Source organism: Paraburkholderia podalyriae (assembly GCF_014397785.1).
Lineage (GTDB): Bacteria > Pseudomonadota > Gammaproteobacteria > Burkholderiales > Burkholderiaceae > Paraburkholderia > Paraburkholderia podalyriae.
The window spans coordinates 1-46,332 of sequence record NZ_VZQQ01000050.1 but is presented as its reverse complement, the minus strand read 5'-3'; the positions used below and the strand labels follow the sequence as shown (position 1 = coordinate 46,332).

At 61.4% G+C, this 46,332-nt stretch carries 39 protein-coding genes and 1 pseudogene; 13 read left to right on the top strand and 27 right to left on the bottom strand.

Annotated elements, in window-relative coordinates:
- The 3 genes from cphA to F6X42_RS33140 form a co-directional block, all read right to left on the bottom strand.
- Window positions 1-2,729: cyanophycin synthetase (cphA, locus tag F6X42_RS33145; RefSeq protein WP_187638219.1), on the bottom strand; the 2,729-nt coding region annotated here is incomplete at its 3' end.
- 29 nt (window positions 2,730-2,758) lie between these two features.
- On the bottom strand, window positions 2,759-3,067 hold the full coding sequence (locus F6X42_RS46635) for a hypothetical protein (protein WP_512699648.1): 309 nt from the start codon (window positions 3,065-3,067) through the stop codon (window positions 2,759-2,761).
- A gap of 848 nt (window positions 3,068-3,915) precedes the next feature.
- The gene (locus tag F6X42_RS33140) at window positions 3,916-5,373 is read right to left on the bottom strand and encodes an NCS1 family nucleobase:cation symporter-1 (RefSeq protein ID WP_187638218.1); all 1,458 of its coding nucleotides are present in this window, start codon (window positions 5,371-5,373) and stop codon (window positions 3,916-3,918) included.
- Between the two features lie 87 nt (window positions 5,374-5,460).
- Between F6X42_RS33140 and F6X42_RS33135 the strand changes: the two genes are divergently transcribed.
- Window positions 5,461-5,667, top strand: a complete 207-nt coding sequence (locus F6X42_RS33135) for a hypothetical protein (RefSeq protein WP_187638217.1) — start codon at window positions 5,461-5,463, stop codon at window positions 5,665-5,667.
- 813 nt (window positions 5,668-6,480) lie between these two features.
- Here F6X42_RS33135 and F6X42_RS33130 read toward each other — a convergent pair.
- Window positions 6,481-8,685, bottom strand: coding sequence for an OsmC domain/YcaO domain-containing protein (locus F6X42_RS33130; protein ID WP_187638216.1), 2,205 nt, complete (start codon window positions 8,683-8,685; stop codon window positions 6,481-6,483).
- Window positions 8,686-9,637: 952 nt separating this feature from the next.
- A complete protein-coding gene (locus F6X42_RS33125; RefSeq protein WP_187638215.1) occupies window positions 9,638-10,273 on the bottom strand; it encodes a putative quinol monooxygenase in 636 nt (211 codons plus the stop codon).
- 615 nt (window positions 10,274-10,888) lie between these two features.
- On the opposite strand from F6X42_RS33125, the gene F6X42_RS33120 reads away from it, so the two are divergent.
- Complete coding sequence (locus F6X42_RS33120; RefSeq protein ID WP_187638214.1) at window positions 10,889-11,680, top strand: hydroxyacylglutathione hydrolase; 792 nt, start codon at window positions 10,889-10,891, stop codon at window positions 11,678-11,680.
- A 609-nt stretch (window positions 11,681-12,289) separates the two neighbouring features.
- Here F6X42_RS33120 and F6X42_RS33115 read toward each other — a convergent pair.
- The 7 genes from F6X42_RS33115 to glnT form a co-directional block, all read right to left on the bottom strand.
- Window positions 12,290-12,787 (bottom strand): hypothetical protein, encoded by a 498-nt coding sequence (locus F6X42_RS33115; RefSeq protein ID WP_187638213.1) that lies wholly within the window; start codon window positions 12,785-12,787, stop codon window positions 12,290-12,292.
- Window positions 12,788-13,533: 746 nt separating this feature from the next.
- Window positions 13,534-15,351 (bottom strand): bifunctional protein-serine/threonine kinase/phosphatase, encoded by a 1,818-nt coding sequence (locus tag F6X42_RS33110; protein WP_187638212.1) that lies wholly within the window; start codon window positions 15,349-15,351, stop codon window positions 13,534-13,536.
- Complete coding sequence (locus F6X42_RS33105; RefSeq protein WP_187638211.1) at window positions 15,352-16,788, bottom strand: APC family permease; 1,437 nt, start codon at window positions 16,786-16,788, stop codon at window positions 15,352-15,354.
- Between the two features lie 80 nt (window positions 16,789-16,868).
- Complete coding sequence (locus F6X42_RS33100) at window positions 16,869-18,230, bottom strand: FMN-binding glutamate synthase family protein (RefSeq protein ID WP_187638210.1); 1,362 nt, start codon at window positions 18,228-18,230, stop codon at window positions 16,869-16,871.
- Between the two features lie 25 nt (window positions 18,231-18,255).
- Window positions 18,256-18,945, bottom strand: coding sequence for a GltB/FmdC/FwdC-like GXGXG domain-containing protein (locus tag F6X42_RS33095; protein WP_187638209.1), 690 nt, complete (start codon window positions 18,943-18,945; stop codon window positions 18,256-18,258).
- Window positions 18,933-19,841: a class II glutamine amidotransferase gene (locus F6X42_RS33090; protein WP_187638208.1), complete on the bottom strand. Its 909-nt coding sequence runs from the start codon at window positions 19,839-19,841 to the stop codon at window positions 18,933-18,935. The genes F6X42_RS33095 and F6X42_RS33090 overlap by 13 nt, the downstream gene beginning before the upstream one ends.
- A 12-nt stretch (window positions 19,842-19,853) precedes the next feature.
- Window positions 19,854-21,242 (bottom strand): type III glutamate--ammonia ligase, encoded by a 1,389-nt coding sequence (glnT, locus tag F6X42_RS33085; RefSeq protein ID WP_184063037.1) that lies wholly within the window; start codon window positions 21,240-21,242, stop codon window positions 19,854-19,856.
- Between the two features lie 190 nt (window positions 21,243-21,432).
- Here glnT and F6X42_RS33080 point away from each other — a divergent pair, with 190 nt between their 5' ends.
- On the top strand, window positions 21,433-22,035 hold the full coding sequence (locus tag F6X42_RS33080; protein ID WP_187638207.1) for a helix-turn-helix domain-containing protein: 603 nt from the start codon (window positions 21,433-21,435) through the stop codon (window positions 22,033-22,035).
- A 232-nt stretch (window positions 22,036-22,267) separates the two neighbouring features.
- Here F6X42_RS33080 and hutG read toward each other — a convergent pair whose 3' ends face one another.
- The gene (gene hutG / locus F6X42_RS33075; RefSeq protein ID WP_187638206.1) at window positions 22,268-23,062 is read right to left on the bottom strand and encodes an N-formylglutamate deformylase; all 795 of its coding nucleotides are present in this window, start codon (window positions 23,060-23,062) and stop codon (window positions 22,268-22,270) included.
- Window positions 23,063-23,086: 24 nt separating this feature from the next.
- On the bottom strand, window positions 23,087-24,052 hold the full coding sequence (locus F6X42_RS33070; RefSeq protein ID WP_187638205.1) for a LysR family transcriptional regulator: 966 nt from the start codon (window positions 24,050-24,052) through the stop codon (window positions 23,087-23,089).
- A 201-nt stretch (window positions 24,053-24,253) separates the two neighbouring features.
- Between F6X42_RS33070 and F6X42_RS33065 the strand changes: the two genes are divergently transcribed.
- Genes F6X42_RS33065 through F6X42_RS33045 form a run of 5 tightly spaced genes read left to right on the top strand, consistent with a single transcriptional unit; the run spans window position 24,254 to window position 29,519 of the window.
- Window positions 24,254-25,441 carry an NAD(P)/FAD-dependent oxidoreductase gene (locus F6X42_RS33065; protein ID WP_187638204.1) on the top strand — a complete coding sequence of 396 codons (1,188 nt, stop codon included), beginning with the start codon at window positions 24,254-24,256 and terminating at the stop codon, window positions 25,439-25,441.
- Window positions 25,442-25,463: 22 nt separating this feature from the next.
- Complete coding sequence (locus F6X42_RS33060) at window positions 25,464-26,237, top strand: electron transfer flavoprotein subunit beta/FixA family protein (protein WP_187638222.1); 774 nt, start codon at window positions 25,464-25,466, stop codon at window positions 26,235-26,237.
- Window positions 26,234-27,166: an electron transfer flavoprotein subunit alpha/FixB family protein gene (locus F6X42_RS33055; RefSeq protein ID WP_187638203.1), complete on the top strand. Its 933-nt coding sequence runs from the start codon at window positions 26,234-26,236 to the stop codon at window positions 27,164-27,166. The genes F6X42_RS33060 and F6X42_RS33055 overlap by 4 nt, the downstream gene beginning before the upstream one ends.
- The gene (locus tag F6X42_RS33050) at window positions 27,166-27,840 is read left to right on the top strand and encodes a HutD/Ves family protein (RefSeq protein WP_187638202.1); all 675 of its coding nucleotides are present in this window, start codon (window positions 27,166-27,168) and stop codon (window positions 27,838-27,840) included. Before F6X42_RS33055 ends, F6X42_RS33050 begins: the two co-directional genes overlap by 1 nt.
- 11 nt (window positions 27,841-27,851) lie before the next feature.
- On the top strand, window positions 27,852-29,519 hold the full coding sequence (locus F6X42_RS33045) for an electron transfer flavoprotein-ubiquinone oxidoreductase (RefSeq protein ID WP_187638201.1): 1,668 nt from the start codon (window positions 27,852-27,854) through the stop codon (window positions 29,517-29,519).
- Between the two features lie 238 nt (window positions 29,520-29,757).
- Here the strand turns inward: F6X42_RS33045 and F6X42_RS33040 are convergent, their stop codons facing one another.
- Window positions 29,758-30,051, bottom strand: coding sequence for a DUF1330 domain-containing protein (locus F6X42_RS33040; protein WP_187638200.1), 294 nt, complete (start codon window positions 30,049-30,051; stop codon window positions 29,758-29,760).
- 271 nt (window positions 30,052-30,322) lie between these two features.
- On the opposite strand from F6X42_RS33040, the gene F6X42_RS33035 reads away from it, so the two are divergent.
- Genes F6X42_RS33035 through F6X42_RS33015 form a run of 5 tightly spaced genes read left to right on the top strand, consistent with a single transcriptional unit; the run spans window position 30,323 to window position 35,171 of the window.
- Complete coding sequence (locus F6X42_RS33035; protein ID WP_187638199.1) at window positions 30,323-30,925, top strand: amino acid synthesis family protein; 603 nt, start codon at window positions 30,323-30,325, stop codon at window positions 30,923-30,925.
- A complete protein-coding gene (locus tag F6X42_RS33030) occupies window positions 30,894-31,712 on the top strand; it encodes an alpha/beta fold hydrolase (RefSeq protein WP_187638221.1) in 819 nt (272 codons plus the stop codon). Before F6X42_RS33035 ends, F6X42_RS33030 begins: the two co-directional genes overlap by 32 nt.
- A 1-nt stretch (window position 31,713) precedes the next feature.
- Window positions 31,714-32,640 carry a flavin reductase gene (locus F6X42_RS33025; RefSeq protein ID WP_187638198.1) on the top strand — a complete coding sequence of 309 codons (927 nt, stop codon included), beginning with the start codon at window positions 31,714-31,716 and terminating at the stop codon, window positions 32,638-32,640.
- An 11-nt stretch (window positions 32,641-32,651) separates the two neighbouring features.
- Complete coding sequence (locus F6X42_RS33020; protein ID WP_187638197.1) at window positions 32,652-33,689, top strand: LLM class flavin-dependent oxidoreductase; 1,038 nt, start codon at window positions 32,652-32,654, stop codon at window positions 33,687-33,689.
- Window positions 33,690-33,701: 12 nt separating this feature from the next.
- Window positions 33,702-35,171 (top strand): aldehyde dehydrogenase, encoded by a 1,470-nt coding sequence (locus F6X42_RS33015; protein WP_187638196.1) that lies wholly within the window; start codon window positions 33,702-33,704, stop codon window positions 35,169-35,171.
- A 520-nt stretch (window positions 35,172-35,691) separates the two neighbouring features.
- Here the strand turns inward: F6X42_RS33015 and gabD are convergent.
- The 12 genes and pseudogenes from gabD to F6X42_RS32955 all read right to left on the bottom strand — a co-directional run.
- Window positions 35,692-37,152 (bottom strand): NADP-dependent succinate-semialdehyde dehydrogenase, encoded by a 1,461-nt coding sequence (gabD, locus tag F6X42_RS33010; protein ID WP_376776485.1) that lies wholly within the window; start codon window positions 37,150-37,152, stop codon window positions 35,692-35,694.
- A gap of 113 nt (window positions 37,153-37,265) precedes the next feature.
- Window positions 37,266-37,418, bottom strand: coding sequence for a hypothetical protein (locus F6X42_RS33005; protein ID WP_187638194.1), 153 nt, complete (start codon window positions 37,416-37,418; stop codon window positions 37,266-37,268).
- Between the two features lie 13 nt (window positions 37,419-37,431).
- The gene (locus F6X42_RS33000; protein WP_187638193.1) at window positions 37,432-38,139 is read right to left on the bottom strand and encodes a GntR family transcriptional regulator; all 708 of its coding nucleotides are present in this window, start codon (window positions 38,137-38,139) and stop codon (window positions 37,432-37,434) included.
- A 12-nt stretch (window positions 38,140-38,151) separates the two neighbouring features.
- Entirely contained in the window at window positions 38,152-39,240 is a 1,089-nt protein-coding gene (locus tag F6X42_RS32995) for an ABC transporter ATP-binding protein (protein WP_187638192.1), read from the bottom strand.
- 25 nt (window positions 39,241-39,265) lie between these two features.
- Window positions 39,266-40,060, bottom strand: a complete 795-nt coding sequence (locus F6X42_RS32990) for an ABC transporter permease (RefSeq protein WP_187638191.1) — start codon at window positions 40,058-40,060, stop codon at window positions 39,266-39,268.
- A gap of 1 nt (window position 40,061) precedes the next feature.
- Complete coding sequence (locus tag F6X42_RS32985; RefSeq protein WP_027194702.1) at window positions 40,062-40,946, bottom strand: ABC transporter permease; 885 nt, start codon at window positions 40,944-40,946, stop codon at window positions 40,062-40,064.
- Between the two features lie 80 nt (window positions 40,947-41,026).
- A complete protein-coding gene (locus F6X42_RS32980; protein ID WP_187638190.1) occupies window positions 41,027-42,058 on the bottom strand; it encodes an ABC transporter substrate-binding protein in 1,032 nt (343 codons plus the stop codon).
- Window positions 42,059-42,296: 238 nt separating this feature from the next.
- Window positions 42,297-43,250, bottom strand: a complete 954-nt coding sequence (locus F6X42_RS32975; protein ID WP_187638189.1) for a flavin reductase family protein — start codon at window positions 43,248-43,250, stop codon at window positions 42,297-42,299.
- Window positions 43,243-44,136, bottom strand: a complete 894-nt coding sequence (locus F6X42_RS32970) for an alpha/beta fold hydrolase (RefSeq protein WP_187638188.1) — start codon at window positions 44,134-44,136, stop codon at window positions 43,243-43,245. Before F6X42_RS32970 ends, F6X42_RS32975 begins: the two co-directional genes overlap by 8 nt.
- A gap of 317 nt (window positions 44,137-44,453) precedes the next feature.
- The gene (locus F6X42_RS32965) at window positions 44,454-45,140 is read right to left on the bottom strand and encodes a GntR family transcriptional regulator (protein ID WP_187638220.1); all 687 of its coding nucleotides are present in this window, start codon (window positions 45,138-45,140) and stop codon (window positions 44,454-44,456) included.
- A gap of 427 nt (window positions 45,141-45,567) precedes the next feature.
- Window positions 45,568-45,900: a hypothetical protein gene (locus F6X42_RS32960; RefSeq protein WP_512699647.1), complete on the bottom strand. Its 333-nt coding sequence runs from the start codon at window positions 45,898-45,900 to the stop codon at window positions 45,568-45,570.
- Between the two features lie 73 nt (window positions 45,901-45,973).
- Window positions 45,974-46,332: pseudogene (locus tag F6X42_RS32955) on the bottom strand (hypothetical protein); the annotation flags it as partial.

The window sequence follows — 46,332 nt, the reverse complement described above, 5'->3', positions numbered from 1 at the left end:
CACCCGAACCCGCCCAGGTCGTCTTGACGGATCTTGACTGGGGTCGGCCTTCTCTCAATGGCGTGCCCTGTTTGCGCGTCTGGCCTGAAACGCACGATCTGCTCCCAGGCACGTGTGTAGTCTTCGCTCAACAAGAGGAGCAAGTCGCCAGGCCCGGCCATTTCGAGCGCCGACTGATTCGCCGTCTGCTCATCGGCTATGACCTCGATCTGCTCTGCCCCGACTCCATTCTGGCGTAGTGACTCTCGCAGCATTTCCGGCACTTCGAGGTGATCCCGTCCACGCGAGTCACTGTCCCTGTGACAAATGTAGTGCTCAAAGTGTCCCGCCGCGATATGGCCGATCTCCAGGATGTCCTCGTCACGGCGGTCGCCGGGAACCGTCAGCGAAACGATCTTCGCACGCTCGGCTCCCAACCGGTCTACCAGACCGCACATGGTTTTCACGGCCGCGGGGTTATGGGCATAGTCCAAAATCACCCTGAAGGGATGCTGATCGTAGATGTTCAGGCGGCCGGGGGTCTGGAGGAAGGTGTTATCAAAGGTGCGCAGGCCACGGCGGATGCTCTCGAGATCGATCCCGAGGCCGTGGGCGAGGGCCGCAGCGAACATCGCGTTCTGCACATTGTGGAATGCGAGCCCCTGCACCGTGGCTGGGATCACGTGAGTCCACAACAAAGGAAAACGGTGACCGCTGTCCCACAGGCAGACCATGTGGCCGTTTATCTCTTCCTCCAGCACGACCGCCACGCCGCCCGCCTGGACGTGCTCATTTACCAAGGGGTGAGCCGCGTTCATGGTCACGTAGCCCAGGCGGTTTGCGTGACTATGATCCGCCATCTTCAGGCACAAGGCGTCGTCAGCGTTGAGGACGGCCATCTCCTTCGCCACCTCGACGACGATGCGCTTGACCTCCGCCATTTGCTCCACCGTTTCGACCCCGCGCAGGCCCAGGTGATCGGCGGTCACATTGAGGCAGCCCGCCACGCTGCATTCCGGATAGCCCAGACCCCGCCGCAGCAGGCCGCCCCGGGCCGTCTCCAGTACGGCGGCATCCACGGCGGGGTCCGCAAGAATCATGCGGGCGGACGTCGTTCCGGTCATGTCACCCTTCACAGTCAACCGTCCGTCGACATAGATGCCGTCGGTGGTGCCCAAACCCACCGTGTACCCCGCCAGTTTCAAGATATGAGCGAGCATGCGCGACGTGGTGGTCTTGCCATTGGTGCCGGTAATGCTGGCAATGGGAATGGTGCTTGGAGCACTGGGTGGAAACAGCATATCGATGATGGGACCGGCAACGTCCCTGGGCGTTCCTTCAGTGGGCGCCAGATGCATCCGTAGACCCGGGCAAGCATTCACCTCGCACATGGCCCCGCCGGTCTCACGATATGGCGCGGAGATATCCGTGGTAATGAAATCAGCTCCCCCGACGTCCAGGCCGATGGCCCTGATGGCCCGGACGGCCATCTCCCGGTTGTCCGGGTGCACGCTATCGGTAACATCGATGGCGGTGCCGCCGGTGGAAAGGTTGGCGGTGGCACACAAGTAGACGATCTCGCCCGCCACAGGCACCGTCGTGAGACCATAACCCTTGTCAGCAAGGAAGCGTTCTGCCACGCCGTCGAGTTCCACGCGGGTGAGCACGTTTTCATGTCCCACACCCCGGCGTGGATCCTCGTTCACCTCGTCCACCAACTCCTCGATGGTGTGAACACCGTCACCTGACACATGTGCGGGGATGCGTCTGGCAACCGCCAACAATTGATCATTGACGACCAGCATGCGGTAATCAGACCCCGGTATATAGCTTTCGACGAGCACTGCCTCGCTGTACTCCTGAGCCCTCTCAAAAGCGAGCTCCACCCGCTCCGGGGTTGTAACCTGAACCGATACACCCTGCCCGTGATTAGAGTCCAATGGCTTGATCACAACGGGATAGCCGATCTGTTCGGCACTATGGACGGCGTCGCGGGCGCTATAGACCTTGCGCTGCCTCGGCACCGGCAGGCCCGCGTCACGCAGGATCCGGTTGGTCTCCGCCTTGTCCGAAGCCAGGTCTACCGCGATCTGACGGGTCTCGCTGGTGAGCGTCGCCTTGATGCTTTTCTGGAAGCGGCCGTAGCCGAGCCGTATCAAGCTGCCGCGGTTTAGGCGCGTCCATGGAATCGAGCGCTTCATGGCGGCGCTCACCAATGCGGCAGTGCTAGGTCCCACGTCGCAACCCCGCGCATAACGGATGAGTTCATCCAGTTCATGTTCAAAGTCGAAAGCGTCATCGAAGTTCCGCTCCGGCTTCAGCTTCAGGTCTTCAGGAAGCAGGTGTTCGAGCAGGGCCAGGGAAAGGTCTCCGGCTTGCCGACCGACATCCTCGTCCAGGTATTCGTAGACTATGTCGTAATGCCCGCGCGGCCCGGCGGCGCGCGTCTTGCCAAAACTCACATCCGAGCCTGCCACCTTCTGCAGTTCGATCGCTACGTGCTCCATGACATGGCCCAGCCACGTTCCTTCGCCTTCGACCATGCGCCGCACGAACCCACCGGGGGCTTGATAGGAACAGCCATGTTCCCGAAGGCCGGGCAGATAGCCAAGGAGACGATCGATGAAGCCTTGACCGAGGCGCCCGGTTGGCCACTCTTCAAGCACCCCCAGATCGATGGTGTACCGAATGACCGGGAAATGGGCATGAATATTGGGTCCTTGATAAGCGATGAGTGACTTGACTTCCATTTCATGACCTCCTGCAGTCTCGTTTCAGGTCATTGGTCTCCAAAGCCGCCGAAGTCCCTACAGCCATGGCCTGATCTGATGCGGTTGTGAGGTAGATGGGAGACGAAATTGGGGATCGTGCACGCCAGCACTGTCGGGCAAGCCGCAAGCACCAACGTGACTCGACGGGCCTTCGCTTCGTTTTCATGCAGGGAATGGACTCGGCCAAGATGGCAGAACAGCATCGCCACGAAACGACTCCGCCTTGACAGCGCGTTGCCGAGATGAGCAGCACTAACCTTCTTTCTCACTGGTCCTGACCTGGTCCGCTCGATGAGCGCGAGGACCTGACTGGACATGCTGCAGGGTGCCTTCACGTCGTGCTCCTGGCCGGTGGTAGATTTGTTAAACGGTCACCCACACCCTAACGCTCCAGCGTCATAACCTTGAACTGGACGAGAGTTATTACAGGTAAGACGCGCGCCACTTTGTAGTCGTCGCAACAGAGACGCACTCATGGGTGTTCCAAGCACGATGACTGCCCGGAACCATCTCCGACCGATCGGCCACTTTAAAAATAGAGGCATTTCCAGATAAAGCAACATCTCTTCCGTAATTTTCTGCCCGACATTTGAGATCTTGCCGAATCCGAACGCCTATCGGCTCTCAGGAGTAAGGGACCTTGGCGAGCAACTGTCCTTGCGTCACGGCGAACGTGGCCCAACCGAGGAACCACAGATTGCCCGCGCACCGTTGCTCCATGGCAGTGATTCGCCTGAACGACATAAGTCAGATCATCCACCATCGTCCACTTCGGCGTGTCGAGACCGAGAGTCTCGTCCGGGCCGATCGCTCGATCGCTCGAATAGGCTGGCGGTTCCGCAAAGCCGACAAGAGAGTGCGATTAGCGACCACGCACATTTGCAACCACGCACGAGTGTCCGGAATGGCCGATGAAGCAACGTTCATCCTCGCGAATGGAATGGCCGCTTGCTGGGGCGGATTCAACCAGTCGAACGATCATGTGGGCGAGTGACGCTTCCTGGCCGAAAGTGCCCTTCTTTGAACGATGCCATCAGGCGGATCGTCGACCAAATCTGCGATTCGCGAGTCGCACGCGGCTATCGTGACCGACCGCCCGCTTCCGGGAGGCACCCGGCGATGCCGCGCCAGTGCTTGACCCTACCTGATCGGGATGGAAAGAGCCTTAAACGCGGGTAGGGGCGATCGCGGTACGCGGCCGCAGCGTCGCCATGATCAGGTACATGCCGCCGCCGATCACTACGCCGAAGAACCAGCCATATGTATTCCACCAAACCGGCAGCAGATCGGTGAAGTTGGGCAGGAAGGTCGAAAACACGCTGCCGACCGCCGCCGCGGCCAGCGCGTTGACGTTCCAGCCGCCTTCGTAGCGATACTCGCCGTGCTCCTGGTAGAGCGCCGCGACGTTGATGTTGCCCTTGGCCACCAGATAGTAGTCGACCAGGATGATCCCCAGCAGCGGGCCCATCGTGGCGCCGATGGCGTTGACGAAGTGCGCGGCGTTGCCTTCCCACGGCGCAAACGGGTAGAGCACCAGCGCGATGGCTGCAGCGATGAAACCGCCCTTCTTGAAGCTGATCTGCCTGGGGAACGTGTTGGAGATGTCGAACGCCGCCGAGACGAAATTGGCCACCACGTTGATGCCGAGCGTGGCGACTGCGAAGGTCAGCGCCGCGATGAGCGCCAGTGTCCAGCTGTCGAACTTGGCTGAGATCTGCTCGGGGTGCAGCAGCACTTCGCCGTACACCCTGAAGGCGGCGATGGTGGTGACGCCGGCGACCAGCGAGAACGCAATCAGATTGACCGGCAGGCCCCACAGATTTCCTTTCTTGACTGCGTCGCGGTTTCTCGCATAGCGCGAGAAGTCGCAAAAGTTCAGGTACAGCGCCGCGAAGTAGGTGATCCAGGTCGCGCCTACGGCCATCAGCGCCCAGAACGAGCCGGGCTCGCCGCTGACGCCGGCGTCTTTGGTCTTCTCGAGCAGCGCGTCCATCGGAATGCCATGCTCGAACGAGAAGCCGCCGGCCTTGACGCACAGGCCGATCGCCAGGATCAGCATCGCGATCCACACCGCCGGACCGGCCAGGTCCTGGAATTTGCGCACCGTTTCCATGCCCTTCTGAATGATGAGCAGCTGCAGCGCCCAGACGATGAAGTAGCAGATCACTTCCAGTCCCGAGTGGCCGAGGAAGTGCGTGCCCTTGTGGAACTCCATCAGGCTGGCGCTGCGAATCAACAGCGCAACTATCGCGCTCGAAGCCGCTGCCGTCTGCGCGCCGTACCAGAAGCAGGCCACCACGGCGCGCACCAGCGCAGCGAGGTTGGCGCCCCACACGCCGAAAGAGGCGCGCGCCAGCACCGGGTATGGCACGCCGGTCTTCTCGCCGGCGTAGCCGATCAGATTCATCAGCGCGAAGATCACGAGTGAGCCGAGCCCGATCGCCAGCACAAAGTTGGTAAAGCTGCCGCACAGCAGGAACAGGCTGGCGGCGAGGTAGTAGCCCCAGAGGCTGTGCACGTCCGACGTCCAGACGTTGAAAATGCTAAAGGCACCCCAGTTGCGCACCCGGGCGGGTGCGAGATCTTCGTTGTAGAGGCCGGGGGAAGGGTTGCGGATTTCCATCTGTCGTCTCCTTTGAGTTCGTGGAACTGAGGAAACACCGCCAGACGACCCTGGGCGGCGATGCCCCCGCGTCTGAAGCAGGCTCGTATGCAAGAACTGTATCTACTTTGCGGCACAGCTCTGAATGGGTTAACCCTAGTCGAGAGGCATGTCGGCGCAAGCCAACAATCCGATCCCACGCACAATGAGCGCAATCGCAAGTTCGTCGTTGTTGTCCATGTGACCGCACAAATCAATAAAATTGCGCGACGCTTACCGTTGCTGCGTCCCGCTCGCAATCTGTGGGGCCGTTGATGTGGAGATGGCTGGAGGACCCCTCGTCGAAGGGTTCGATGTGAGGGCAGCCCGATTCAAATGCCGTGTTTGATTTACTCCGATGGTCCCGCATCGGGCGACAGCTGGCGTTCGTCAGTTCAGATGCGATCTCAAATGGCAGAAGTGATCGGGTGCCGCCGAACGCAACCGGCGGTGCTCAGCTCCTCTCCGAAGTTTGCTGTCGGACCGGGTTCGGCCACAAGCAGCCAGTCGATGCCGCGCCATGGATCGTGGACAATCCGCCGATCAACCCGGCCGGCGCTCTGCCTATCAGGTGACCACCTGTCAGGGACACCTTGGGAGGGCACGTACACGCCTCGGCACGGCGAACATCGGCGACGCGTTCGCGCGAATCGTCGTATGGGTTCTACGAAACGATCCAACATGCACAGGTTCCGATCCACCGAACATCAGTGGCCTCGGCGCAAGATTTAGAACGTGTGAACTGACCGGCAGAATTAGCGACTACAAACATATCCGCTCCGGTCGTGACAAGGTGGGCGGCGCCCAACATCTCATCAGCGGGGCGGGTGAGATAGCGGACTATGGTCGGTCATACTGCCCGCCCGAAATAGCGACATTACATCATTGCCCGAAGCGGAAAGCTCTACTTCTGAGCGCCGTTAGAAACGGGGGACTACCGAAGGCCCTCGATCTGCCTTTTATCTGGCCATCAACGTCGGCGGCATCAACATTGATGCACGCCGGCACAGATGGCCGCTCAGATATCGAACGGGTGTTTTTTGAGCGGGCGATGAGCGGTATCATCGCGTCCAGCCATGCCTCGCAACCCTACTTCGCAGTAGCCGCCGCATTGGCCCGCGCCTTATGCAATTTTTTGTAGCTGTCGATCAGGTGGTGGTGCCTGTCGAGACCCTCCAGCTTCATACTCGTTGGCGTTAGCCCAAAGAAGCGCACGCTGCCGTCCACTGTCCCAAGTACCGCGTCCATCCGGGCGTTGCCAAACATTCGACGGAAGTTGACCACGTAGTCGTCCAGTTCAAGGTCGTCATCGAGCATCACCTCCAAGACCACATTCAAGGCCTGGTAAAACAATCCGCGCTCGACCGTGTTGTCGTTGTACTGCAGAAAAGCTCCGATCAGCTCCTGCCCTTCCTCAAATTGCTTCAAGGCGAGATGAATCAACAGTTTCAACTCGAGAACTGTTAGCTGCCCCCAGTCCGTATTCTCGTCAAATTCGATGCCGATCAAAGTGGCAATATCGGAGTGCTCGTCCAGCTCATTGTTCTCCAACCGCTCAAGCAGTGCTGCCAGGGAGGCATTGTCCAGTCGATGCAAGTTCAAAATATCCGCGCGGAACAATAGCGCCTTGTTTGTGTTATCCCAGATCAAATCCTCTACCGGGTAAACTTCCGAATAATCGGGCACCAAAATCCGGCAGGCTACGGCACCCAGTTGGTCATACACCGCCGTGTACACCTCTTTGCCCATGTCTTCGAGAATACCGAACAAGGTTGCTGCTTCCTCGGCATTGGAGTTTTCACCCTGGCCCGAAAAATCCCACTCAACAAACTCGTAATTCGCTTTGGCGCTGAAAAAGCGCCACGACACTACACCGCTGGAATCAATGAAGTGCTCAACAAAGTTGTTTGGTTCAGTCACGGCGTTACTGACAAAGGTGGGCTGAGGTAAATCGTTCAGGCCTTCAAAACTACGCCCCTGCAGTAATTCCGTCAGACTCCGTTCCAGCGCCACCTCCAAGCTTGGGTGCGCGCCGAACGAGGCAAAGACACCGCCTGTGCGCGGGTTCATCAAGGTGACGCACATCACCGGGTAGGTCCCACCCAGCGACGCATCTTTTACCAGCACCGGAAAGCCCTGCTCTTCCAATCCATGAATTCCGGCCAGAATGCCAGGGTATTTCGCCAGCACTTCGTGCGGCATATCAGGCAAAGCGATTTCGCCTTCCAGAATTTCGCGCTTTACCGCCCGTTCGAAAATTTCGGACAGACATTGCACCTGCGCTTCGGCCAGCGTATTACCGGCACTCATGCCATTGCTGACGAACAGGTTCTCGATCAGGTTGGACGGAAAATACACCACTTGGCCGTCCGACTGCCGCACAAACGGCAGCGAACAGATGCCGCGCTCCACATTGCCGGAGTTGGTGTCGTATAGATGCGAGCCATACAACTCGCCATCGGAATTATAAATTTCGAGGCAGTACTCATCCAGAATTTCAGCCGGCAGCGCATCCTTAGGGCCAGGCTTGAACCAGCGCTCATTCGGGTAATGTACAAATTCCGCATTGGCGATGTCTTTGCCCCAAAATGCACCGCCATAGAAATGGTTGCAATTCAGTCGCTCGATAAACTCTCCCAACGCTGACGCCAACGCGCTTTCTTTGGTCGCTCCCTTGCCATTGGTAAAACACATCGACGAGTGCGCATCGCGAATATGAAGCGACCACACATTTGGAACGATATTGCGCCACGAAGCGATCTCCATCTTCATGCCCAAGCCCGCCAGAACGCCCGACATATTGGCGATGGTTTGCTCCAACGGCAAATCCTTGCCCGCAATATAGGTGCTGGCATCAGAAGCCGACTTCAACGTCAGCAACGACTGAGCATCGGCATCCAGGTTTTCTACCTCTTCAATGACAAACTCGGGCCCGGCTTGCACCACTTTTTTCACCGTACAACGGTCGATGAAGCGCAAAATACCTCGGCGGTCCACTTCCGAGATATCCGACGGCAACTCAACCTGAATCTTGAAAATCTGTTGGTGCCGGTTTTCCGGATCAACGATATTATTCTGCGACAGGCGGATATTTTCGGTAGGGATATTGCGATTTACGCAGTACAACTTCACAAAGTAAGCTGCACACAAAGCCGATGAGGCCAGAAAATAATCGAAGGGACCAGGCGCCGAGCCATCGCCCTTATAACGGATAGGCTGGTCGGCCACTACCGTGAAGTCATCGAACTTGGCTTCAAGACGTAGCTTATCGAGAAAATTGACTTTAATTTCCATGGGGAAATTCCAAAAATTGTGCTAAAAATGATGTAGCCGCTATTATCCGTCACAAAGTGCAGTTGCTGTTGCAGATCGCGAATGTTGCTAGCGGTGTCCATTGAAGCGCTGACGCTGTCCGTTTTTTCCACTAGCGTCGCTTTGCCCCGGAGCACGAACTCACTGCCGGGAACGACTGACAAAGCGCAGCACGATAACACTCTCACCGCCATCAATGCGAACAGTGGTGGAGGCCGCCTACGAAACATCCAAAGTGCCAAACTGCCTGGCGTTTTTGGTCTGCGCGCTGAGATGTCCGCGGTGCGAGATAAAAAAAATGACCTCCGGTATTTGCGCTTGCTGCCGTCTCAGACCGTTGCGCTAATCGCGCGCCTCGACAGCCGCACTAGCCAAATTGGAGGACACGCCGAACGCTACCAAAATCAACGGACATCCTGTCGCTCATTCCTAACTGCAACGCTAAGGGTGACAGAATTGTCAACTGGCGTCCTGGCCTTACCTCGCACGGGACACCAGTTCTCGCCACAAACCGTGAACTATTGGCAGAAACGGTTAACAGCAACACCTTGCGGCGATGATATGCAACGCTCGGACTCGCTAGCAGCCACAGCAGGACCCGCGGATCGGGACCGATCCAGATCGTTGGTCCCGGTTCGAACGGCTGCTTTGGAGAAATCCGGTCGACTGCTGTGGGTCGATCAGCGACAATCGCGGGCGGCGGCACCCTCGCAATGGATGTCTCTCGCCTGGTTTTAGCGAAACCTGGAGCCCGACCATGTATGCGATGCATTATGAAATCACCTTGCCCGCCGACTACGATATACGAGGGAAAAGCTGCGACCGTCGACGTCCCACTCCCGGTCGCGGCGCGGGCGCTCGGCTACAAGGGCGCTGCCCCTGATGATACGACCGGAGGCAGATTCCGACCTTTGGGGAAGGGTCCCCATCAGGATCACCGCGCCCCCGCAGACTGGTCGGCCCATTTTGCGTCGACCACGTCGAGCATTCCGATATCCGGCACGCTGCCCAGCAATGACAGCGAATGCTTGGCGAGTTCCCGAGGAACATGACCCGTCAAGTCCGCAAACCGACCGCCGTTGTCGGGGAAGACGTCAAAGATGCCGAAGTGACTGTCGTCAAGGCGGATGGCAAACCAGGCAACGGTCTTGGGTTCCTGCTCCACGAGTGCTTGCGCGTCGCGAAGGAACTGCGCGACCTGCGCCTCATGGCCCGCCTTTGCCTTGAACGTGAGGAGCAGCGCCTTCGTGACCGGCTCGCCCGATGATGTTGCAGGCAACTTGTCGGCCAGGACCTCGAACTCCTGAATCAGCGGCGCCCCGACAAACACGCTGCCGCCGGCATCCAACAACGCTTGTATAACTGGCCCCGCCAGATGCGCCTCGCGGCCGGCATCGTCTGGGAACACGTCGAAGATGCCATACTCCGATCGCCCGAATCTGATCGCGAACCACGCGGTCGTTGCTTCCGCCCGACCCATCGCGAGAGCTGAGCGCAGGACGTCTTCCGCCCCGGCGGCGTCGTAGCCGGCCTTGACTTCCAACCTGACGAGCAGACCTTTAGTGCCCATGAGACACCTCCATCCGTGATCGACCGACCGTGAGCGCCTGAGCGTGCAGTCCTTCGACGCTAACAAGCCAGCAGCGCCGCGCAGCGCTCCAGAGGACACCTTCGGTCCTGCGATCCTCGGCCGGCGGTATCGGGCGCGAGACATCTCGCCCGGGCATCCTGCGCGCCTGCAATGAACCTCAACTGACACGATAGAGGATTTCGCCTCGCCGTTCCAGGCGGGTTCGCTGGAACCGGCTTGCCCATACGACTCTGGCAGCTCCAGCTACACGAGCTTCGCTAGCGACACGTCGGCAAGTCAGGAGCCGGAGCCTGCCGACGTTCGGTGGGGATGAGCAGCTGAGGTACTCATGCTGCGCCGCGAAGAGTGTAAGAGCGCCGCACGCCGGGTAAGCCGCGCTCTGAGGCCCGGTGACCCGCGGAAATGTGGTCCGACGAGGCTCCCACTGTCCTGGTCAGAGCAATGCCAACAGGCGTTGGGCGACCGCTGCTACCATAGCCGAAGATCGAAGCCTACGGGTTGCCCCCGCGACGATCCGGTTCCATGGGCTTCAGATCAGTAACATGGCTTGCTAGCTATGCCTGTTCGTTGGCAGCAAGACCTCGGGAGCACACGATGATCGTCGAGCGTATCTGGACTGGCAATGCCTACCGCAACTTCAACTACCTGATTGCATGTCCGGAAACCGGCGAAGCACTTGCCATCGATCCGCTTGACCATGAAAAGTGCCTCGCCGCCGCGAAGGCCAAGGGTTGGCAGATCACGCAGATCCTCAACACCCACGAGCACCGGGACCACACCGGCGGCAACGAAGCGATGGTCGCGGCCACGGGCGCCAGACTGCTTGCGCATTTCAGGGCCGGCGCTCGCATCGCGGGGGTGGACCGCGGCGTCAAGGCCGGAGACATCATCAAAGTCGGGAAGCGGGTCGAACTTGAATGCATGGACACGCCCGGCCACACCATGTGCCACATCTGCCTGCGATCGCATACCGACCAACCGGCGCTGTTTTCCGGCGACACCCTTTTCAATGCGGGCGCCGGCAATTGCCACAACGGCGGCGATCCGGGCGAGCTGTATGCCACGTTTGTGGACCAGCTCGCCAAACTGCCGGACGACACGAAGATCTACCCCGGGCATGACTACATCGAGAACAATCTGAGGTTCACGTTGTCGCTCGAGCCGGAAAACGCCGCTGCCCGGGCCCTGCTTCCCCGCGTGGCGGGTCATGACCCGAAGACCTCGATCGTCACCACGCTCAAGGATGAAGAGCAATTCAACATCTTCTTCCGGCTCACAAGCGCAAGCGTTATCGCCAGGTTGCGGGAAAGCTTCCCGGATCTCCCGGAAGAACCCGATCCCAGGACGGTGTTTCTCAAGCTTCGCGAGTTGCGCAACAGGTGGTGATCCAGCAAGGCGCGGAGCGTTGCCGCTCACCGCATCGGGCCATCTCTGTGTAGCAGGCATCATCGAAGGCAGGAGGGCGCTGAAGCTCCGGGTTTAACCTCGCCAAAGCAGTCCCTGGCGGAAGTCGGCCCTGGCCAACAAGACGCTCCAACGAGCGTTCGCTTTCGACCGGAGCGAAGGACGCCTCTGTCGGATCGATGGCGGGTATTGGCGAAGGGCAGCATGCGGCCGAGGCTGCGTAAAAACGCGAGTGATCGCCTAGACTTAAGGCTTGCCGCCCTTGACGCGCTGGCCGATGACGTACGACAACAAACTGTCGCCGCCTACGTCCAGCCGGTACTGACGCCCCACGAACGCGAAGCCGGCGGTTTTACCCCGGTTTCCGACGTCCTTATGGGCCCCAGTTTACTGTCGTGGGTCGCGGGCAGCAGGTGGACATGCTTTGCGTGACCATCGCCGCCGTGCCGGAACTCAGTCGCCGCTAGATTTCCGCCCTCGTGTCGACCTCCCGCAATCCTGGCCGCGATTCTCACCCTCGCCCTCTCGCCTCCGATCGCCGGTCAGCGCGCTCTGCTGCGCGCAGATCCCGGATTCGGCGTCCTGAACCCGTCATGACGGCGCACACCGCTTCGTGATGCATCGCCAGCCATTACGTGCGCGAACTGCCTCCGCCAGGATCTCCAGGTATGTTCCGTGATCGACACGCTCATCCGGCGGTAACTCCGACGCCTTATGCCGTTCGAGCGCCGCGTGTCGGGACTCGCCATCCTGCGCCATCGCAAGAATCCGGCTGTAAGCCTCACACGCGTAGGCAAAGGTCTCGCGCTGATGGAAAGCGATGTCGAGCGCCGTTGGGCACTGGCGACGCTCAGGTAGACCGAGCGCTGTGCGGCGACAATTGTGCAGTACGTGTGCCGCCTCATGTACGACGTAATCCGCAAACGGGTCGGTCTGGTCGAAGTACGCGAGCGACACGAAGCAGGTGGCGTCCTGGCTCAATCCGACCAGCTCGCCGTCCTGCGAGCCGAGCCGCTGCGCGCCCAGACTATCCAGATACAAATTCGCGAGGCGCCACGCGGTCGAGAGCCACGGTTCCGTGGTGAGCACGTCGACGTATCGCGCCTCTCACCGGCGACGGAAGACGTACTTGCCGCCGGCACTTACTACGCGAAGCCGCAACTCCTGACGATTGATCGCCGATGCATGGTTAATGTGCCGGAGATCGACATTGGGCTCATCGCGTCGCCTGACCAAACAGCCGCGGATCCAGCGCAAAGGGTTCGGCGCTGATGACCCCGGCGCTGCACAGACGACCGAAGGTATCCGCATCGCCAGTTGCTCACCCGCCTCAAGCCGTTGCCGGCCAAGCCCTTTTCGCCGCCGGCTCGCGCGTCAGGTATGTCCGACGTCCGGCAGCCCGGGTATGGCGGTCCGAAAGCTGACAGCGCCCGTCACATTTGAACGAGTTCAAGCCCGTTTTCGGCACACGATTGCCTCAGCGCGCTTTCGACAGAATCGGCTCCATACGAATACCAGCGCTCGAGAGCGCCTTCACGCTCCAGAAAATCCTTGAAACGCGCACACGCCCCTTGCCGCCGGAAAAAACCTTCGACCTGGTCGTAATATCCGGGCAACTCCTGTGCGACACGACACTGATCTGCCCGGTCATTCTGACCTCTTGGTTCTCGTGCTTACGCAATGTTCATTGCCCGTTCGACCTGCCCTCTCGTTACTATCTCACGAACGGCACGGGCAACGAATCCCAGCTTGAACAGCAGCAGCACGGGCCTCGGCGTGTCCATAGCGCGTGGCTTGTGCCGAGTAGCGCGGCTGCGCCGTACCACCAACGCCGCTCAATGCCGCATCAAGGACCACAACAGCAGCGCCAGCAACACCACTACCACGACCTGCCAGAACAGCACCGGATCGCTCTCGAGCAAGGGCTTGCGTCGAACCGGCGCCATCGCATCCCGACCGCTCGAAAAACGTTCGAGATCGGCGCAGACTTCGAGCACGTCCTGATACCTGCGCGCCGGATCGGGCTGCATCGCTTTCTCCAGCACCAGGTCGAGCCATTGCGGCGCGTCGGGCCGGTATTGATAGAGCGGCATGCGGCCATTGAAGCCGTAGGGCAGCTTGCCGCCGCTGAACAGCCGGTACAGGGTCACGCCGTACGCGAACACCTCGGAGCGCGCATCGCCTTGTGCGCCCCTCATCAACTCGGGCGCCATATAAGCGGGCGAGCCCGGTGCGGCGTCGGGGCCCGGCAATTGCATGCCCGGCATATAACCGAAACCGAGATCGAGCAGGCGCGTGCTGTCGCCCCGCATCACCAGCACGTTCTCAGGTTTGATATCGCGATGGAAGATATTGCGGCGATTCAGCACGTCGATCGAACGGCCTAGCTGTTGCGCGATCTTGAGCGCACGTGGCAGTGCCATGGGTTGCGGCGCTGCCAGCAGTTTTTCGAGCGTGACGCCTGCGCCGAGCGGCATCACTACATAGAGCCTGGTTTGCCGCTCGGCATCGACCGGCATCGGCGCAAGCACGCCGTCTTCGCCGATCTTGCCTGCCAGCCAGCGCTCGCGCACGATCGACTGGCGCACGTTCTCGTCCTGCTCGACACGCGGCTTCGGAAACTTGAGCGCCAGCGGCGTGGTCGGATCGGCCAGATCGTAGCCGCCGAAAATCCGCGAATAGAAGCCATCGCTCAACACGCTCTTGAGCAGATATCCGTCGATCACTTCGCCGGCGTCGGGCACCGCCGGAATCGGCAAGGTGCCGACCACCCGCTCAAGGTAACCGATATCGAGCAAAGGCAGGCCGCCCACGTCGAGCACCGCGCTCGTCACGTCGTCTTGTGAGCCGCGCGCCACTGCCAGCGCGCCGAGCCGGCGTGCCGTTTCGAGCGCACCGCCGCGCGTCGCCAGCACCGTCTGCAGTTCGCGCATCGGCACGCGGCGATAGAGTCCGTCGGAGCACATCAGCAGGCGGTCGCCCTCGCGCAGTTCAAGAGTTTCGATGCGAGTCACCAGCGTCGGATGCATGCCGACCGCGTGAGCCACATAAGAACCGAAGGCGACCGGCACCACGTCGTCGTCACCGAGCTGGGTCAATTGGCCATCGCGCAGCAGATAGAGCCGCACATCGCCGGCCGCTACCAGATACGCGGTAGCGCGCCGCACGATCAGCGCCGCAAAGGACGCGGCCATCTGCTTCAGTGCAGGGTCGACGCGGCCGATCTGATGCAGCCAGCCGTGGATTGCCTCGAGCGAACGAGCAGCGGCCACGCCAGGCTGCAAGGTGTCGGGGAGCCCGTAATAGGCTTCGATAAAGGCCCGCACCGAGAGTTCGGCCGCGACCCGCCCGCCCTTGCTGCCGCTCACGCCATCGGCAAGAGCGATCACGCTGCCACGCGCGGCGCGCTCCGCCAGATCGCCGAGCATCACACCGACGTAGTCTTCGTTGATGTGATCCTGCCCGCGGGCACGGGCAGGGAAAGAAACACAACCAATCGCGAGCGCGGCGCACTCGCCGCGCTCCGGCCTCAACTGCAGATCGATTTCCTGGCCGCCCATTCCGCGACCGCTAACGAGCCTTCCCTCGGGATCGTCCGGCATTCGCCCCGTATTGGGTGCGGGCAAACTATCCGGAAAGAAGGGTTCACTCATTTACTTTTTGCCGTGGGTCATCACGTCGCTGGTTTCCAGATCGTGCTCGATCTTTTCGAGCACCTGCGGCGAGCGCTTCTTGAGCATCAGCAACCAGACTGCGCCAACCAGCATATACGCAACGAACAGATACGGCAGGATGTTATACGGATAGTCGGGCACCGGATACACGCTGCCGATCACCGCGCCGACCATCGCCAGTGCACCGAGCACGCCCCACACCACGTTACTCGTCTTGAGCTCGCCCTGCTTCTTCAGGTAAACCGGCGCCGCGACGGCGACCAGGAAATACACGACCAGGAAGCCAAAGGTCGCAAACGTACTGGTATAGCCGAAGGTGTTGAGCGGACCCGTGCCGAGCATCGCGATACACACCACGAAGGTCACGATGGAGGAAAACGCAACGGCCAGGTACGGTGTCTGGTGCGTGCGATGCACCATGCCCATCGAGCGGTGCACGAACTGATAGCGGCCCATCGAATACAGCAGGCGGCTGGACGAGTTGATGCACGCAAGCACGCACGAGAACGCGCTGACCGAGGCAATCAGATAAAACACCGGACCGAGCGGCGAAGCGCCGACGCTCGTGAGCAAAGTGCTGAGCACGGCCGAATCGCCGCCGAGCTTGGCTGCGTCGTCGTGGTAGGCGATCGTCATCGAATAGGCCACAAACATAAAGAACAGGCCCGACAGGATCACGCACCAGACCACCGCACGCGGAATGACGCGCAGCGGGTTCCTGGTTTCCTGGCCGAGCGAGGCCGCGCTCTCGAAACCCACGTACGAGAAGATGCCGAGCACCATGCCCTGTGCCATGCCCTTGCCGCTCACGCCCTGCAGCCCCAATTGCGTATGGTCGACGATATGGTCCGGATGCAGTGCGAGCACATAGATCAGCACACCGCCCACGATCACCACCGAAGCGGCTTCGATTGCCAGCGACAGGCGCGAGGAGAGCTTCACGTCACGTGCCGAGAAGAACCAGGCGAGGCCGACAAAGACCGTGTAGACCGCCCACGAGGGGACATTGATACCCCAGGCAGTAAAAGCGTTCTGCACGAACACGACGCCCGCGGCGCCAACCCCCATCGCCGTGCCCACGTAAGCCGCAATCAGACCCCAGCCCGCAATGCCACCCGCCATCGGCCCAAGCGCGCGCGAGATATAGATAAAGAACGAACCCGCCGACGCGATCCGGCTCGAGAGCGCGATGATGCTCATACTCACCAGCAACAGCCCGAGTGTCGAAAGACCATAAATCAACCAGGTCCCCGCACCGGCCAGCGCCGCGATCGCGGTTACGTTGATCGACGGCGTGAAAGTTGGTGAAAGGTTCGCGATGGATTGGCCAATGACCTCGGGAAAACCTAAGGTACCGGCACGCAGGCCACCCGATGATGCCGGCGCTGCTTGTGTGGTGCTTTGCGGAGTGCTCATATTGGGCTCCTGATGGATTGGTGAATCAAGGTTGAATGCACTCAACTCTTCCACAGTCAAAAAACGCAAAACAACTCAATTCATGTGGTCCATCCGGGAATCCACGAAGTACCCGCGAGCGGAATGCGCGCCATCGCCGCAGCTTCCACAGTCAGGGCAACGAGATCTTCGGGCTCCAGGTGATGCACGTTCTGCTTGCCGCAGGCCCGCGCGATCGTCGTCAACTCCATGTTCAGCGTCTTCAGGTAGTTGCGCACGCGGCGCGATCCTTCTTCCGCCTGCACGCGCTGTTCGAGCATGGCGTCCTGCGTCGTCACGCCGACCGGGCATTTGCCGGTGTGGCAGTGATGACAGAACCCCGGCGACGTGCCGAGCGCGGCATAGTCCGCCGTCGCCGGATGCAGCGCGCCGTTCTGAAAGTACGTATCGCTATTGCAGCCGAGCGCCATCAACATGCCCTGCCCGATCGCGACCGCGTCGGCGCCCATGGCGAGCGCCTTCGCCACGTCCGCGCCGGAGCGAATGCCGCCCGACACGATCAACTGCACCGTGCCCTTCATGTTCAGGTCTTCGAGCGCATCCACGGCCTGACGAACTGCGGCCAGGGTCGGAATACCCACGTTCTCGATAAAACATGTCTGGGTGGCGGCGGTGCCGCCCTGCATGCCGTCGATCACCACCACGTCCGCCCCGGCGTGCACGGCCAGCTTGACGTCGTTGAACGTACGCGTCGCGCCGACTTTCACGTAGATCGGTTTTTCCCAATCGGTGATTTCGCGCAATTCCTGAATCTTGATCGCCAGATCGTCGGGACCGGTCCAGTCCGGATGACGGCTCGCCGAACGCTGGTCGACGCCCGCGGGCAGGGTGCGCATCGAGGCCACGCGCGGGTTCACCTTCTGCCCGAGCAGCATGCCGCCGCCGCCCGGTTTCGCACCCTGCCCGATCACGACTTCGATCGCATCGGCACGGCGCACGTCGTCGGGATTCCAGCCGTAACGCGACGGCAGGCACTGATATACCAGCGTCTTTGACGAGCGGCGCTCTTCCTGCGTCATGCCCCCGTCGCCGGTCGTGGTGGATGTGCCCATCGCGGTAGCCGCCTGGCCGAGGGCTTCTTTCACGTTCGCCGACAGCGCGCCGAAGCTCATGCCCGCAATCGTGATCGGAATATCGAGCACGACCGGCTTCTTCGCGAAGCGCGTGCCGAGCACCGTTTGCGTCGTGCATTTCTCGCGATACCCTTCGAGCGGATAGCGCGAGAGCGACGCGCCGAGAAACAGCAGATCGTCGAAATGCGGCACGCGGCGTTTCGCTCCCAGACCACGAATTTCATAGAGGCCGCGCTGCGCGGCGGCGTGGATATAGTCGATCGTCTTGCGGTCGTAGCCTTGCGACTCTTCCTGCTGCAAGCGGGCGAAGTGAACGGGTTTGGCTTCCATGGGAACCTTCTTCGAGAGCGTGTGTTCAATATTCCTGGTTCGCGTCGGCGTTCCAGTGATAGAGCGTGCGAGCGGAGGCGATCCGTCTGAATGACGCGGGGTCGTGATCCATGCCGGCGGCGGTGAGCAATGCGCGTACGGCGTCGAGATCGGCTTGTGTCATCGGTTCGATCTGCGCATCCGCGCCGAGCGACTTCACCTCGCCACGCACGTACAGCACGGCTTCGTACAATGAGTCGCCCAAGGCATCGCCCGCATCGCCGCAGATCACCATGCGCCCCGCCTGAGCCATGAAGGCCGAGAAACTGCCCACCGAGCCGCCGACCACGATGTCGCCGCCCTTGAGCGAAATCCCGCAGCGCAAGCCCGCATCGCCGTCGATCACGAGCAGGCCACCATGTGCGGACGCCCCCGCGCCGTTGGATGCAAATCCCTTCACGTGGACCTTGCCGCTCATCATGTTTTCCGCGACGCCGGTGCCCGCGCTGCCCTCGACGACGATCGTCGCGAGCTGGTTCATGCCGCCCACGTAATAACCGGCGTGTCCTTGCACCGTGACCGTCGCGTGCGCGTTGATGCCCACGGCGATGTTGTGCGCCCCGTTCGGCGACGCGATGTCGACCTTCACGCCTTCGAGCGCTTCTTTCGCGCCATGCAGGTACTGGTTCAGTTCGCGGACCGACGACCCCTCAAGGTCGAACTTCATGCTTTCCATACATACATCTCCTCGGGTGCGGGTTCGAATACCCTGGCGTTTTTGATGTCCGGCAAATGCGCGAGCGAGCGGAACTCGGAAGCGATCGCCACGTAGTCGTCGTTTTCTGCGACCACTGCGGGTTTGCACGCGAACGGATCGCGAATCAGCGCGAGTTCGGTCGAGGTGCCCATCAGGAACGTGTAGAAGCCGTCGAGCTCTTCGAAGCCCTTCTGCAACGCGACCGGCAGTTCATCGCCTTCGCGCAGCCGCCATTCGAGGAAGCGGCACGCGGCTTCGGTATCGTTGTCCGTCTCGAAGCGGATACCTTGCGGCTCCAGCTTGCGGCGCACGCCATGCGCATTCGACAGCGAGCCGTTATGCACGAGGCAAAAGTCTTCGCCGGCCGTGAACGGGTGCGCACGATCGGGCGTGACCGCTGACTCGGTCGCCATCCGCGTATGGCCGACGAGATGCGAGCCGGTCAGCTTCGAGAAGTCGTAACGCTGCGCAACCTCGGCAGGCGAGCCGATGTCCTTGTACAGATCGATCGAGCGTCCGGTGGACAGCAGGAACAGCTTCGGAAAACGCTCGGTGAGCCATGCCTTCACAGCGTCAACATTGCCGTTCACGGTCAGCACCGCGTGATTGCCCTTCGTCTCCACCCGCGCATTCACGTCGATCGCGCCGTTCAGCGCATCGAGCAGCGCGTTCCAGTCGAAGCCGTCGCCGGCTTCCGTAAAGCCCGCATACAGGCTCAGCTTGCGCTGGCTTTCGCCGACCGCACCGCCGAACACGGCGAGTCCGGCCGAGTCCGGGCCGCGCTCGGTCATACCGATCAGCATCGGCACCATCAATTGACCGAGTTGCGCGCGCAGTGCCGGCGTCTTGACCAGCAAGCCTACAATTCCACACATAGTCGTACCCCCTTAGAAGAATTCCAGATAACTTTTCATTTCCCAGTCCGAAACATGGCGCATGTACTCGAGCCATTCCATTCGTTTGAGCTTGATGAATTCGTCGGCGACGGGGCCGAGCGCATCGCAGATCAGCCGATCACTTTCGAGTGCGTCGAGCGCCTGTTCGAGGTTCTGCGGCAGGATGCCGATCTGGTGCTCGCGCAACTTCGCGGGCGACCAGTCGTAGAGGTTTTCATTGGCCGGTGCACCCGGCGACAATTCACGTTCGACGCCGTCGAGACCCGCCGCGATCACGGCGGCCGTCGCGAGATACGGATTGCATGCGCCGTCGGGCAGACGCAGTTCGATGCGCTCGCCTGGCATGCGCACCATCGTCGAGCGGTTGTTGTCGCCATAGCTGATATAGGCCGGCGCCCACGTCGCGCCCGTCAGCGAGCGGCCCACCACGAGACGCTTGTACGAGTTGACGGTCGGATTGCATAGCGCGGCGAGTGCCGGCGCATGCGCGAGCAGTCCCGCAGTGAACTGATAGCCGAGCGTGGATAGCCCCATGCCGAGCTTGTCGCTTTTGTCCGAGAACAGATTGCGTTCGCCGTCGCCGATCGACATATGCATGTGCATGCCGTTGCCCGGACGGTTCGCGAAGGGTTTGGGCATGAACGAGCAGATCATGCCCAACTCGTTCGCGATCTCGGATGCAGCCATCTTGAAGAACACGTAGTGATCGCACGAGGTCAGGCAATCGGTATACGTGTAGTTGATTTCGAACTGGCCGTTCGCATCTTCGTGATCGATCTGATAGACGTCGATGCCGACCGAGCGCATCGATTCGGTGAGCCTTTCCAGGAAGACGCGCGTGCGCGACAGTCCCTTGTAGTCGTAGCACGGCTTGGCGAGCGTATCGCTCGGGTCGCACGGTTCGATCGCGCCCGTCACCGAGCGCTTGAGCAGCGAGAACTCCGGCTCCAGTCCGGTGAAAAGCGTCCAGCCGCGTTGCGTCATGCGCGCGACCTGCTTCTTCAGCGTGACGCGCGAGTCGTATGCCCACGGCTGCCCATCGACGTGGCCGTCGCAGACGATTCGCGCGAGACCGTCCTGCCAGGGCACCGGCGTGAGCGTCGACAGATCGCCCACCGCCATGTAGTCCGGACCGTTCGGCTCGATCCCCACGCCCCAGATCGCGAAGCCCGCAAAGCCGGCGCCGGCCTTCAGTACGCCCTTCAGATGCGCGACCGGGACCGACTTGGCCTTCGCGACCCCGTGAATATCCACGAATTGCGCCAGCACGTATTTCACGCCGCGTTGCGTGAGGTAGTCCTGCGCCTCTTCAGCCGAGCCAAAGCGGGGCACGCTACCCAACTCGTTGACCGGCAGCTTGCTCGCATCGTTCAGGTTCATCGTCACTCCTTGCATCACCATCGCTGGCTGATTGGCGAGTCATGCCCCATTGCACGACCCCACTGCGAGCCTGTTCGCAGCATCAATACAAATTTACTACTGTGCAACAATAGTTCCCATTGAGAAACTTTCTGGGCGCAATACGGCCCTTCTTATCTGCTACCCTCCTGCCTTTCAACGAGGTTCAACCATGCAAAACGGCGAAGACAGCAAAAACTCGCTCGAACGCTATCTGGGCGCGACGATCCGCGAACTTCGCCAGCGCCACGGGCTGACGATCGCTCAGGTGTCGGAGCAGGCCGGGATCAGCCGCGGCATGCTCTCGAAGATCGAGAACGCCCAGACTTCCACCGGGCTCGACGTGCTCAACCGGATCGCCAATGCGCTCGGTGTGTCGATGTCCACCCTGTTCCGCCGCTTCGACGTTCCCGAAGGCGGCGCCCAACTCGTGAAGAAGGGCGAAGGCATGGAGGTGGTCCGTAAAGGCACCAAACGCGGCCACACCTATCACCTGCTTGCCTACGACCAAGGCCCCAAAAAACTGTTCGAGCCGTTCCTGATCACGATGGACGACGAATCGGAAACCTTCCCCGTCTTCGAACACCAGGGCACCGAGTTCATCCACATGCTCAAGGGTGTCATCGAGTACCGGCACGGCCAGCAAACCTACATCCTGCATCCCGGCGACACCCTCACCTTCCAGGCCGACGTGCCCCACGGTCCCGAGCGGCTGATCGAAATGCCGATCCAGTTCCTGTCCATCTTCGTGTACGGCGAAGGTGACCGGGACTGATGCGCCTTCATTCGCCGCTACTTCTTATGCAACCTCCATGCCATGATTACCAATGGGAACATAAGATTCATACTGGGAAACACTTTGGGCGAACCGACGGCATCAAACGGGTGACTTCCGCGGATCCTCACCGCGTCAAAGCAGTGCGGTTTACCGACCTGCGCGGTGCCTCGCTGCACAGGAACGGCACCTCGGGTTCAGATCCATCAACAGCATTACTTATACAAAGTGGTCACAAGTGCTCGAGCGCATTCAGCGCGCCGCCCACCATGCGTTGCAGCGTCGGTTGAAGCGCAGCGGCGCGTGCGTCGTGATAGGAGAACGGCGCGTCTTCATTCATGTAGATGCACTGACACATTTCAAGCTGAACCGCGTGAATACCGCGCTCGGGTTCGCCATAGTGACGCGTGATATAACCACCCTTGAAGCGGCCGTTCGCGACCCACGTATAGGCGCTGTCCGCAGCGGCTCGTTCGGCTGCGTTTTGCACGAGCACGTTTGCGGTGCGGCCGTCTTGCGTCCCAAGATTGAGATCCGGCAACTTCGCGTCGAAAAGGCGCGGCAGTACGCTCGCGATCGAATGTGCTTCCCATAGCAGTACATTCGGATGCCGCTCGCGCAGCCTCGCCAACTCCGCTTGCAATGCCGTGTGGTATGGCTGCCAATAGGCAGCCACGCGGCGTTGCTTCTCCGCCTGATCGGGTTCCTGACCGGGCCGGTAAACCGCTTCGCCCCGAAACGTTTCCGTTGGACAAAGGCCCGTCGTCGTTTGGCCGGGGTACAGACTCTCGTCGTTCGGCGGCCGGTTCAGATCGATCACGTAGCGGGAAACGCGCGCGCCCAGCAAAGTCGCGCCCAGCGCTTTCGCAAAGTTGTAGAGACGGTCGAGATGCCAGTCGGTGTCCGCTACACTCAGTGCCACCTCCGAATACCCATGCTTCAGCGACGACGGAATCTCCGTGCCGAGATGCGGAATCGAAATCAGCAACGGCCCATCGCCGATATGCAGCTTGTAAAGCTCACTCATCGTTGACTCCTTTAAATTTTTTTCTCAGCGCAGCGCGCCATCGGGCAAATGCGGCAATACGCGGGCCAGCGCCGGCCAGATGCTGTGATCGAGCACGCCACGTGTGAGTGTGATGATCTCCGACGCGAAATCGTCCCATTCACCCTGACGATGCAACAGAAAAAAATCACGACGCCCAAGACGGCTATCGGGCAGCGGCAATACGGCAATGTCGTCGAGGTAATGACGCGCCTGCCACAAACAGAGCGGCGTCGAAATGGCAAATCCGAGCCCTGCGGCCACGAGACTCAATAGCGGATCGGTCGCGTCGAATTCATAGCGTCGCGCGCTCTCTATGCCAAGATGCCGCGCGAACCGCTCAACCTGCTGGCCGATCACGGAGCGCGCCGTATAGCGGATCAGCGGCAATTCCAGGGCGAGCGTGCGCCAGTCGACGTTCTTGCGCTGATCGAGATAACGTCGCGCCACGACGGCCACGAAGGCTTCCGAAAACAGCGGGACTTCGACAATCCGTGCGTCGCTCAATAACGTCTGCGTGCAGATCGCCACGTCCAGTTCACGGTCGTGCAACTGCTTGCTGAGGCCCGGCGTCAGACCAGACCAGAGCGAAATCTGCCGCGCCGAGCCCGATACCGCCCGGATCAGTTCGGGCCCCACGGTGGCCGCGAACGAATCCACGCACCCGAGCCGCACCGGCAGCTTGCCTGCATGCGACGCATCGCCGACGCGCGCGCTCACCATCTGCGCATGTTCGATCAACGGACCGGCCAGTTCCAGCAGTGCGCGTCCAGCGATATTGGGGCGTGGCGGCCGGCTTTCGCGATCGAACAGATCGACGCCTTGATCGCGCTCCAGCGCGCCAATGGCCTGGCTGATCGCGCTCTGGCTTACGCCCAACTGCTTCGCCGCGCCCGTCATGGACCCCGCCTCGCAGACTGCGATGAAAGCCTGCAATGCGCGCAGGTCGATGGGAGGTTGGGTTCGTCGCATGAAAACTCCGGTGGTTATCGCGTCTGGCGCCTTTCGCCTTCTTGCCCTCTTTTGTCACGGAAGAGCCTGCATGATGCATTTTTCTGCCGGCACTTGCCGACCATGAGCAATCCACGGTCTGCACCATAAGTTTGCCTAATACAAAAGTCCCGTGGGATTCGGCTGCCTAGAATCGGCTCCATCTTCAACGCAGAGGTTCACATGAGCCATTACGATTTTGTTGTGATCGGAGCCGGTGTAATCGGAGCCTCGGTAGCCCATCATCTGGCCGCGCTCGGCGCGAAAAGCGTGCTTGTGCTTGAACGCAGCACCATTGGCGCGGGCACGACGTCGCAGTCGTCCGGTCTGTTGCGCACCCATTATTCGGTGAAACAGAACGTCGAACTGGCCCGCTCGTCGTGGTGGGCTTTCAACAATTTCGCCGAATATGTTGGCGACGACGAAGCGTCGTGCGGTCTCGTCAAATGCGGCTACATGATTTGCGCACCGGACGGCGGCAAGATCGATCCGCTGCGCGCGTCGTTGACCGCACAGCAGGACATGGGTATCGAGGTCCAACTGCTCGACCGGGCCGAGGCGCGCGAACGCCTGCCGATCGCGCAATTCGACGACGCCGCGTTGATCGGCTACGAGCCCGAAGCGGGCTTCGCCGACGCGTATCTGGTTGCGACCAGCTTCGCTCGCGCGGCGCGCCGGCAAGGCGTCAAGATCATGGAGGGCGTGAGCGTCACCGGCGTTTTGCGCGAGGGACGCAAGGTAGTCGGCGTGGAGACGACGGCGGGCTCGTTCAGTTGCGGCACGCTGATCAGCACGCAGAACATCTGGACACCGGAGATGGCCGGCTGGCTGGACGTGGATTTGCCTGTGAAGCCTGAACGTCATACCGTGCTCGCGCTGGAGTGCGACACAGCCGCCTATTCGTTCAAGATGCCCGCGTTCAAGGATCTTGGCTCAGCCGGGATGCTTTACTACCGCAGCTATGGCGGCAGCCAGATGCTCGTGTCCGAAGGCGTGGTCGGCGAAACGTTGAATGCGCTGGAGACCGAGCAAGGCGATATCTCGCTCGATTACGTCGGCGAAGTCGGAGCGCAAGTCGCCGAACGCTTTCCCGCTTATGAGACCGCAGGTCTGGCGTCGTCATGGACGGGTGTGTACGACGTCACGCCCGACTGGAATCCGGTGCTCGGCTCAGTTGGCGATATCGAAGGACTGGTGGTGGGGTTCGGTTTCTCGGGACACGGTTTCAAGCTATCGCCGGGGGTCGGTAAGATTCTCGCGCAGCATGCACTTGGGCAGCCCACTGACGTTTCGCTGGCCCCCTATGCGTTGAGCCGGTTTGCGAGCGGTGCGCTGCTCGTCGGCAAATACGGCGCGGGCGCCGTGTCCTGATCCGGAGCCTATCCACATGACCATTCGAATTATCGTTCCCGTCAAACGGGTCGTCGATGCCAACGTGCGCGTGCGGGTCAGCACGAGCGGCGCGATCGACACAACCGGTTTGAAGATGTCGCTCAACCCCTTCGACGAATGCGCGGTCGAAAAGGCGCTGCAACTCAGGGAGGCAGGCGTGGCCTCCCAGGTAACGGTGGTGACGTGCGGTCAGTCCACCAGCCAGGACGTGTTGCGCACCGCCCTCGCGATGGGCGCCGACGACGCCGTGCTGATCGACACCGGCGCCGCCAGCGCCAGCGCGGACTCGCTGGCCGTCGCGCGCTTGCTGCGCGCGTACATGGCAACGAGCGACTTCGGCCTCGTCCTATGCGGCAAGCAGGCAATCGACAACGACATTGGCGGCGTCGCCGCCATGCTCGCGGCGTTACTTGGCTGGTCCCAGGCGCTGAACGCAAGCGCGTTGTCCGCACGCGACGCTCACTGGCAGGTGACGTGTGGCGATGACGGCGGCACATCCGTGTGGGAACTGGACTGTCCGAGTGTTATCAGCGCGGACTTGCGTCTGGCCGAGCCGCGTCGCGTCACGCTGCCGAGCATCGTCAAGGCGAAGCAAAAACCGCTTGTGACGATCGACGGCGCATCGCTCGGCGTCGATCTGACGCCGAGCACGACGATCGTCGAACTGCGAGACCCGCCTGTGCGCGAGGGCGGCATCAAGGTCGCGAATACCGCCGCGCTGCTGGATGCGCTCACCGCACAACGTCCGTTGGACAACCTGGGAGCACCGGTATGAGAAGCCTCGTGGTAGCGGAATGGGAGCATGGCGAACTCGCGGAATCGACGCGGCGCGCCGTCACTGCGGCGTTGCAACGTGGTTTGCCGGTCGACGTCCTGATACCGGCAGCAGGCGCCCACGCTGCGGCCAGCATCACCGGCGTGGAGCGCGTGCTCGCCATCACGGGCGATGTGGCTCATGTTCAGGTACCCGAAACGCTCGGCATGCAGCTTCAGGCCGTCTCTCACGATTACACGCTGATCGTCGCGAGTCACCGCAATCTCGGCCGCAGTGCGTTGCCGCGTGCCGCCGCGCTAACCGATGGCGCGTTTCTCGCGGACGTGACAGGCATCGACGCGCAAGGCCGCTTCACGCGAGGTCTTTATGCGGGCAGCGTCATCGCCAAAGTATCGGTCACAGTGCGCGTGACGTTTGCCACGGTACGCACCTCATCTTTCGTTGCGGCGCAGGCATCGGGCGGTGCCGCCGCGATTGTCGAAACGGAACCGGTCGCCGCGTTCAAGAAAACGAAACTACTGGAGCGTCAGGCATCCGGACAATCCGGACGCGATCTGAGCACGGCACGTGTCGTCATCTCGGGCGGCCGCGGACTGGCATCGAAAGACAACATGGTCCGTCTCGGCGAGTTCGCCGATCGCATAGGTGCCGCACTCGGCGCATCGCGAGCCGCCGTGGATGCGGGTTATGCGCCGAACGCCACGCAAGTGGGACAGACCGGCAAAACCGTCGCACCCGACGTGTATTTCGCATTCGGCATCTCCGGCGCGATCCAGCATCTGGCCGGCATGAAGGATTCGAAGGTGATCGTCGCCGTCAACAAGGATCCGGACGCGCCGATTTTTTCGGTGGCAGATTACGGCATCGTCGGCGATCTGTTCGATGTGTTAAGTGAGCTCGAAGCCCACGCGGGCGCAAGGGCAGCGTGATGGAACTCGACCTTCCGAACCCCATCTCGCGCGATAGCGGCGAAGCGCTGGGTCATCTGAAAACGCATTGTGCCGACGAGAAGCTGCCGTCGGTCCGCTTTCTCGACTGCACGTCGGTCTCGCCCGAACCATGGGTCAACGGCGGCGGTACGACCCGCACCCTCGCTCGTGGTGCGAATCCGGCGGGCGTAGCCGACTGGCGCGTGAGTCTGGCGGACCTCAAGGGCGCCGCGCGGTTTTCGCAATTCCCAGGCTTCGAACGCACGCTGCTGCTGATCGACGACGGCACAGTCGATCTGCATTCGCAGGATGGCCAACTGCTCGCGCGAACCGGCCAGCCTGTGCAGTTCTCCGGCGACCTGCACGTGTGGGTCAGCTTGCCTGCGAAGCCCGTTCAGGTACTCAACGTGATGGCCCGGCGCGAAGCGTGCCGCGCGAAAGTCAGTGTAGCGACGAACGCGCTTCGGATCACGCCAGCAAGCGTGCAACTGTTGATCAGTCTCTCCGGACAGTGGAGCCTGTCGAGTACGTTGCTGAAGAATGTCACGCTCTCGCCGATGCGCGGCATCTGGATAGAAGGCAGCGACGAGGAGCTGGATCTGCATCATGTCGGCCCCGGCGCGAAGCTGGTGTCGATTGCGATCGAACCGATCGTCCAGCCACTCGCGCAATGAAGAACGCAAGCATGCAGAACCTGAGAGAGCAGTACGGCCCGCGCGAGTCGATGGAATACGACGTGGTGATCGTCGGCGGCGGCCCGGCTGGGCTGTCCGCGGCGATCCGGCTGAAGCAGCTGGCGGCTGACAAGGGCGTCGAGCTTGGCGTGTGCGTACTGGAAAAAGGCTCGGAGATCGGGGCGCATATCCTGTCGGGCGCGGTGATGGACCCGCGTGCGTTGAATGAACTGATTCCTGACTGGAAGGAAAAAGGCGCACCGCTGACGGTCGACGTGACCGGGGACCGCTTCCTGTTTCTGTCGGAAACGGGCGCGAAGAGCGTGCCGAACTGGGCGCTGCCGGACAATTTCAAGAACCACGGCAACTACGTGATCAGCCTCGCGAACGTGACGCGCTGGTTGGGTCAGCAGGCCGAGGCGCTCGGCGTCGAAATCTTTCCCGGCTTTCCCGCCGCTGAAGTGCTGTACAACGACGACGGCTCGGTCAAGGGGGTCGCGACCGGCAACCTCGGCATCGGCAAGGACGGCCAGCCGACCGGGAACTTCCAGCTCGGCATGGAACTGCACGCGAAGTACACGCTGTTCTGCGAAGGCGCGCGCGGCCACCTCGGCCGTCAGCTTAACGACCGGTTCAGGCTGCGCGACGGCGCCGATCCGCAGGTCTATGGCCTCGGCATCAAGGAACTGTGGGAAATCGATCCCGCGAAGCACAAGCCGGGTCTGGTGATCCATAAGGCCGGCTGGCCGCTCGAAAACGACACCTACGGCGGCTCGTTCCTCTATCACATGGACAACAACCAGGTGGTGGTGGGTTTCGTGGTCGGTCTGGGTTATACGAATCCGTACCTGTCGCCGTTCGAGGAGTTCCAGCGCTACAAGACGCATCCGGCGATCCGCGCGATTCTGGAAGGGGGCAAACGGGTGTCGTACGGCGCGCGGGCGATCACCGCGGGCGGCCTGATGTCGCTGCCCAAGCTGGTGTTCCCGGGCGGCGCGCTGGTGGGTGACGATGCGGGCTTCCTGAACGCCTCGCGGATCAAGGGTTCGCATGCGGCGATCAAGACCGGCATGCTGGCCGCCGACGCCGCATTCGAAGCGGTGCAGGCGGGGCGCCAGAACGATGAACTCACCGCCTATCCGGAGAGCTTCAAGACGTCGTGGCTGCACACCGAACTGCATCGCGCGCGCAATTTCAAGCAGTGGATGAGCAAGGGCCTGTATCTGGGCACGCTGATGGTCGGCATCGAGCAGAAGCTGCTGGGCGGCAACGTGCCGTGGACGCTCCATCATCAGCATTGGGATCACGAGATGCTGAAGCCGGCGTCGCAGTGCAAGCCGATCACGTATCCGAAACCGGATGGCAAGCTCACGTTCGACCGGTTGTCCTCGGTGTTCATCTCGAACACCAATCACCAAGAAAACCAGCCGGTGCACCTGACGCTGAAAGATACGTCGGTGCCGGTGAACGTGAACTGGCAGACCTACGCGGGGCCGGAGTCACGCTTCTGCCCGGCGGGTGTCTACGAGTTCGTGAAGAACGAGCAAAACGAAGACCGCTTGCAGATCAACGCGCAGAACTGCGTGCACTGCAAGACCTGCGACATCAAGGACCCGACACAGAACATCGTGTGGGTCGTACCGGAAGGTGGCGGCGGCCCCACTTACTCGAACATGTGACCATGTCAAATTAGAAAGCGACTTCAACTTTGAAGCCGCTTTCTCGCAAATACTGACGAATCAACAAGCATTTGCCACCAACCATGGCACGGGGCCCTTTTCAACGTATTACAGAGAAACCAGAGTAAGCGGTTCGCGCCGACGGCCGCAGGCAGTGACTGACATAAACACCAAAGCAGCCTCTTGAACGGCACTAGAACTTCATGATCTCGCTTGCGCAATACGGACCCCCGCAAGCCTATCCGCCGTCTAAGCCCTCGACAATCGACACTTGCGCGATGCAGTGTCCATCTCGCGCCTGCTTGGCCGACTGATATTCGGGTGAATTGTAGCAATCCAGCGCTGTTTGCATGTCGCTGAACTGGATAACCACGTGGCGCTCGAACGACTCCCCTTCGAGCACTTTCGACGCGCCTCCACGCGCCAGGAAAACCGCCCCGAACTTCTTGAATGCCAGCGGTGCGATGTCGGTGTAGTCCTTGTATTTCACCGGGTCGAGCACGGTGACATGGGCGATCCAGTAAGCAGTCATTTTTCAGCCTTCAAAAATTGATTAGCCGATTTCGGCTGACACGCCGACGTCGACACCGCCGGAGCCCTCGCGCGGCGATCGTCAGCGCACATTGCCCCTCACACGAGTGCAATTCACGTCCTAAGCGGCGGGCGATGCTTTCCCATCGTACAGGCCACAACCGCCCATTTTCTGGGCCGCCATCCGTGCGATAGGGTTAACACTCATGGTACGCCGTACTATGGCATACCACAATGCTTTACATCAACAACTGACCCTAGGACACCTTGCTATGAGCCTGATTCGCAAATCTATTCTCCATGTCGAGACGGTCTTCGTGGATGGCGACAAAGCCGCCGCGAAGCCGCTGAAGATGATCGGCGCAGCGGCCGTCATCAAAAACCCGTGGGCAGGCCGAGGCTATGTCGAAGATCTGTCGCCCGAGATTCGCGCGATCGCGCCGCAACTCAGCGAGCACCTCACGAAGCTCATCCTTGACGAGGCAGGGTCAGGCGAAGCGGTCGAGGCGTTCGGCAAGAGCGCGATCGTCGGCCTCGACGGTGAGCTCGAGCATGCGTCCGCGCTGATCCACACGCTGCACTTCGGCAACATCTATCGCGCGGCCGTCGGCGCCAAGTCGTATCTGGCTTTCAACAACACGCGCGGCCCGGCAAATGCGCCGCTGCTGATCCCAATGATGGACAAGAACGACGAAGGCCGCCGTTCGCATTACCTGACGCTACAGTTCGCGATCGCCGATGCGCCGGCGCCGGACGAACTGGTTATCGCAATTGGCGGCGCGACCGGCGGCCGTCCGCATCACCGCATTGGCGATCGGTACAAAGATCTGGCAGAACTCGGAAATGACCTCAACAATCCTGCATCTGTCAAGTAATCGCGTCGCGCACTATCTCGAGCAGGGAACTGGGGAGCCACTGGTCCTGATTCATGGGGTGGGCATGCAGGCGCGTGCGTGGCACCCGCAGATCGACGATCTGTCGGCCGAATTCAGGGTGTTTTCGGTCGATATGCCCGGGCACGGCACGAGCACCGCGCTGGACGTGAATGCCGGATTGCAGCAATTCGTGAATTGGGCCATCGAATTCATCGAAGCACTGAACGCAGGCCCCGTCAATCTGGCGGGTCATTCGATGGGTTCGCTGATCGCCGCGGGCGTGGCCGTCACCCGGCCTGATCTGGTCAGGCGCGTAGCCGTTCTGAACGGCGTGTATCGCCGGACCACGGAGGCCCGCGACGCCGTGCTGCAACGCGCGGCCGAACTTCGATCGGGAAGCATCGACATCGAAACACCGCTCAAGCGCTGGTTCAATGCCGAGGAAGCGCAGCGCATCGCGGCGCAAAAGGTCGAGTCCTGGCTGAAATCCGTCGATCTGGCAGGTTACGCCACGGCCTATACGGCCTTCGCGAGTGGCGATGAAGTCTATGCCGACGGCTGGCATACGATTGCCTGCCCTGCTCTCGTGCTCACCGGTTCGGATGATGCGAATTCGACGCCGGAGATGGCAGAACAGATGGCCAGTGCCGCCCACAACGGTCGTGCCGTCGTAATCCGCAACGAGCGCCATATGGTGAACCTGACCGCCCCCGAGGAAGTCAATCGCGCCCTGCGCGCCTGGCTGCAGACCGAGCATCTCGCCGAAACGTTGAAATCGGAAGTGTGATATGAGCCAAGAGACCGCCAGAATCAATCCTCGTGAACTGCGCGATGCTTTCGGCGCCTTCATGACAGGCGTCACAATTGTGACGACGGCAGGAGACGACGGCAAGCCGCTCGGCTTTACCGCAAACTCGTTCTCGTCAGTTTCGTTGGACCCGGCGTTGCTGCTCGTGAGCATCGCAAAGACGTCGAGCAACTACCAGACGTTTTCCACGACGGGACACTTCGCCATCAACATTCTCGCGGAAGGCCAGAAAGATCTATCCAATACCTTCGCGCGGCCCAGCGACGATCGCTTCGCCAACGTGAACTGGCATCTAAGCGCGAACAACAACCCGCTCATCGGCGACGTCAGTGCGTGGTTCGACTGCACAACGCACACGGTGATCGATGCGGGCGACCACGCGCTGATCGTCGGTAAGGTCGAGGCGTTCCACTCTGCGGGCTACGCCGGCCTCGGCTATTACCGTGGCGGCTATTTCACGCCCGCCAAGGTATCGGCCGAAGTCATCACCGGTCAGAAGGTCGTAGTGAGCGCGATTATCGCGCGCGACGACAAGGTGCTCCTCATCCGCAACGCGGATAACAAATGGAGTCTGCCTTCTAAGGAGATCGGCAAGGAAGGCGCCGACAAGGCGCTCGCCGAGATCTTCGCGAAGTACCAGCCGGACGCATCGGCGAGCTTCATCTATTCGGCGTACAACAACACCGAAACCCACTACCAATACATTTCGTTTCTCTGCAGTGCGCCGCCCGATGAGGCCGCCGCGTCGGGCGAATTCGTGAGCCTCGACGAGATCGGCTCGAATCAGTTCCAGGACGCCGCCGTCGCCAGCATGCTCGAACGCTACCGCAAGGAGAGCCAGTTAAAGAGCTACGGCATGTACTACGGCGACCATAGCCAGGGCACCGTCCGCCCGCTTCTTTCCTGAAAGGTTACCCCATGCGTTTTTCACTTTTCGTGCACATGGAGCGCGTCTCCGACCAGACCGGTCAGAAACAGCTTTATGACGAGATGGTCGAGCTTTGTCAGATCGCGGACCGGGGCGGCATGCACGCCGTCTGGACCGGCGAGCACCACGGCATGGACTTCACGATCGCGCCCAATCCGTTCCTCAACCTCGTGGATCTGGCCAACAAGACCCAGAACGTCAGGCTGGGCACCGGCACGGTCATCGCGCCATTCTGGCATCCGATCAAGCTTGCTGGCGAAGCGGCGATGACCGACATCATCACCAACGGCCGTCTGGAGTTGGGCATCGCACGCGGCGCGTATTCGTTCGAATACGAACGTCTGCTGCCGGGCCTCGATGCATGGGGTGCCGGCCAGAGAATGCGTGAACTCATTCCGGCAGTGAAAAAACTGTGGGAAGGCGACTACGCGCACGAAGGCGAGTTCTGGAAATTCCCTTCGACAACGTCGTCTCCGCTACCGCTCCAGCAGCCGCACCCGCCACTCTGGGTAGCCGCCCGCGACCCGAACAGCCACGAGTTCGCCGTGGCGAACGGCTGCAACGTCCAGGTCACGCCGTTGCATATGGGCGACGAAGAAGTCGAGAAGCTCGCCGGCCATTTCAACGCGGCATGCGAGAAATTCAGCAACATGCCTCGCCCGCAGATCATGTTGCTGCGCCACACCTATGTCGCGAGCAGCGAGGACGACGCACAACTGGCTGCCGACCAAGTGAACGTCTTCTATAACTACTTCGGCGCATGGTTCAAGAACGAGCGTCCGGTAAGCCGTGGCATGATCAAGTCGCTGAGCAAGGAAGAGATCGCCGCTCACCCGTTCTACACGCCGGAAGCCATGCGCAGGAACAACGTCATCGGTACGCCCGATGAGGTGATCGCGCGCCTGAAGGCATACGAAGCGCTCGGCTTCGACGAGTACTCCTTCTGGATCGACACCGGCATGAGCTTCGAGCGCAAGAAGGCGTCGCTCGAACGGATGATCAACGACGTGATGCCTGCCTTTCAGTGAGGGCGTGATTCCATGAGTTTTCATTTCCAGCTTTATATCGACGGCCAGTTCGAGCCGGGCGCCGCAACGTTCGGAAGCGTGAACCCGGCCACCGGCGAAGTGTGGGCACAGATGCCCGAGGCAAGGACCGGCGAGGTCAACCGGGCCGTGGACGCCGCCAGCCGCGCGCTGACCGATCCCGCGTGGGCCGGCATCACGGCGTCGGCCAGAGGGAAGCTGCTGTACAGGCTCGCCGACCTCCTCGAAAAGGCTGCGCCGCGACTTGCTGAAATTGAAACCACCGATACCGGCAAGATCATCCGTGAGACCTCCAGCCAGATTGCCTACGTGGCAGAGTACTACCGTTACTACGCCGGTATCGCCGACAAGCTCGAAGGCAGCCACGTGCCGGTCGACAAGCCGGACATGCAGGTCTGGCTCGACCGGCAACCAGTCGGCGTGGTGGCGGCGATCGTTCCGTGGAATAGCCAGCTGTTCCTGTCAGCGGTGAAGGTCGGACCGGCGCTGGCCGCCGGCTGCACAGTGGTGCTCAAGGCCTCCGAGGAAGCGCCGGGTCCGTTGCTCGAATTCGCCCGCGTGGTCCACGAAGCCGGCTTCCCGCCCGGTGTGGTCAACGTGGTCACCGGCTTTGGCGCGCAATGCGGCGCCGTACTCAGCAGCCATCCGAAGGTGGACAAGGTGGCCTTCACGGGTGGCCCGGAAACGGCGAAGCATATTGTCGCGAACACGGCGAATAACCTCGCCAAGGTTTCGCTGGAGCTGGGCGGCAAATCGCCGTTCATCGTGTTCGCTGACACCGACATTCAAAGCGCCGTGAATGCACAGGTGGCGGCCATTTTCGCTGCCAGCGGTCAGAGCTGTGTCGCGGGCTCGCGTCTGTTGATCGAAGCATCCGTCAAGGACGAATTTCTTGCGTTGCTGGTCGAACGCGTCTCGCGCATTCTCGTCGGCTTGCCCAATGACATGGCAACGGAATACGGGCCGCTTTGCACCGAGCGGCAACTGCGTAATATCGAGTCGGTCGTTGCAAGCTCCGTGCGCCAGGGCGCCAGAGTGTTGACGGGGGGCAAGGCTATCGAGCGCGCGGGCTACTACTACGCGCCCACGATTCTGGACTGTACCGGTGTCGCGAACGCGGACAGTATTACGACGGAACTCTTCGGGCCGGTGCTTTCGGTCGATACGTTCGCTACCGAACAGGAAGCAATCGAAAAGGCTAACAGCACAGCCTACGGTCTTGCAGCCGGCATCTTTACTACCAATCTCACGCGTGCCCATCGCGTTTCAAAGCGCGTTCGATCGGGCATCGTCTGGATCAACACGTATCGGGCGGTGTCGCCGCTCGTGCCGTTCGGCGGCTTCGGACTGTCGGGGCATGGCCGTGAAGGCGGCTTCGCCGCTGCGCTCGAATACACGACGACGAAGTCCGTGTGGCTTCGCACCTCGGACGACCCGATCAGCGACCCGTTCGTGATGCGCTAGACGGGCGCGCTCCCCTGCCGTGTTGATTCAAAGCCGTAAAGGCTGCGCTGTCGCCACACGCATTGCGTTCGTGGTGCGGCGCAGCCCGGTATAAAAATGGCGACATGATGACAAACCCGGCGAACGATAGCAGCGTTCTGACCATCGAAAGCAACTCGATCGAGTATGTTGCCCCGGAAAACCGGCACGGCAAACCGGTCGACCTCTTCACCTTGTAGTTCTGCACGAATGTCGCGCCGTTGGCCGTGATTTCCGGCGCTGCCTCAGTGCTGATTTTCTACCTGGATCTGGTAAGCGCCATTCTTGCCATCGTCGCCGGGCAATTCTTCGGCGCGATTTTCCACCTTCGGCGAGGAGGATCGCGAGGACGCGTATCGTCACCGGCAACTGTATGCTTACCGCGCCGGGTTCGGTGTGATCGAGCGCAGTGTCGTGCAAACGGGCCGCGCCCGCTCCATCGTTTCTGGATGACCATGTATTCATGTTCGAGCGTCCCCTTTTGCACCACGCTTTTTCCAGGTCAAACCGCCATGCACAGATATTTGATGACGACATAATCGTCGATGCCGTAGTGCGAACCCTCGCGCCCCATGCCCGACTGCTTCACGCCACCGAACGGCGCGACTTCGTTCGAAATCAGGCCCGTGTTCACCCCGACCATCCCGTACTCCAACGCTTCCGCAACCCTCCAGATGCGGCCGATGTCCCGGCTGTAGAAGTACGATGCGAGACCAAATTCCGTATCGTTCGCGAAGCGGATCACCTCGTCGTCGCTGCTGAACCTGAAGAGCGGCGCGAGTGGGCCGAAGGTCTCGTCTTTCGCGACTTGCATCGCCGGGGTGACGTCCCGGAGCACCGTCGGTTCGAAGAAGCCGTGGCCGAGCGCATGACGCTTGCCGCCCGTGACAACGGACGCGCCCTTCGCGAGTGCATCCGCGATATGGGCTTCAACTTTCTGCACCGCCGCCTCGTTGATGAGCGGGCCTTGCGCGACATCGGGTTCGGTGCCGCGTCCGACCTTCAGGCGGCTGACCGCTGCGGCGAGCTTTTCCGCGAACTGGTCGTATACGGTGTCGTGCACGTAGAAGCGGTTCGTGCACACGCACGTCTGCCCGCTGTTGCGGTACTTCGATGCGATGGCACCCTGGACGGCCGCATCGACGTCGGCATCGTCGAACACGATGAACGGCGCGTTGCCGCCGAGTTCGAGCGACACTTTCTTGACCGTCGACGCGCACTGGCTCATCAACAGGCGGCCCACCGGTGTCGATCCCGTGAACGAGAGCTTGCGCACGACGGGATTCGACGTCAGTTCCACACCAATCGCCTTCGGGTCGCCCGTCACCACGCTGAACACACCGGACGGCACGCCTGCACGCTGGGCCAGCACGGCCAGCGCCAGCGCCGAGAACGGCGTCGCTTCGGCGGGTTTGACGACGATGGTGCAACCGGCGGCGAGCGCGGGTCCAACCTTGCGGGTAATCATCGCGGCCGGGAAATTCCACGGCGTAATCGCGGCGCACACACCCACCGGCTCCTTCACCACGACGATGCGCTTGTCGCTCGACGGCGTCGGAATCGTGTCTCCGTACATGCGCTTGCCTTCTTCCGCAAACCATTCGAAGAACGACGCGGCATAGCCGATTTCACCCTTCGCTTCCGCAAGCGACTTGCCCTGCTCCGTCGACAGGATCAGTGCAAGATCATCGGCGTTCTCCATCATCAGATCGTGCCATTTGCGCAGAATAGCGCCGCGTTCTTTCGCGGTCTTTTTGCGCCACGCGGGCCAGGCCGCGTTCGCTGCGTCGATCGCCTGACGTGTTTCGCTCGCGCCCATCAAAGGAACGTTGCCGACGATCGCGCCCGTTGCGGGATCGCGAACCTCGAATGTTTCTGCGCTCGCGGCGCTTTGCCATTCGCCGCTGACGTAAGCCTGTTGTCGAAACAGCAGCGGGTCCTTCAACTGGGTTCCCAATTCCATGGTCATTCCTAAAGGGGTTGCGAAAAAGGGTCGCGCACCCCGATGCTGGTCCGGGCGCGCGATATCAAGCAGGGTCGAAACCGTGCTCCGCGCCAGGACGGAGCACGCTGCTGTCAGAACTGGTGATACATACCGATACGCACCGCGGTCTGATGATTGTTCGACGACGCCGATCCCACCGCGCCATCGAAGATGTCGGCATTCGACGCCGCGCCCGCAGGCTTTTGCCAGACGCCCATCGCGTATAGCGAGGTGCGCTTTGACAAGGCAGCCCGAAGATTACCCCGCGCGTTTCAGGAGCAAGTGCCCCTGCCCTTCAACCAACAGCTTCCTGGCGATTTCCGCCACCCCGCTGACGTGCTTGACGGCGGCGCTGTGCGCGGCGACCGCGTCCCCCGCGCGTATCGCGGCCAGGATCTGACGCATTTCCAGAACCGCCTGGCTGCCGCGATCGTCGGACGCGATGGTCAACGCTCGCAGACGGTTGATTCTTGCCGTCAACGACTGGACGATTTCCCACGCGACATGTTTGTGGCCCGCGGTGAACATGCGCTCGTAAAACGCCGTCGTGAACGCCAGCACTGCGCGATAGTCCCGGTCATCGAAAGCGAGCTGAATGCTGTCGATCAGTGCGTCCAGATCGTCGACGGTGCGTGCGTCGGCAAGCCGCGCACAGGCGGACGCCGCTTCGCCCTCCAACAGGCCGCGAATTTCGTAAATCTCCGTTGCGGTCTTGAGATCGAGCACGGCAACGATGGGCCCCTGATTCGGCAGGGTATCGACGAGCCCCTCCGTCTCCAGATGGCGCAATACTTCGCGCACGACCGTGCGGCTCACGCCCAGCTCTTCACACAAGGTCCGCTCGACCAGCCGGGCGCCTGGCTGAAAACGCGCGTCCAGGATGGCGCTACGCATTTTCTCGAGCGCAAGCGCTCTGAGCGTGGTCGTTCGGCGCTCGACTTTCAGGGACGAGATCGGTTCGTGCATTGCTGTATCCGATCAAGCCTGCGCGAACAGCCTCGTGTCGCGCGCATCCCAGTCGATCCAGGCCTGCGTGCCGATGACGATCCCGCTGTCCCGATGATCTCCCGCAGGCATCCGCACTGACATGTCCTGTGCCCACGGCGTCGTCACCGAGTAGTGCATGGCGTCGCCGAGATAGGTGATGTCTCGCACGGTCACTGGCAAGCCCGCCGTGTTTTTCGCCGTCCCGGCAGCGCGAATGCGGATCTGCTCGGGGCGAACCATCAGCGTGCCGTCGCCGCCCACGGAAAGCGCGGCATCGCCGACGGCCGCGATTGCATGGCCGCTCGGGAAGACAGCGCTCGATTGCGCCGCGTCGCGCGCGGTGATACGAACAGGCAGGAAGTTCGAATTGCCAATGAAGTTGGCGACGAAGCGCGAAGCCGGATTTTCATAGAGCTCTTCGCCGGTTCCGCATTGTTCGATGCAGCCCTTGTTGAACACAGCGATACGATCCGAGAGACGCAACGCCTCTTCCTGATCGTGCGTCACGTAGAGAATCGTCACGCCGGTCTCCTGGTGGATGCGGCGCAGTTCGAGCTGGATTTCCTCGCGAAGCTTCTTATCGAGCGCGGACAACGGTTCGTCCATCAGCAGCACAGGCGGGTCGTACGCCAGCGCGCGCGCAATCGCCACCCGCTGTTGCTGGCCGCCCGAGAGCTGGCCCGGCATGCGATCGCGGAACTCCGCGAGATGCAGCAGCGCGAGCATCTGCTCGACCTTCTTCTTGATCTGCGCCTCGGGGCGGCGGCGCACCCGCAAGGGGAAAGCCACGTTTTGCCCGACGGTGAGATGCGGAAACAGCGTGTAGCGCTGAAACACCATGCCAATGTTGCGTTTATTGGGCGCGACCGACAGCAGCGGTTTGCCGTCGAGCAGCACGCGACCCTCAGTCGGCTCCTGAAAACCCGCGACGATATAGAGCGTCGTGCTCTTGCCCGAGCCCGACGGCCCGAGGAAGGTCATGAACTCGCCCTTGCGCACATCGAGTGAAACCTGGTCGATGGCAACGACGTCGTCGTAGGTCTTACGCAGGCGCTGGATTTGCAGGAATGCGGAAGTCATGGCTAATCACCTCATTGTTCGGGCGTTATCGGGCGCGGCGCAGCACTGCGCCCGCCAACATCAAAACGGTCGTCAGTCCGACGAGCAGCGAGGATGCTGCCGCGACGACGGGAGTCAGGTCCTGCCGCAGCGTCGCCCAGATGCGCACGGGCAGCGTCTGCAAGGTCGGACTCGACATGAAGATCGACACCACCACCTCGTCCCACGACGCAAGGAACGCGAAGATCGCCGCGGCGAACAGGCCAAGCCGGATCGCCGGCAATGTCACGCGCAGCTTCACTTCGAGCGGTGATGCCCCGCAGATCAACGCTGCGTCTTCCAGTGCGGTATCGAAGCTCAACAGCGAGTTGCTGATTGAAATGATCGAAAACGGCAGTGCAATGATCAGATGGCCGATCACGAAACCGGTCATCGTGCCGGTCAGGCCGATGCGCAGAAAGAACGCATAGAGCGCCACAGCCAGCACCACCACGGGCAGCACCATCGGCGTCAGAAAAAACGCCTTCACCGCGTTGCGTCCGCGAAACTTGCCGCGCACGAGCGCAAGCGATGCGAGAAAGCCGATCAGCACGGACAGCACTGTCACGATCACCGCGAGCTTGGCGCTCGTGAGCAGCGAATCGAGCCACCCCGGGTCGGTGAAAAGCTGGCGGTACCACTCCAGCGTCCAGCCCGGCGGCGGAAAGATCAGCCACTGCGAATCGCCGAACGACAAGGCGACGATGAACACGATGGGCAGCAAAAGAAACAGTGTGACGGCAGAGCCGATTGCAAGCAGCGCCCAGCGCAACGCACCTAAACGGTCGAAATCGAGCAACATGTCAAAGGCCTCCAGCAGTGGCGCGCGCGCCGCCTGTGAACCGCAGTTGAAGCGCGTAGAGCGAGAGCGTCACGGCGAGCAGCACGAAGGCGGCGGCACCGGCGAGACCCCAGTTCAACAACTCCTGCACGAGCTGGGCCACCAGTTCGGCGAGCATCATGTATTGCGCGCCGCCGAGCAATGCCGGGGTCACGAAGTAGCCGAGGGCCATGACAAATACCATCAATGCGCCCGATGCGATGCCCGGCATCGCCAATGGCACAAGAACGCGCCAGAAGGCCTGCCAGCGACTCGCGCCGCAGACCGCTGCGGCGCGCAGTGTCGAGGGGTCGATGCTGCGCAGCGTCGCGTGCAGCGGCATGACGAGAAATGGCAGCATGATGTACGTCATGCCGATCGTCACACCGATCAGGTTGTTCACGAGCGGCAGCGGCTCGTGGATGAGGCCGATCGCCATTAACATACGGTTGATCGGGCCCGTCGACTGAAGCAGAACCATCCAGGCAAACGTGCGCGCCAGCAGGTTGGTCCACATCGAAAGCAGCATGATCGAAAACAGCAGCGAACTCAGTCTGCGCGGCGCAATCGCGAGCAGCCATGCGGTCGGGAAACCGATCGCCACCGTCACCACGGTCACGACGGTCGCGACCAGGAACGTGTTGCCGAACACGCGCAGGTAGGTGGATGAGCCGAGAAGCTGCTCGTAGTTGTGCAGCCCCGGTGTCGGCTCCAGCACGCTGCGCAGCAGGAGCGAAAGCACCGGCAGCATGAAGAAGATCACGAGCAGCACGAGCCCCGGTATCAACAGGCGGATGTTGCGCCAGTCGCGACGCCGACGCGTGGGTGTTGCCGGCGGATGGGCCGCGGTACTCAGAACATTAGGCATGGTATCTCCTGTATTCTCCAGTTGCTGCTATGCGCCTTCTGCCTGACCGCCGCTTCGGGGCACGCCTCTTTCGCTGACGCTTATTTCGATTGCCACGCGTACCAGCGCTTCGCGATCGCGTCGCGATTGTCTGCCCAGTACTTCATGTCCAGGTCGATCTGCGAGGTCTTGTACTGGTCCGGCATCGTCTTCGCGACTGCAGCAGGCATCAGCGCCGCCGACTTCACGTTGATCGGCGCGTAGCCCGTATCCTGCGCGAACTTCGCCTGCGCCTGCGGACTCGTCGCGACGGCGAGGAACTTCATCGCCTCGGCCTTGTGCTTCGCACCCTTCGGGATCACGAGCATGTCCGCAGCAGTCAGATTCTGGTTCCACGAAACGCCGACCGGCACGCCCGTCTGTTCGAGCGCATGCAGACGGCCGTTCCAGAACACGCCGACGGGCGCCTCTCCCGATGCAAGCAGTTGCTGCGACTGTGCGCCGCCGCTCCACCAGACGATGTCGCTCTTGATCGAGTCGAGCTTTTTGAATGCGCGGTCGAGGTCGAGGGGATAGAGTTTGTCCGGCTGCACACCGTCGGCAAGCAACGCAATTTCGAGCACGCCGGGTGCGGACCACTTGTAGAACGTTCGTTTGCCGGGAAACTTCTTCGTGTCGAACAGATCGGCCCACGTCTGCGGCTGCGCGCCCTTGAAGCTCGATTTGTTATAGCCGAGTACGAACGAGTAATAGAAGCTGCCCACCGCATCGGCGCTCGAGAAGCGTGGATCGAGCTCGCCCTTCTTGACCACGGTGTAGTCGATAGGCTCGATCAGCCCTGCCTTTTGCGCGGCATAGGCAAAGTCGCCCTCGACGTCGACGACGTCCCAGCTAACATTGCCGCTGTCCACCATCGCCTTGAGCTTGCCGTAGTCGGTCGGGCCATCCATCAGCACGTTGACGCCGCTCGCCTGGGTGAAAGGCTGCGCCCAGTCCTTTTGCTGCGACGATTGCGTCGTGCCGCCCCAACTCGTGAACACGATGGGATCTGCGGCAAGCGCCGGCGTCGCCATGAACGCCGCCGCGCACAGCGCGATCAGCGGAGAAATCATCAGACTGCGGGTGCGGGTCATATCGGTATCCTTCAAGTCGGTTTGGTCGCGCTAATTTGAATGCGTGGTCGTCGAATCGGTATTCTCTGCGGCCAACGGCGAAGACCGCGCTGGCTTCATGTTGCTGATTTCCATCTTTTCCTCTGTCTCCCCACTACGATGCTAGATTGATGGACCTTTTTGGTGGATTAACCCACGACAAACCGGTCGTCGAAAACCGTATCCGGATGACGGCGGCAGCCGTGCGACACCGGGCATCTCAATGTGCTGTCGCGAGCGTCTGGACTTGTCCTGCCTCTGTGTCGCCGACGTAGATGCCGAAGGCGTCTTCGCTGCGCTCGCGCACATAGCGCTGCAGCATCGAGCGCACGGCGTCGTCGCGCAGTTCGCTCCATGGAATCCGTGGCAGCGGGACGATGTGGATCGCGCTGTCCATCATGGCCGCAAGGCTGCTGCTCACGCGTCCCCGGTAATAGTGGACGCTCGCCGACGGACCACTACCCGATTCGAAAACGGCAAAAATGAAATCGAGATGCGCGGTGAGACCGAGCTTCGCCAGCACGCCGCGCAGGCTCCCCGCATCACTTTCGGGTTCGAGCTTGACGCCGGCCGGCAACTGCAAACCGTTTTTCGTTTCAAGCAGCACCAGGCCGTCGCGATGTTCGAGAATTGCGCCCACCTGGGCGCGCGCGCCGGTTGCCGCGAGCGCGTCCTGCGAGAGACTGAAGTTCACGTACGCGCCACGGCAGTAACCCAACGGCGACGAATTCGTATGCACGAAGTCCACCACGCGCCCGATCAGAATGATGTGATCGCCGGCATCCACGACGTCGTGCGTCCTGCAATCGAACGTCGCCGCCGCGCCCTCCATGACCGGCGCGCCCGTTGCGCGGACGCGCCATGAGACCTGCGCGAATTTGTCGACCGACTTCGACGCGAAGACGCCCGACACGGCCTTCTGCTCCCCCGCCAGCATGCTGACCGCGAAGTGATTCGTGGTGGCAAAGACCGCATGGCTCGCCGCGCTCTTCGCGATGCACACGAGGATCAGCGGCGGATCGAGCGAAACCGAGGTGAACGAGTTGGCCGTGAAGCCGCGCGGGGAACCGTCCGGCTGGATCGTCGTGACAACAGTCACGCCGGTGACGAATGCGCCGAGTGCGCGGCGAAATTCGAAAGTGTCGAAAGTCTGTTCGCTGATCGGCTCAGACATGGTCTTCCCCCACGTTCGTTGCATTTGCCCCGTTTCGTTGCGCTGCTTCGGCGAAAAAAGCGAGCAGGCGTGCGGTGACTTCTTCTGGATGGCTAACGTTCATCATATGACGCGCACCCGCGATCACCTCGGCCCGACCGAACGGCGCGGCCTCTGCCATCGCCCGCGACATGTCCGGACTCGAGTTCAGATCTAGCTCGGCGGTCAGGAACAAGGCCGGCACAGCGAGGCTCGCCAGCCGACCGACGTGGACGTCGTCCGAACAGGCGAAGAGACCGTAAGTCCGCGCATAGCCGACCGGATCGACCGAGAGCAGCAGGTGGCGCACCGCTTGCGCCGCCTGCGTCAGATGCGCCGGCACCGGGTCACCGAACCAGCGTTTGAGCGTGGCGTCGACGCCCGCAATCGCGCCCGTATCGGCCGGTGTATCGCCGAGCGTCGCGGCGCGCGACATTACTGCTTTGCGTTGTGCAGGCGAGCGGTCGTAGACCGCGTTCAGTGCAGCGACGCTCAGCGTACGCGGCGCATGAGTCAGCGCGAACTCGAGTGCGACGAGCGCGCCCATCGAATGACCGGCGACGTGCGCCCGCTCGATGTCGAGGCCGTCGAGCAGGCGTTCGAGCTGGGCGGCGTAATCATCGAGCGTCGGCTCGGCCGGAGGCAGAGCACTGGCGCCATGACCGAGCATGTCGTAGACCACGACTTCGTAGTTCGCCGTCGTCAACGGCTCGATCTGCGACGACCATACGCTCTGATTCATCCCCACGCCGTGAATCAGGACAACTGTTGCCAGCGCTTCGCCCGACTTCGGCGCATGCACGCTGTAGTTCGTCCCTGCAATCTCGCCGCGCGCTGCGGCAAGCCTGGGCGTCCGGTCAGGATTCATTCGGCTCATGCTCCACAATATTATGGTATGCCATACTACAGCAAACTCTCCGCGTCAAAATATTATGGAATACCATAAGTTAGGAGGGGGAAGTGGCTGGCATGGACGTTGCCGAGGGCACGCGGTTGCCGATCGGAGCCTCGCGCTGAAAAACCAGGAGCGCCTCGCGGCCGGGGTCGAGCGAAGACAACGCCGCGAGCGAACAGCGCGTTATGGGGAGTGCAGTGGGAGTGGTCTGGCGCTCGGAAGGAGCGCGTGGAGCGCGCCGCGGAACCGCGGCCGCAGACAAGCGGTGGAGAACCGTCAGGCCGTTCGCGTCAAGCTTCGCCCACTCCTTCGCTTCGTTGAGCAAGCGCCGCAAGCGCAAGCTCCGCCGTGCGCCGGATATGCGCGATCGAGGCGGAAAACGCGGCATCGCCGTCGCGCTGTTCGATGGCATCAAGCATCATGTTCATCTCGCGATTCGACTCCTGACTGCGTCCCGGCGTGGCTATCGTGAGTGCGCGCAATCGATTGATCCGTGCATTGAGCGTCTTGACCACGGCTAGGGAGACGGTCCGTTGCGCGCCCTCGAATAACGCCTCGTAGAAGTGTTCCGTGTAGGCGAGCACCGCCGGCAAGTCTTTGACCTGGAACGCCGCTTCGATCTGTTTGCGGATCTCCCGCAGTCGCCTCACGAGTTCGGGTGTGGACTGCTCGGCACACGCGCGTGCGGCATTCGCCTCCAGTAGCCCGCGCAGTTCGTAGATTTCGCTAACCTGGCCGGCATTTAGTTGCGCGACGACCGGCCCTTGGCGCGCGATGACATCCACCAGCCCCTCGGTCTCGAGGTGTCGCAATACCTCGCGCACAATCGTGCGGCTGACCCCCAACTCATCGCACAGCGTGCGTTCGACGAGGCGTGCGCCCGGCTGGAAATACCCCTGCACAATTGCATCGCGCAGCTTGTCCAGCGTCAGTTCACGAAGGGTTTTGGTTTCGCGGACAACTTTAAGATCTGACATAAGTAGAAAAGTGGACAGAGAAAGCTCGGACCACGCCATGGCCTGATCGGAGCGTGGAATGCCATATTATCCACCATAAAGGAAGGGATTAGATGCAGTAAGGAGCGCGGATCGCACATTGCCGGTATGCGAAGTGCAGCCATGAGCGTTAAACATGTCTCCTCCGGAGCGAAGATGCACTCGACTCCGCAGACTCCGTCCCCTGTATCCTGAGCTGGCGCATCTTCTGGCTCACGATGATCAGCCGCGCAGTTCCACAGGCCCCGCCCCGAAGCGGTATTCACGAAAACGGAAATCGAGTCATTAGATCGCCTGGAACAGGAATCAGCCAGCAGAGCACGTGCGCCATCGCTCGTGCGCAACATGTTCAAGCCTGCCCAGCTTGGCGGCTATCTTTCTCCAACCTGGTATGGGTTATTGCCGAGCATCAGTGCGGTGCACGCTCTACTTGTGCCGGACAACAGCGGCTCACATGATTGCGCTGATTTGCCAAGGCACGAATTCTGCGCGTTGCCACACGGCCGTCTTCACGCACAATGCCGCGAAACGTCGCCGATTCAGTTGACGGGACAGTGGCACATACGCCCTGACTGAATGCGTAGTCACGGGCGAATTCGCCCATCGCAAGATTATGCGTATGAACGTGCTGCCCCGCGCGGATCGGCCGACTCGCAAAGCCGATGATCTGGCCATGGCGGTGCACCGCCTGACCCTGACCGATGAACAGGGGACGACATGGAACTATTCCTTCGTTCCTCAATGCGTGACGACAGCGTCAGGGCCGGCTGCGCGGTGTCGCGTGACGCGGGTTGCAGCCGTGTTCAAACAAGCTTTCAGCCGGCGCTCCACGGCGTCTTGCAGCGCGTGTACTCCAGTTGATAGAGCGTGCAGTCCGGCGCAACCGCAGCGGCCCCGGGCAAAGCAGCGAGTCCGGCAAGGAAAGCGTCCACCGCTGAGCGGACATAGTCGGCGCGGCATCCTTCGATCATCACGATCCATGTCGGCACCTCGGTGCCTTCCGAACGCGCCTTCTTCTCGGCAGTTTCCACCTTGCTGACGGCCTCGTCGGCCAGACACAGGTGTACGCCCGTGATGCCGGGCCGGTCGGCGAGCGGCGGCAAGACCTCTTGACGCAATCCCTTCACGACATCGGCCCGCGCCGCCGAAGGCACGTCGAAGCGCACCGTCATGA

What these genes read in the sequence shown, in the direction of transcription:
- gabD (WP_376776485.1), bottom strand. Translation starts at nt 37,152, where the DNA reads ATGGAATTGGGAACCCAGTTGAAGGACCCGCTGCTGTTTCGACAACAG.
- F6X42_RS32995 (WP_187638192.1), bottom strand. Translation starts at nt 39,240, where the DNA reads ATGACTTCCGCATTCCTGCAAATCCAGCGCCTGCGTAAGACCTACGAC.
- F6X42_RS46635 (WP_512699648.1), bottom strand. Translation starts at nt 3,067, where the DNA reads ATGTCCAGTCAGGTCCTCGCGCTCATCGAGCGGACCAGGTCAGGACCA.
- F6X42_RS32980 (WP_187638190.1), bottom strand. Translation starts at nt 42,058, where the DNA reads ATGACCCGCACCCGCAGTCTGATGATTTCTCCGCTGATCGCGCTGTGC.
- F6X42_RS33140 (WP_187638218.1), bottom strand. Translation starts at nt 5,373, where the DNA reads ATGGAAATCCGCAACCCTTCCCCCGGCCTCTACAACGAAGATCTCGCA.
- F6X42_RS33040 (WP_187638200.1), bottom strand. Translation starts at nt 30,051, where the DNA reads ATGACTGCTTACTGGATCGCCCATGTCACCGTGCTCGACCCGGTGAAA.
- F6X42_RS32985 (WP_027194702.1), bottom strand. Translation starts at nt 40,946, where the DNA reads ATGCCTAATGTTCTGAGTACCGCGGCCCATCCGCCGGCAACACCCACG.
- F6X42_RS33080 (WP_187638207.1), top strand. Translation starts at nt 21,433, where the DNA reads ATGCAAAACGGCGAAGACAGCAAAAACTCGCTCGAACGCTATCTGGGC.
- F6X42_RS33125 (WP_187638215.1), bottom strand. Translation starts at nt 10,273, where the DNA reads ATGGGCACTAAAGGTCTGCTCGTCAGGTTGGAAGTCAAGGCCGGCTAC.
- F6X42_RS33045 (WP_187638201.1), top strand. Translation starts at nt 27,852, where the DNA reads ATGCAGAACCTGAGAGAGCAGTACGGCCCGCGCGAGTCGATGGAATAC.
- F6X42_RS32970 (WP_187638188.1), bottom strand. Translation starts at nt 44,136, where the DNA reads ATGAATCCTGACCGGACGCCCAGGCTTGCCGCAGCGCGCGGCGAGATT.
- F6X42_RS32965 (WP_187638220.1), bottom strand. Translation starts at nt 45,140, where the DNA reads ATGTCAGATCTTAAAGTTGTCCGCGAAACCAAAACCCTTCGTGAACTG.
- F6X42_RS33020 (WP_187638197.1), top strand. Translation starts at nt 32,652, where the DNA reads ATGCGTTTTTCACTTTTCGTGCACATGGAGCGCGTCTCCGACCAGACC.
- F6X42_RS33025 (WP_187638198.1), top strand. Translation starts at nt 31,714, where the DNA reads ATGAGCCAAGAGACCGCCAGAATCAATCCTCGTGAACTGCGCGATGCT.
- F6X42_RS33055 (WP_187638203.1), top strand. Translation starts at nt 26,234, where the DNA reads ATGAGAAGCCTCGTGGTAGCGGAATGGGAGCATGGCGAACTCGCGGAA.
- F6X42_RS33135 (WP_187638217.1), top strand. Translation starts at nt 5,461, where the DNA reads ATGCAAGAACTGTATCTACTTTGCGGCACAGCTCTGAATGGGTTAACC.
- F6X42_RS33015 (WP_187638196.1), top strand. Translation starts at nt 33,702, where the DNA reads ATGAGTTTTCATTTCCAGCTTTATATCGACGGCCAGTTCGAGCCGGGC.
- F6X42_RS33100 (WP_187638210.1), bottom strand. Translation starts at nt 18,230, where the DNA reads ATGGAAGCCAAACCCGTTCACTTCGCCCGCTTGCAGCAGGAAGAGTCG.
- F6X42_RS32990 (WP_187638191.1), bottom strand. Translation starts at nt 40,060, where the DNA reads ATGTTGCTCGATTTCGACCGTTTAGGTGCGTTGCGCTGGGCGCTGCTT.
- F6X42_RS33035 (WP_187638199.1), top strand. Translation starts at nt 30,323, where the DNA reads ATGAGCCTGATTCGCAAATCTATTCTCCATGTCGAGACGGTCTTCGTG.
- F6X42_RS33000 (WP_187638193.1), bottom strand. Translation starts at nt 38,139, where the DNA reads ATGCACGAACCGATCTCGTCCCTGAAAGTCGAGCGCCGAACGACCACG.
- F6X42_RS33105 (WP_187638211.1), bottom strand. Translation starts at nt 16,788, where the DNA reads ATGAGCACTCCGCAAAGCACCACACAAGCAGCGCCGGCATCATCGGGT.
- F6X42_RS33030 (WP_187638221.1), top strand. Translation starts at nt 30,894, where the DNA reads ATGACCTCAACAATCCTGCATCTGTCAAGTAATCGCGTCGCGCACTAT.
- F6X42_RS33090 (WP_187638208.1), bottom strand. Translation starts at nt 19,841, where the DNA reads ATGTGTGGAATTGTAGGCTTGCTGGTCAAGACGCCGGCACTGCGCGCG.
- F6X42_RS33120 (WP_187638214.1), top strand. Translation starts at nt 10,889, where the DNA reads ATGATCGTCGAGCGTATCTGGACTGGCAATGCCTACCGCAACTTCAAC.
- F6X42_RS33050 (WP_187638202.1), top strand. Translation starts at nt 27,166, where the DNA reads ATGGAACTCGACCTTCCGAACCCCATCTCGCGCGATAGCGGCGAAGCG.
- F6X42_RS33095 (WP_187638209.1), bottom strand. Translation starts at nt 18,945, where the DNA reads ATGGAAAGCATGAAGTTCGACCTTGAGGGGTCGTCGGTCCGCGAACTG.
- F6X42_RS33065 (WP_187638204.1), top strand. Translation starts at nt 24,254, where the DNA reads ATGAGCCATTACGATTTTGTTGTGATCGGAGCCGGTGTAATCGGAGCC.
- F6X42_RS32975 (WP_187638189.1), bottom strand. Translation starts at nt 43,250, where the DNA reads ATGTCTGAGCCGATCAGCGAACAGACTTTCGACACTTTCGAATTTCGC.
- F6X42_RS33110 (WP_187638212.1), bottom strand. Translation starts at nt 15,351, where the DNA reads ATGAGTGAACCCTTCTTTCCGGATAGTTTGCCCGCACCCAATACGGGG.
- glnT (WP_184063037.1), bottom strand. Translation starts at nt 21,242, where the DNA reads ATGAACCTGAACGATGCGAGCAAGCTGCCGGTCAACGAGTTGGGTAGC.
- F6X42_RS33130 (WP_187638216.1), bottom strand. Translation starts at nt 8,685, where the DNA reads ATGGAAATTAAAGTCAATTTTCTCGATAAGCTACGTCTTGAAGCCAAG.
- F6X42_RS33070 (WP_187638205.1), bottom strand. Translation starts at nt 24,052, where the DNA reads ATGCGACGAACCCAACCTCCCATCGACCTGCGCGCATTGCAGGCTTTC.
- hutG (WP_187638206.1), bottom strand. Translation starts at nt 23,062, where the DNA reads ATGAGTGAGCTTTACAAGCTGCATATCGGCGATGGGCCGTTGCTGATT.